At 54.9% G+C, this 57,671-nt stretch carries 53 protein-coding genes and 1 pseudogene (2 of these 54 cut by a window edge); 15 read left to right on the forward strand and 39 right to left on the reverse strand.

All coding sequences use genetic code 11. The annotated features are described in order from the left end of the window. From LEPIL_RS05335 to LEPIL_RS05365, 7 genes are all read right to left on the reverse strand, one after another. A protein-coding gene (locus tag LEPIL_RS05335) for a LolA family protein (RefSeq protein WP_143464680.1) crosses the window boundary here: on the reverse strand, positions 1-375 show its 5' portion. It extends 207 nt beyond the left edge of the window; only the first 375 of its 582 coding nucleotides appear in the window; the start codon lies at positions 373-375; its stop codon lies off the left edge, out of view. A gap of 228 nt (positions 376-603) precedes the next feature. Beyond that, positions 604-858, reverse strand: coding sequence for a hypothetical protein (locus LEPIL_RS05340; RefSeq protein WP_157135028.1), 255 nt, complete (start codon positions 856-858; stop codon positions 604-606). Positions 859-991: 133 nt separating this feature from the next. Beyond that, positions 992-1,936, reverse strand: a complete 945-nt coding sequence (locus LEPIL_RS05345) for an electron transfer flavoprotein subunit alpha/FixB family protein (protein ID WP_040918326.1) — start codon at positions 1,934-1,936, stop codon at positions 992-994. Positions 1,937-1,957: 21 nt separating this feature from the next. Next, entirely contained in the window at positions 1,958-2,719 is a 762-nt protein-coding gene (locus LEPIL_RS05350; RefSeq protein WP_002770699.1) for an electron transfer flavoprotein subunit beta/FixA family protein, read from the reverse strand. Positions 2,720-2,912: 193 nt separating this feature from the next. Then, complete coding sequence (locus LEPIL_RS05355; protein WP_002770700.1) at positions 2,913-3,260, reverse strand: hypothetical protein; 348 nt, start codon at positions 3,258-3,260, stop codon at positions 2,913-2,915. 13 nt (positions 3,261-3,273) lie between these two features. After that, positions 3,274-3,852 carry an aminoacyl-tRNA hydrolase gene (gene pth / locus LEPIL_RS05360; protein ID WP_002770701.1) on the reverse strand — a complete coding sequence of 193 codons (579 nt, stop codon included), beginning with the start codon at positions 3,850-3,852 and terminating at the stop codon, positions 3,274-3,276. Next, complete coding sequence (locus tag LEPIL_RS05365; RefSeq protein ID WP_040918328.1) at positions 3,849-4,181, reverse strand: LB_289 family protein; 333 nt, start codon at positions 4,179-4,181, stop codon at positions 3,849-3,851. Before LEPIL_RS05365 ends, pth begins: the two co-directional genes overlap by 4 nt. Positions 4,182-4,273: 92 nt before the next feature. Here LEPIL_RS05365 and LEPIL_RS05370 point away from each other — a divergent pair, with 92 nt between their 5' ends. The 4 genes from LEPIL_RS05370 (at position 4,274) to eutC (ending at position 8,688) form a co-directional block, all read left to right on the forward strand. Beyond that, on the forward strand, positions 4,274-4,999 hold the full coding sequence (locus tag LEPIL_RS05370) for a hypothetical protein (protein WP_002770703.1): 726 nt from the start codon (positions 4,274-4,276) through the stop codon (positions 4,997-4,999). Positions 5,000-5,153: 154 nt separating this feature from the next. Then, on the forward strand, positions 5,154-6,515 hold the full coding sequence (gene eat, locus LEPIL_RS05375) for an ethanolamine permease (protein WP_002770707.1): 1,362 nt from the start codon (positions 5,154-5,156) through the stop codon (positions 6,513-6,515). Positions 6,516-6,523: 8 nt separating this feature from the next. Further along, positions 6,524-7,888 (forward strand): ethanolamine ammonia-lyase subunit EutB, encoded by a 1,365-nt coding sequence (locus tag LEPIL_RS05380; protein WP_002770708.1) that lies wholly within the window; start codon positions 6,524-6,526, stop codon positions 7,886-7,888. Beyond that, positions 7,885-8,688, forward strand: a complete 804-nt coding sequence (gene eutC / locus LEPIL_RS05385; RefSeq protein ID WP_002770710.1) for an ethanolamine ammonia-lyase subunit EutC — start codon at positions 7,885-7,887, stop codon at positions 8,686-8,688. The genes LEPIL_RS05380 and eutC overlap by 4 nt, the downstream gene beginning before the upstream one ends. Here the strand turns inward: eutC and LEPIL_RS05390 are convergent. The 11 genes and pseudogenes from LEPIL_RS05390 to LEPIL_RS05445 all read right to left on the reverse strand — a co-directional run bounded on the left by LEPIL_RS05390 (position 8,647) and on the right by LEPIL_RS05445 (position 21,630). Continuing rightward, positions 8,647-9,273: a YiiX family permuted papain-like enzyme gene (locus LEPIL_RS05390; protein WP_002770717.1), complete on the reverse strand. Its 627-nt coding sequence runs from the start codon at positions 9,271-9,273 to the stop codon at positions 8,647-8,649. The two genes, eutC and LEPIL_RS05390, sit on opposite strands and share 42 nt — an antisense overlap. 142 nt (positions 9,274-9,415) lie before the next feature. Beyond that, positions 9,416-11,338 carry an AMP-dependent synthetase/ligase gene (locus LEPIL_RS05395; protein WP_002770718.1) on the reverse strand — a complete coding sequence of 641 codons (1,923 nt, stop codon included), beginning with the start codon at positions 11,336-11,338 and terminating at the stop codon, positions 9,416-9,418. A gap of 160 nt (positions 11,339-11,498) precedes the next feature. Beyond that, positions 11,499-12,575, reverse strand: a complete 1,077-nt coding sequence (locus tag LEPIL_RS05400; RefSeq protein ID WP_002770720.1) for a helix-turn-helix domain-containing protein — start codon at positions 12,573-12,575, stop codon at positions 11,499-11,501. Next, positions 12,572-13,489: a M48 family metallopeptidase gene (locus tag LEPIL_RS05405; protein ID WP_002770724.1), complete on the reverse strand. Its 918-nt coding sequence runs from the start codon at positions 13,487-13,489 to the stop codon at positions 12,572-12,574. Before LEPIL_RS05405 ends, LEPIL_RS05400 begins: the two co-directional genes overlap by 4 nt. Beyond that, positions 13,486-17,046 (reverse strand): DUF2339 domain-containing protein, encoded by a 3,561-nt coding sequence (locus tag LEPIL_RS21675; protein ID WP_002770725.1) that lies wholly within the window; start codon positions 17,044-17,046, stop codon positions 13,486-13,488. The genes LEPIL_RS05405 and LEPIL_RS21675 overlap by 4 nt, the downstream gene beginning before the upstream one ends. 68 nt (positions 17,047-17,114) lie before the next feature. Further along, positions 17,115-17,807: a hypothetical protein gene (locus LEPIL_RS05415; protein WP_002770727.1), complete on the reverse strand. Its 693-nt coding sequence runs from the start codon at positions 17,805-17,807 to the stop codon at positions 17,115-17,117. A 24-nt stretch (positions 17,808-17,831) separates the two neighbouring features. After that, complete coding sequence (locus LEPIL_RS05420; RefSeq protein WP_002770728.1) at positions 17,832-18,518, reverse strand: hypothetical protein; 687 nt, start codon at positions 18,516-18,518, stop codon at positions 17,832-17,834. A 1-nt stretch (position 18,519) separates the two neighbouring features. Then, positions 18,520-18,909, reverse strand: coding sequence for a hypothetical protein (locus LEPIL_RS05425; protein WP_143464681.1), 390 nt, complete (start codon positions 18,907-18,909; stop codon positions 18,520-18,522). After that, positions 18,906-19,319 carry an SGNH/GDSL hydrolase family protein gene (locus LEPIL_RS05430; RefSeq protein ID WP_143464682.1) on the reverse strand — a complete coding sequence of 138 codons (414 nt, stop codon included), beginning with the start codon at positions 19,317-19,319 and terminating at the stop codon, positions 18,906-18,908. Before LEPIL_RS05430 ends, LEPIL_RS05425 begins: the two co-directional genes overlap by 4 nt. A 10-nt stretch (positions 19,320-19,329) precedes the next feature. Beyond that, positions 19,330-20,566 (reverse strand): annotated as a pseudogene (locus tag LEPIL_RS22840) (IS256 family transposase). A 68-nt stretch (positions 20,567-20,634) separates the two neighbouring features. After that, positions 20,635-21,630, reverse strand: coding sequence for a toll/interleukin-1 receptor domain-containing protein (locus LEPIL_RS05445; protein WP_040918334.1), 996 nt, complete (start codon positions 21,628-21,630; stop codon positions 20,635-20,637). 295 nt (positions 21,631-21,925) lie between these two features. On the opposite strand from LEPIL_RS05445, the gene hflX reads away from it, so the two are divergent. The 4 genes from hflX to hemN all read left to right on the forward strand — a co-directional run bounded on the left by hflX (position 21,926) and on the right by hemN (position 26,730). After that, entirely contained in the window at positions 21,926-23,560 is a 1,635-nt protein-coding gene (gene hflX, locus LEPIL_RS05450) for a GTPase HflX (RefSeq protein ID WP_143464815.1), read from the forward strand. Then, a complete protein-coding gene (locus LEPIL_RS05455) occupies positions 23,544-24,404 on the forward strand; it encodes a J domain-containing protein (RefSeq protein ID WP_002770731.1) in 861 nt (286 codons plus the stop codon). Before hflX ends, LEPIL_RS05455 begins: the two co-directional genes overlap by 17 nt. Further along, positions 24,401-25,237 carry a thioredoxin family protein gene (locus LEPIL_RS05460; RefSeq protein WP_002770732.1) on the forward strand — a complete coding sequence of 279 codons (837 nt, stop codon included), beginning with the start codon at positions 24,401-24,403 and terminating at the stop codon, positions 25,235-25,237. Before LEPIL_RS05455 ends, LEPIL_RS05460 begins: the two co-directional genes overlap by 4 nt. Positions 25,238-25,359: 122 nt before the next feature. Then, positions 25,360-26,730, forward strand: coding sequence for an oxygen-independent coproporphyrinogen III oxidase (gene hemN, locus LEPIL_RS05465; protein WP_002770733.1), 1,371 nt, complete (start codon positions 25,360-25,362; stop codon positions 26,728-26,730). Here hemN and LEPIL_RS05470 read toward each other — a convergent pair. From LEPIL_RS05470 to LEPIL_RS21690, 11 genes are all read right to left on the reverse strand, one after another. Continuing rightward, positions 26,712-27,755 carry a hypothetical protein gene (locus tag LEPIL_RS05470; protein ID WP_002770734.1) on the reverse strand — a complete coding sequence of 348 codons (1,044 nt, stop codon included), beginning with the start codon at positions 27,753-27,755 and terminating at the stop codon, positions 26,712-26,714. The two genes, hemN and LEPIL_RS05470, sit on opposite strands and share 19 nt — an antisense overlap. Positions 27,756-27,767: 12 nt before the next feature. Further along, complete coding sequence (locus LEPIL_RS05475) at positions 27,768-29,906, reverse strand: 7TM diverse intracellular signaling domain-containing protein (protein WP_002770737.1); 2,139 nt, start codon at positions 29,904-29,906, stop codon at positions 27,768-27,770. Between the two features lie 108 nt (positions 29,907-30,014). Next, the gene (locus LEPIL_RS05480; protein ID WP_002770739.1) at positions 30,015-31,094 is read right to left on the reverse strand and encodes a protein-glutamate methylesterase/protein-glutamine glutaminase; all 1,080 of its coding nucleotides are present in this window, start codon (positions 31,092-31,094) and stop codon (positions 30,015-30,017) included. Next, the gene (locus LEPIL_RS05485) at positions 31,091-31,621 is read right to left on the reverse strand and encodes a chemotaxis protein CheD (RefSeq protein WP_002770740.1); all 531 of its coding nucleotides are present in this window, start codon (positions 31,619-31,621) and stop codon (positions 31,091-31,093) included. Before LEPIL_RS05485 ends, LEPIL_RS05480 begins: the two co-directional genes overlap by 4 nt. After that, positions 31,608-32,123 carry a chemotaxis protein CheW gene (locus tag LEPIL_RS05490; protein ID WP_002770741.1) on the reverse strand — a complete coding sequence of 172 codons (516 nt, stop codon included), beginning with the start codon at positions 32,121-32,123 and terminating at the stop codon, positions 31,608-31,610. Before LEPIL_RS05490 ends, LEPIL_RS05485 begins: the two co-directional genes overlap by 14 nt. Continuing rightward, positions 32,120-34,111 (reverse strand): chemotaxis protein CheA, encoded by a 1,992-nt coding sequence (locus tag LEPIL_RS05495; RefSeq protein ID WP_040918337.1) that lies wholly within the window; start codon positions 34,109-34,111, stop codon positions 32,120-32,122. The genes LEPIL_RS05490 and LEPIL_RS05495 overlap by 4 nt, the downstream gene beginning before the upstream one ends. Then, the gene (locus tag LEPIL_RS21680) at positions 34,101-34,487 is read right to left on the reverse strand and encodes an STAS domain-containing protein (RefSeq protein WP_002770743.1); all 387 of its coding nucleotides are present in this window, start codon (positions 34,485-34,487) and stop codon (positions 34,101-34,103) included. Before LEPIL_RS21680 ends, LEPIL_RS05495 begins: the two co-directional genes overlap by 11 nt. A 4-nt stretch (positions 34,488-34,491) precedes the next feature. Continuing rightward, on the reverse strand, positions 34,492-34,869 hold the full coding sequence (locus LEPIL_RS05505) for a response regulator (RefSeq protein ID WP_002770744.1): 378 nt from the start codon (positions 34,867-34,869) through the stop codon (positions 34,492-34,494). 43 nt (positions 34,870-34,912) lie between these two features. Beyond that, entirely contained in the window at positions 34,913-36,625 is a 1,713-nt protein-coding gene (locus LEPIL_RS21685) for a methyl-accepting chemotaxis protein (RefSeq protein ID WP_002770745.1), read from the reverse strand. 278 nt (positions 36,626-36,903) lie between these two features. Then, entirely contained in the window at positions 36,904-38,034 is a 1,131-nt protein-coding gene (locus tag LEPIL_RS05515) for an acyltransferase (RefSeq protein WP_157135029.1), read from the reverse strand. Between the two features lie 58 nt (positions 38,035-38,092). Further along, complete coding sequence (locus tag LEPIL_RS21690; protein WP_002770748.1) at positions 38,093-39,319, reverse strand: radical SAM/SPASM domain-containing protein; 1,227 nt, start codon at positions 39,317-39,319, stop codon at positions 38,093-38,095. 100 nt (positions 39,320-39,419) lie between these two features. Between LEPIL_RS21690 and LEPIL_RS05525 the strand changes: the two genes are divergently transcribed. After that, positions 39,420-40,832, forward strand: coding sequence for an alanine/glycine:cation symporter family protein (locus tag LEPIL_RS05525; RefSeq protein ID WP_002770750.1), 1,413 nt, complete (start codon positions 39,420-39,422; stop codon positions 40,830-40,832). A gap of 137 nt (positions 40,833-40,969) precedes the next feature. After that, positions 40,970-41,830 carry a bifunctional 5,10-methylenetetrahydrofolate dehydrogenase/5,10-methenyltetrahydrofolate cyclohydrolase gene (locus LEPIL_RS05530; protein WP_002770752.1) on the forward strand — a complete coding sequence of 287 codons (861 nt, stop codon included), beginning with the start codon at positions 40,970-40,972 and terminating at the stop codon, positions 41,828-41,830. On the opposite strand, the gene LEPIL_RS05535 is transcribed toward LEPIL_RS05530, so the two are convergent. The 5 genes from LEPIL_RS05535 to LEPIL_RS05555 all read right to left on the reverse strand — a co-directional run bounded on the left by LEPIL_RS05535 (position 41,784) and on the right by LEPIL_RS05555 (position 47,025). Then, positions 41,784-42,854 (reverse strand): TrmH family RNA methyltransferase, encoded by a 1,071-nt coding sequence (locus tag LEPIL_RS05535; protein WP_002770753.1) that lies wholly within the window; start codon positions 42,852-42,854, stop codon positions 41,784-41,786. The genes LEPIL_RS05530 and LEPIL_RS05535 overlap by 47 nt on opposite strands. Before the next feature lie 25 nt (positions 42,855-42,879). Next, complete coding sequence (gene cysS / locus LEPIL_RS05540; protein WP_002770755.1) at positions 42,880-44,421, reverse strand: cysteine--tRNA ligase; 1,542 nt, start codon at positions 44,419-44,421, stop codon at positions 42,880-42,882. A gap of 128 nt (positions 44,422-44,549) precedes the next feature. Continuing rightward, entirely contained in the window at positions 44,550-44,747 is a 198-nt protein-coding gene (locus LEPIL_RS05545) for a GyrI-like domain-containing protein (protein ID WP_002770757.1), read from the reverse strand. 129 nt (positions 44,748-44,876) lie between these two features. Next, positions 44,877-46,757: a KUP/HAK/KT family potassium transporter gene (locus LEPIL_RS05550; RefSeq protein WP_002770761.1), complete on the reverse strand. Its 1,881-nt coding sequence runs from the start codon at positions 46,755-46,757 to the stop codon at positions 44,877-44,879. After that, complete coding sequence (locus tag LEPIL_RS05555) at positions 46,747-47,025, reverse strand: hypothetical protein (RefSeq protein WP_002770762.1); 279 nt, start codon at positions 47,023-47,025, stop codon at positions 46,747-46,749. Before LEPIL_RS05555 ends, LEPIL_RS05550 begins: the two co-directional genes overlap by 11 nt. A gap of 122 nt (positions 47,026-47,147) precedes the next feature. Between LEPIL_RS05555 and gatC the strand changes: the two genes are divergently transcribed. The 5 genes from gatC to LEPIL_RS05580 all read left to right on the forward strand — a co-directional run bounded on the left by gatC (position 47,148) and on the right by LEPIL_RS05580 (position 52,594). Beyond that, on the forward strand, positions 47,148-47,438 hold the full coding sequence (gene gatC / locus LEPIL_RS05560; protein ID WP_002770763.1) for an Asp-tRNA(Asn)/Glu-tRNA(Gln) amidotransferase subunit GatC: 291 nt from the start codon (positions 47,148-47,150) through the stop codon (positions 47,436-47,438). A gap of 107 nt (positions 47,439-47,545) precedes the next feature. Continuing rightward, positions 47,546-49,003 (forward strand): Asp-tRNA(Asn)/Glu-tRNA(Gln) amidotransferase subunit GatA, encoded by a 1,458-nt coding sequence (gatA, locus tag LEPIL_RS05565; protein ID WP_002770764.1) that lies wholly within the window; start codon positions 47,546-47,548, stop codon positions 49,001-49,003. 317 nt (positions 49,004-49,320) lie between these two features. Next, on the forward strand, positions 49,321-49,977 hold the full coding sequence (locus LEPIL_RS21695; RefSeq protein WP_002770765.1) for a TetR/AcrR family transcriptional regulator: 657 nt from the start codon (positions 49,321-49,323) through the stop codon (positions 49,975-49,977). A gap of 42 nt (positions 49,978-50,019) precedes the next feature. Then, positions 50,020-51,795 (forward strand): carboxypeptidase regulatory-like domain-containing protein, encoded by a 1,776-nt coding sequence (locus LEPIL_RS05575; protein ID WP_002770766.1) that lies wholly within the window; start codon positions 50,020-50,022, stop codon positions 51,793-51,795. 1 nt (position 51,796) lies between these two features. Beyond that, complete coding sequence (locus tag LEPIL_RS05580; protein ID WP_002770767.1) at positions 51,797-52,594, forward strand: SDR family NAD(P)-dependent oxidoreductase; 798 nt, start codon at positions 51,797-51,799, stop codon at positions 52,592-52,594. Between the two features lie 20 nt (positions 52,595-52,614). Here LEPIL_RS05580 and abc-f read toward each other — a convergent pair whose 3' ends face one another. From abc-f to LEPIL_RS05605, 5 genes are all read right to left on the reverse strand, one after another. Then, positions 52,615-54,426: a ribosomal protection-like ABC-F family protein gene (gene abc-f / locus LEPIL_RS05585; RefSeq protein ID WP_002770769.1), complete on the reverse strand. Its 1,812-nt coding sequence runs from the start codon at positions 54,424-54,426 to the stop codon at positions 52,615-52,617. 69 nt (positions 54,427-54,495) lie between these two features. Continuing rightward, positions 54,496-55,143 carry a DedA family protein gene (locus LEPIL_RS05590; RefSeq protein WP_002770770.1) on the reverse strand — a complete coding sequence of 216 codons (648 nt, stop codon included), beginning with the start codon at positions 55,141-55,143 and terminating at the stop codon, positions 54,496-54,498. Between the two features lie 141 nt (positions 55,144-55,284). Further along, positions 55,285-55,674 carry a DUF302 domain-containing protein gene (locus LEPIL_RS05595; RefSeq protein ID WP_002770772.1) on the reverse strand — a complete coding sequence of 130 codons (390 nt, stop codon included), beginning with the start codon at positions 55,672-55,674 and terminating at the stop codon, positions 55,285-55,287. Positions 55,675-55,727: 53 nt separating this feature from the next. Further along, positions 55,728-56,711: a quinone oxidoreductase family protein gene (locus LEPIL_RS05600; RefSeq protein WP_002770774.1), complete on the reverse strand. Its 984-nt coding sequence runs from the start codon at positions 56,709-56,711 to the stop codon at positions 55,728-55,730. 121 nt (positions 56,712-56,832) lie between these two features. Continuing rightward, a protein-coding gene (locus LEPIL_RS05605) for a right-handed parallel beta-helix repeat-containing protein (RefSeq protein ID WP_002770776.1) crosses the window boundary here: on the reverse strand, positions 56,833-57,671 show its 3' end. The gene runs 997 nt beyond the window's last position; 839 of the gene's 1,836 nt are visible here — the last part of the coding sequence; the start codon falls outside the window, past its right edge; it ends in the stop codon at positions 56,833-56,835.

Raw genomic sequence — 57,671 nt, forward strand, 5'->3', positions numbered from 1 at the left:
CGAGTTCGGAGTCAAAACGGCACGATTCCCGTCGATGCGTGCGGTATAAGATAGAATCCATCCAAGGCCTCCACCGCCGCCTGCGTCCTGCCGTCCCATTGTACGAGTAGACGGATCAAACGCAAAAATCTTACGTCCGTTTGATGCGATGACGCGTCCATCGCCCAGACGGAAGTTCATCTTCCCGCCCGAGTACGAAAGCGTTCCGTTGAAGCTGCTTCCGCCCGACTTTATATTCACCGACGCCCGGAAGGTCGAAGAGTTCATCACCCCGACCACCTTCTGAAGCGGATTGGCCTCGAGGGCGACCGAAAAGAGCATAGAAAAGACGAAAATAGTCGAGATTTTGCCAGCGATCTGGCCTTTTGAGAACATGACCGTCATTTCAGCAAAGGCAACGAGGAATTCAAGCGACAAACGCTCCCCCCTTCCCCGTCAGGTGGCGCCTCCATGCGCCAACTGACGGTGGCTCTGCACTCCTGCGCCGCTTAGAAGGGGGGAGCGTTTGTCGCGGCAATATTAGAATCGAGAATCAGGTTACAGGTATTCCATTGGTCCAAATTCCAGCTCCTCTGCTCTCAGGTGGGTGCGGGTGTGATGCGTTCACTGAAAGGTAGATGAGCATCCAGCAGGATGAGTCAGCGAGCAATCTGATTTCGCTTCGCATTTTGCCAGCTTGACGGCATAGAGTGCACAGGCATTGGCAACAATGGCCTCTCGCTGAGGATTCTTCTCACCGGCAGCTGTGGCCATGAAAGTGAGCAGGCAGGAGTATTCCTCGAAGAAAATCTCATTCTCAAGACACCATTCACGCTCGCTCTGGCAGGCAGACAGCAGGACAACGGCAAGGAAGGTCAAGAATATTGTTCGCATCATCATGGATACATCCGAAACCTATAACTGATTATCTCATCCACCTTGCCCTGCTAACAAAAAAAAAGGAGCCCGAAGGCTCCTTTTCGTCGAGGTCATTCAAGGGGCAGTAGGCCTGTTAGCCCAGAACCTTCTTGAATTCGCCTGTCAGTGCCGGAACAACCTTGAAAAGATCATCCACGACGCCGTAGGTGGCTACCTTGAAGATCGGTGCATCGGGGTCTTTGTTGATGGCCACGATGTACTTCGAAGATCCCATACCGGCAAGGTGCTGGATGGCGCCCGAGATGCCACAGGCGATGTAGCAGTTCGGAGAAACGGTTTTGCCCGTCTGACCGACCTGATGGCCGTGATCGATCCAGCCGGCGTCAACCGCTGCACGGGATGCTCCAAGAGCTCCACCGAGCGTGTCAGCCAGTTCCTGAAGCATCGGCCAGGCCTCGGGGCCTTTAATACCGCGACCGCCCGATACGATGATGGAGGCGTCGGTCAGGGCTACCTTTGTTCCGCCGCTCATCTCAACGTTAGCGAGTTTCGAAGAAACGGCGCCTTCGCCGGCCGATGTGGTTTCAAGGGCCTTAGCTCCTGCATAACCCGAAACGACTTCCTGAGAGTTCGGACGCACGGTCAGAACGGCAGGAGCGCTCAGCTTGATATTCGCATAAGCTTTGCCGGAATAGATAGGCTTCTTAACTTCAACGGCAGAATCAGAGCCTTTTACTTCAATGATGTCAGCGACAAGGCTGGCGTTCATGGCGATGGCGACACGTCCGGCATAGTCCTTACCCTGAATGGAATGCGGGGCAAGAACGACCTTCGCTCCTTTTTCAGCGGCGACGGCGGCCACGATATTGGCGACGCCCTGCGGGCTGTATTCGCCCAGGCTTGCCTTAACGACGGTATCGGCACCGGCATCAAACAGCTCGTTCGCATGAGCGTCGGTTCCGTTGATGAGCAGGGCGACGACCGGACCGCCGAGCTTGCGGCCGGCAGAGGTCAGTTCGCGGGAGATCTTCTTAAGCGAATCCCCTTTCAGTTCAGCTACTGCAAGAATAGACATGATGTACTCCTGAGATTATTTCGATCAGATGACCTTCGCCTCTTCGCGAAGAAGACGGACGAGTTCTTTTGCCTTATCCTCGGGGGTTTCGGCTTCGATAACGCGGCCCGGCGGACGCGGTGGAGGCGGTTCAAGCGAAGCGATCTCAATCTTCGGAGCGCTCACACCGAGAGAACCGACATCGACGGTCTCAAGCTGCTTCTTCTTCGAAGCCATGATGCCTTTCAGAGACGGATAACGCGGATCATTCAGACCTTTTGCTGCCGTGACGACGACGGTGCCCGAAGCGGACATCTCAGCCGTTCCGCCTTCGATTTCGCGTTTAACTTTTACGTCGCTTCCGTTGACTTCAATGGAGACGGCGTTGTTGATATTGGCGCAACCGAGGATCTGTGCGATCATGGCCGGAACCATGGACGACTGCGAGTCGATGGCGACGTGGCCGGCAAGGATCAGATCGGGATTGAGTTGCTTCAGATACGCGGCAAGAACCTGGGCCGAGTAGTTAGCATCGAGAACATTATAGGAGTCGTCTTTGATCTGAACGGCTTTATCAACACCAAGGGCATAGGCAGTGCGCAGGGCTTCCTGAACACGGTCCGGACCGAGAGAGATGGCCGTAATCTCGGCGCTTGTTTTGTCGCGCAGACGGAGGCTTTCTTCCAGTGCATGCTCGTCAAAAGGCGAGACAATCCACTTCACTCCGGCTTCGCTGATGGCGGTGCCAGAAACTTTCAGATTCGTTTCCGTATCCGGTACCTGTTTGACCAGAACAGCAATCTTCATAAATTTCTCCTGCTGAGAGATGATTCCCGGAAACCCGGGTGGGTTCCTGAAAGAAAGCCCATTCTCTGGACTCTTTTTCCGGAACCCTGCAACTGGCAGTAGTGAATCTGATTCAGTTACCCTGTCAGTTCGCTATCTGCAGTTTGCCGATCAAGCTTTTTTCACTCCGAAACAGGTCAACTGAAAAGGCGCGTTATAAAACGGGCTCAGCAGGATACACGCGCTGCACAAGATGAAGGCTGGCGAGGATGCCGCCGACGGCGACCAGAAAGTTGCCATCCGTGTGCAAGAGAAAGGCGGCCAGACAGAAAGGCGTGAACAGATGTACGAGAATATAATGAATCAGGCAGACGATGTGCTCGGCCGAGCGACCCTGCCCTCGAAAGACCTCATCAAGCCTTCCTCTATAATAAGAGATCACGCCGCCCTGTTTTTCCTGTACGGAGGTCAGAGCCAGTTTGTAGCGGGCGTTGATCCAGTATGCACCGGCAAGGATAACAATCAGTAAAAAACCGGCAATAAAAAGCGCAGTCAAACTCATGAGGGCCTCAGATTCAGACTTTTCGAAGCAGCCATTCGCTGACAAGCCGGTTTACGATCGTTCCCGCATCCGCGAATCTGGCCTGCTCCTCCTTCGAAAAAGGAGCGAGCACATAATCGGCGACAGAGCCGTCGACGGGTCGATCCACACCGATGCGAACCCTCGTGAAATCGCCCGTGCCGGTTACGGCCATGATATCGCGCAGGCCGTTATGGCCGCGGTGTCCGCCGCCTTCTTTGATGCGGATGTCGAGAAAGGGCAGATCGATCTCGTCATGCAGCACCAGCCATCTGGCAGGCGGCGCTTTATAATGGTCGGCGGCCTGTTTTACGGGGCGACCCGAGAGATTCATAAAGGATAAAGGCTTGAACAGCGCGATCAGCTCGACTTCCGTTCCGTTATAAGAGAAGTCACGCAGCTCGGCGACCAATCCGCCGAACTTTTCTTTAAAAGGGCTGAGTCTGCCCGACATGCCGTCTCGCTTTTCGGCGGCACATTCGGCAAAATAGTCAAGGAACAGAAAACCCGCATTATGTCGGGTCTTACTGTATTTCGGGCCCGGATTCCCCAGGCCGACAAGCAAAGGCGTCAAACGCCGGCTTCCTCACCGATAAAGGTCGAAAGCTCTTCTACGGCACGGTTGGCCTGCTTTACTTTTGTGCGGTTCACGGCCTTTTTCAGAACTGTGTCCCACTGTTTTTCGGGCAGGTCTTCTTTCATTCGCTCGATCAGTTCGAGGATGTCCAGATCATCCGTTGTGTTGAAGATCTCTTCGGCATCATAGCGGAAAAGAGCCGCCAGGTCGTCGATGTACTGGCCGATGGTGCGGCCGGCACGGCCGGATTTCCGCTCCAGCACCTCGACCTTCTTGGCCGTGCGCTTCAGCTCGCGTTCTCTGCGTTCCAGCTCCGTACGTTTCATAATATCCAGTTTTTTTTGAAGAATTTTCCGGGAAAGTCTTTTCATAAATGAAGCAGACCTCGAAAATAGAGAAACAAGTACGCGGGGATCGGATGGAACAGGCAGCGATTTTTGATTTTGACGCTCGGATTTTTGGCAAACAGGCCTCCTGGAGAGTACAGGATCCTCGCATCGGATACTCCGGATCGCTGAAAGACCCGGCCTGGGTGTATCGCTACTGGCAGGACCACCAGACAGAGAAGGGCTTCTCGATCACCGAGTCGCTATCGCTCATCGATCCTGGCTTTGTGGAGGCCAGCTCGGCTGAAGGGTTTACGTTTCTGCCGCTGGAACACCTTGCACCGACGGCGCTACAGCACCGTATTCGCGGTCGCTCGCTCTTTCTGCTCACGGCCGCTTCATCGGCGGGGTTGGAGCCACTTCTGCGTGACCTCGTAAAGCAAACATTCGAGATTGCGCCGGGCCCGCGATCCAACCTGCCCTCGCAGCGCGGAAATCCGCTCGAAACGGCCGATCTGCTTGAATGTCGGCCGGTCGATCTCGCCGGCGTGACGTCCGCTGACGATCTGCCTCTTGCCCGGTTCCGGCGCATCCGCTCGCTTGTGGCGATCCGGGATGAACAGGAAGCAGAACGACCGGGCCCCTTTGAACGTATCTTCGTCTACACATCGGATCCGGTACTCGCTATGCTTCTGGACCGCTTTATTCTCGAGAATCAGGACCGATTCGAGGCCGGACGCAATGCGTTGATGCTTTCGCTTATTGCAAACATCAGCTCCGATGCCGTCATGGCAGCTCAGAAAACGGCTCACGGCTAACCTCCTCGAAAATCGAGCATTTTTTACGCGCCCGGATGCTTAACCCTTACGCGAAACTGGCTAAACCTCAGTTAACTGTCACGGCACGCGTATTGCATCATCACTCTGTGCTCCTACGGGCACAAGCATCCGCTCTTCTCTACAGGAGGACTTTATGTCCGAACCAATCAAACTTAAAAAAACGCTGGGCCCGCTCATGCTCTGGGGTCTGGGCGTCGGCTATGTCATTTCGGGGATGTACTTCGGCTGGAACCTCGGTCTGCCTGCCGGTGGAACCTATGGCCTTGCTATTGCCGGGCTTTTGATAACGATTATGTACGTTACCTTCGTCTTCAGCTATACGGAGCTGGCCACAACCATACCGAGGGCCGGTGGAGCCTTCGACTACGCTACGATCGGCCTGGGCCGAGATGTCGGCTTTCTGGGTGGCATGGCGCAGCTGATCGAGTTTCTCTTCGCTCCGCCCGCTATCGCCTTCGCCATTGGAGCGTATTTTCAGAACTTCTTTCCCGAAGCTCCCGTTCTTCCGATCGCCATCGTCGCCTACTTCGCCTTTACGATCCTGAACATCGCCGGTGTGAAAACCGCGGCGACCTTTGAATTGATCATCACGATACTGGCCGTAGCTGAATTGCTCATCTTCGCCGGTATGACTCTGCCGCATTTTAAAATGGAGAACCTGACGGTGAATCCAGCGCCGGCAGGCAACATCGGAATCATAGCGGCCATCCCCTTCGCTATCTGGTTCTTTCTCGCCATCGAAGGAGTGGCGAACGTCGCCGAAGAGGCGAAAAACCCGTCAAGAGACGTGTTGATCGGATTCGGTTCTGCCATCGGCACGCTGGTAATCCTGGCCTTTCTCACGTTCATCTCGGCGGTCGGCGTCGGTGGCTGGGAGGCGATTGTTTATCCGAATCCTGCCGATACGGCAACGGTTTCAGATTCTCCGCTGCCGCTTGCGCTGAAGCACATTACGGGCGACGACGCCCTGCTCTTTCATATGCTGATTACGATCGGCCTGTTCGGATTAATCGCCTCGTTCCACGGAATCATTCTCGCCGCGGGACGGGCCACCTTCGAATTCGGGCGCGTGAAATATTTTCCCGGAGCTCTGGGAAAGGTGCAGAAGAAGTTTCAGACGCCGGCCAATGCGCTGATCTTCAACATGTTTGTGGGCATAGCCGCCCTCTTTACTGGCAAGACGGGCGACATCATTACAATCTCGGTTTTTGGAGCACTGCTGCTTTACATCATCTCCATGCTCTCGCTTTTCGCACTCCGAAAAAAGCACCCGAAAATCCCGAGGCCTTTTAAGGTTCCGATGTACCCGGTATTTCCTGCGATCGCATTGATCATTGCGACGGTGTCGTTCGTGGCGCTGTGCTTTTACTATCCGATCCACGCCCTGATTTTTGGTGCGCTGATGGGTGCCGGGTACGCCTATTTCTTCTTTTTTGTGCGTGCCAGAGCAGAGCATCATGTACACCTGCATGAATCGTTGCAAACGGCGGATTGAGGGGATTCATGAGCGATACGTTTCGCATTGCAGATCGACACTATAGCTTTCAAAACCTGAAGGAGGTGATGGCGAAAGCCACGCCTCTTCGGTCAGGCGATCTGCTCGCCGGAGTGGCCGCTCTTACCATGGAAGAACGGGTCGCCGCTCGCTTTGTTCTCGCCGATATTCCCCTGCAGCGTTTTCTCGACGAACCGCTCATCCCACCTGAGAAGGATGAAGTGAGCCGGCTGATTCTTGAGCAACATGACGAAGAGGCCTTTTCGTTCTTTCGCACGATGTCGGTAGGCTCGCTGCGTGACTGGCTGCTTTCTGACCATGCCGACTTCATACTGGCATCGAGGGCGCTGACGCCTGAAATGGTGGCCGCGGTTTGCAAGCTGATGCGTAATCAGGATCTGATCCTCGTCGCATCACGCTGCTCGGTCATCACATCGTTTCGCACGACGATCGGCCTTTCAGGGCGCATGTCGACGCGACTGCAGCCCAATCACCCGACCGATGATGAGAAAGGCATTCTTGCCGAGATCATTGACGGCCTGCTTCTTGGAAGCGGCGATGCCGTGATCGGCATCAATCCTGCCACGGACGATATCTCTACAGTAAGAAGGCTCTTACAGCTCATCGACGATCTGCGCAATCGCTTCTCTATTCCAACGCAGTCGTGCGTTTTGACGCATGTGACCACATCGATCGAGTTAATCGATAAAGGGGCCCCTGTCGATCTCGTCTTTCAGTCCATCGGAGGTACGGAAAAGACGAACAGCAGCTTCGGAGTTAGCCTTGCTCTTTTAAAAGAGGCACATGAAGCGGGCCTTTCCATGAAGAGAGGATCGGTCGGCAATAACGTCATGTACTTTGAAACCGGACAGGGAAGCGCTCTTTCGGCCGGCGCCCATCATGGCGTCGATCAGCAGACGATTGAGGCCCGCGCCTATGCGGTCGCCCGTCAATTCTCGCCGCTGCTTGTGAACACCGTCGTCGGCTTCATCGGTCCGGAATATCTCTATGACGGGAAACAGATTATTCGCGCGGGGCTTGAGGACCACTTCTGCGGCAAGCTTCTTGGATTGCCGATGGGCGTCGATATCTGCTACACGAATCATGCCGAGGCGGATCAGGACGATATGGATAACCTTCTGACGCTGCTTGCAGCCGCAGGCGTAAACTTCATCATGGGAATCCCAGGAGCGGACGATACGATGCTTCATTATCAGAGCACTTCGTTTCATGACGCCCTGTATGCCAGGCAGCTTCTGGGGCTGCGGCCTGCTCCTGAATTCGAGTCATGGCTGCAACGCGAAGGTATCTTCGATGAAAAGATGCGGCTCTCCGCTGTAGCGCCCTCGCTCATCGAAGGAGTCAACCTGTGAAAAACAAAGAAGAAGCATCAGCAGAACAACAGATCACACCGATTGCCGGACGCCTGAAGAATCATACAAATGCCCGCGTCGGCCTGCGACGCAGCGGCATCTCCATTTCAACCGACGAGCTTCTTAATTTTCAGCTCGACTTCGCCCGGGCCCGGGACGCCGTTCAACGCGAGATCGATGAAACGGATGTCTTTCAGAAATTGCAGGCCATCGACGGACGGGCATTGCTCGTTTACAGCGCCGCTTCATCATTGCAGATGTATTTGCAGCGTCCCGATCTCGGCCGTATTCTCTCGGTGGAATCAGAAGCGCAGTTAAAAGCTCGCAGTTCTGAGAAATCCGACATCTGCATCGTGCTCACGGGAGGGTTATCCTCAGCGGCAATTCATCAGGCGTTTCCACTGATAGAGCGACTGGCAGCGGCGCTACAGGGCGAAGGCACGACCGTGGCTCCTCTTGTGCTGGCCCACCGCGGACGTGTGGCGATCGGTGATCCGATTGGAGCACTATTAAAGGCTCAGCTTTCGCTCGTTCTTGTAGGAGAACGCCCTGGTATGAGTTCGAGCAATAGCCTCGGCGCTTATCTGACCTATGCGCCGCAGCCTGGAAAAACCGACGAAAGCCGTAACTGCCTTTCGAATATTCGCGAAGGCGGTCTCTCCGTGGACGAGGCGGTCTTTACCCTGCTCTGGTTGATACGCGAATCCATCCGATTAAAACTGAGCGGCGTGCAGCTCAAGGATCGGTCGCGAGAAAGCCTAACGCTCAAAGACGGTGCGAAACCGATCGCTGACGAATAGATCACCGGGCGAAACGGCGAGTTCGTTAAGCGGCGGCATGCCTCCGTAACGCTGCTTCATCTTCTGTTGAACGACGGGATGCTTGAGGTCGTAGTCCGAGAATCTTTTCAAGGGAACGGTTTTTAATCCGACAAGGTCATAGAGCTTCCAGACGACTTCAGAACAGTACAGGCGATCATCGGACCAGCGAAAGTGGCCGTCGTAGTTTCGTCCCGCCCAGGCCTCTGCCTTTTTTTTCATGACGGCGATCTGCGACGCATCGGGCGCACCGTCTGCATAGCGCTTTACGACAAAGTGAGATCGCTCGCCGTTTTTTATCCATTGACTGAGATCGACAAAGCGTACCGGCTGCACCGCCTCAAAGACGACCCATCGCCCTGCTCTCTTAAATATGATGCCTACATGACTGTACTTCGAGCCAGTCGCAAGCTGGATGGCCTGGCTCTGCGAAGATCGCGAAATCTGAAAAACGACGTCTCCTTCACGCAGCTCGTCAAAGGGAGCAGCGAAAAGCTGTAGAGACAGGAATACGTTAAGGGAGTAGAGAAACAGAAAGCCTGACGTAGTTCTGGTTCTTCGAAGCATCACCGCAAATCCTGAATAAAAAACTTATACGGAAGGACAGCAGGTCTGGCTTTGGAGTCAACGGAAATATGTGAAGAGATGCAATATCGCCAGGTGCCTGAATTGACACCCGGCAATATTACGCGAAGATAGAAAGAAGGTTTTACTCGTACATCGATTCAATCAGCTTTGCATAGCGCTCCGTTACGACGTGACGCTTCACAGAAAGCTTGCCCGTCAGCTCGTCACCCTGCTCAAAAGGCTTCGGAAGCAGGCGGAAGTCGACGACCTTCTCGAAGCTTTTAAAGCCCTGTTCGGCCGAGATCAGCCGCTTAACCTCATCGCGAATCACGGACAGCGCCTCAGGGTCGATGGCCAGCGTCGTGAACTCCTTATGCCCCGGAAACTTTTCAATCTCGGGCACGATCAGCGCCGTCAGATACTTCTTATCCTGACCGACGACGATCAGCTGACGGATATAGGGAGACTGAAGCAACGTGTTCTCGATCGGCACCGGCTCTACGTTCTCGCCGTTCAGAAGAACGATCGTCTCTTTAGAGCGACCTGTAATCTTGAGGCAATCGTTATACGTCATCATACCGAGGTCGCCAGTATTGAACCATCCGTCTTTAAGAACCTTATCGGTGGCCGCCTGATCCTTGTAATATCCCTTCATAATCTGCGGGCCTCGAACGTGGATCTCGCCCTTAACGCCGCGACGTTTCGGGCCGCCTGCTTCGGTCGTGAAGAGCAGTTCGCCTGTATTCAGGTCGGTGATACGCAGATCGGTGTCGGGATAAATCGGACCGACAGTACCCGGCACAAGCAGATCAGGCGTTCGCACGGAAAGCACGGGAGACGTTTCGGTTAATCCATATCCTTCGAGAACGGGAATGCCCGCATCGTTAAAGAAAAGATCGACGTGATACGGCAGTGCTCCGCCGCCTGAGCACGTGCCGCGAAGCGCACCGCCCGTCGCCGCTCGAATCTTTTTCAGTACGATGCGATCGAGTAAGAAGAACGGCACGGCGAGAAGAAGCACCTCGACTATAGACCAGAGAGCACGGAACATCGAAAGAAAGGACGATCGCCCGGTAATATCAAGCTCGTTCCCTTTCAAGAAGCGCAATGCTCCGCGAAAACGACGCGAAACGGAAAGCGTGAGAGCGAAAAGACCGCGACGGACCGGGGATGCCTTCTCAAGATTCGTAAGAATACCCGCATATACGCTTTCCCACAGGCGCGGCGCCGATGCCATGAAAGTCGGAGCCACGTTTTTCATGTCATCGCGAAGGGACCGAACGTTCGAATAATACGTGCAGCATCCGCGACCGAGGGCGATCATTTCGAAGACGCGCTCGAAGATATGCCATACAGGCAGAATGGAAAGCACACGATCGTCGGTGCGGATTGGCACAGGGATGCGCTCCAGCTGCGAAATCATGTTCGCATGCGTGAGCATGACGCCTTTAGGGGCGCCTGTCGTCCCCGACGTATAGATCAGCGTAAAGAGATCGTCAGATGAAAGACCGGCCATGTGCTCTTCAACACGTCGATCGCCCTGATGACGCAGCTCGCGTCCCCGGCGGATAAGATCGGCCTGCGCATAAACGTCTGCATCCTGTCCGCTCATCAGAATGAGCGTTACGCCCTTGATCAGGTCGGGGTGACGGCGCATCTTTTCGAGTACGGTCGTATTCTCGACAAAGAGAAAGCGCATGCCTGAATGCGGCACGATGTGTCGGATGTCGGGATCGGTCACGTCGGCGCCGCGCGGCACGTCGGCGGCTCCGGCCAGCAATACGGCCAGATCGGCCTGGATCCATTCAAGGCGGTTCTCGGCGAAGATACCGACATGATCGCGCGGCTTCAATCCGAGATCGATCAGCGCCGTCGCCAGGGACTCGGCCTGCTCGCGCAGTTGCGCATAGGTCGTCATCTGAAAATGTCCGCCTTCGCGTGTGGCAAAGGCCGGATTCTCTGCATAACGTTCGGCGCTGTCGAGGAAGAGATGAGCGACGCTGCGATGCGATGCGCTCTGTTTTTGAGAGGCCGGCGCCTCTCGTGCCATTGTTTGAGTCGTCATGAACCTGCTCCTTTTCTGTCCCCTGTGTTTCGGGGAGGCTTATCAGCCAGAACAGAAGTATGCATAGTCTGTATAAGAAATCGCCTCATTCCATAGAATGAGACATGCAAAACAGGATTTTTTTAACCCCGGAGTGCTGTTTCGATCACAGGCCCGATGATCACAAGGACTTGCGGCGGCGGTACTCTTTAGGCGTGAGACCGGTTTCTTTCAAAAAGGCACGGTGAAACGAAGATCTGGAATTAAAGCCGGCGGCGAAGCCGATAGACAGGATGGTGCGCTCGGGCTCGTCTTCGAGAAGGCGGCAGGCCTCCTGCACACGCCAGCGATTGACGTAATCCGAAAAGCTTTGCTGCATATGCACATTTAGAAGGTAGGATAGCCGGTCTACTGTCGTCGCCAGCTCTCGGGCCAGCGAGGCCAGCGTCAGATCTTCGTCGGCATATATCTTCTCTTCTCGCATGCGCTCATCAAGTTCGAGAGCCATGGCGTTGAGATCGAGGTCTCCCAGCTTGGCACGACGACGGCGACGACGCTCCATCTCTTCCTGCAGCCCCTGAACGGCATTCGGATAACGACCCGATAACACAAAAAAGACGAACAGGTTAACGGGAAGAAGCAGAGCGCTGATACGAATCATCAGAAAGCTCGGAATCAAGAATCCGACCAGGCCGATCAGCAGATCGACGAAGAGCAACACATACACAAAGAAAACGGGAAAGAGACCCGAGGCCAGAAGCGCTCGATGGTTTCCTGTCGACCTGTACACATGCCAGCCGATATAGAGAAGATAGACGAGGAACGATAGCTTTGTCCCGACGTTACCGGCGGCGACGAGCAGATGCACAAAGTCGTCCGCCTGGATTCCGCGCTCAAAGAACTCACGTTGCTCGGCATCACTCAGCATGTGAAAAACAACAGGTACCGCTATGGCCAGGACGGGCAGAATCCAGTGATACCTCGATAGCCTTGCCGGCCCGAAAAGCCTGCGATAATGAAGCAGCATGAGCGGGCCGCCCGTATAGACGATCGGCAGATGCCATAGAAACAGCAGAGGCCAGCGCGCCGCCGCTCCTGAGAATACGTAAGCCCCCGAAAGCAGCCAGATGCCGGCGACGACTAACGCAGCTGCCAGGGCACGATCACGTCCGGCTCGCGAAACGATAATCTGCAAACCCCAGATGCAGCTGAAGATGCCTCCGGAACTCAGCCAGTGTATCTGTAAAGCGTCGTTCAATCCTCAGTGCTCCACTGCGACGGATCATGCGTGACCGTATTGAGAGGAGTTCGCGCCACAAGCAAGGCAGTACCGACACAGCGCTCCTCGTCGGGATGCGCCTTGCGCCAGGCCTTCGCTCGCTCCAGATATTTATCCTCCCTGAACTCCAGATGCGGATGGCTCTGAAAATACTCCGATACAGGATGCGGCGCCCGCTGTGTCTCGTTATCGCTCCGGTTCGGATCGTAATACGTGCGCAGGCGACGAAAGCTACGACCGAGCCCCGTCGGAGCGTACGAAGAGCTCTTGATATAGGCCCACGCATATTCGTCGGCCTCATTCTCCTGCGTCTTGCTATAGCTGTGACGCATCATCAGATTCATGGCAAAGTCGGCGATCTCGCCTAACGGCGCTGCTCCGATCTTCTTTGCGGCGATCTCAAGGCGCACGGCATCGATACAGTGCGAAAGCTCCACATGACCTACCTCATGCGCCAGCACGGCCACAAGCTCGGATTCCGATTTCAGCGTTTCAAGAAGGCCCGACGTTACGACGACGACTCCGCCCGGTAAAGCGAAGGCATTGGGCGACCTGGTTTCAACTATAAAGGCCCTGTAACGAAAGCCTTTCTGTGTTCCGGCCGCAACCGTTTCGATCAGCGACTGCACATAGGCCTGATCGGCCTCTGTTCCTCCGTTGAAGGATTCGTAGCGCAGGGCGATGGCCTCTCCATACCTCGCCTCATCCACCTCATCGATCGGCAGCACGCGAGTCAGCGCCCGGTCCACGCGCTTGATCGGCTTCCCGAGAATTTGAAAGGCCGGCGCAAGCGTGCTCTCGAAGGGCAATCGTATCTCTGCTTTAGTGAGGGCGAAGACGAGCAAAGAGCCGCCTGCGAGCAATATAAGAAGTGCAATCGTTCTCAGATTCATGACTGTGGCTCCTTCGCTTCCGTAAAACGATCCTTGAAACGGTTATACAGAGAATTCATACCGAGCATGAGCAGACCGACTCCGACAAAAACAAGGGCACGCGTAAGCGTGGAGCTTCGTGCAAGATCAAAGAAGATCAGGCGCAGCAGAGCGGCGCCGAGCGCAACCATCGACAGAATGCGAAAATGACTTTCACGCAAGACGATACTTAACGAGAAGACGATGAAGATCAGAACGACCCAGAGCAGCGTCAGGAGCGCCTGATCAAAGGACCAGTAGAGAAACAGAGCAGCGCCGAGAAAGAGCGGGTCAAAGATCCATAGATTGCGGCGACCATCGACAAACGGCATCAGGCGAGCGACAACCGAAAACGGAAAGGGAACTTCGGTACCGGCGAACGGCCTTTCGCGCAGAAGAAGAATTGAGACGGCCACAAGCACAAGCATGGCGATCAATCCGGCAACCCAGTTTTGATCGGCAAAATGCGCCTGTGGCATCTCAGCCGTCGACGATAGAAATGTCAGATAAAATACCGACCACCAGAAGAGGAAAAGCCCGTACACAGAGAGACGACGCACCGATGCGAACATGCGTGCCAGAGCGACAAAAAGCGCCGGAGTGGCTGCATAGACGACCAGCGTCCAGCGTTCCGGAACTTCCAGCTCGACGGCGAGAACGCCCATTGCAATGGCAAGTTCAAGATAATAGGTCTGGATGCGGCGCTCAAACCATCCGCCATCCGCTCTCTGCGCTGTGAACCAGAAGAGAAACACAGCAATCGCGAAAATCTGGATCAACACTCGCGCCGTCACCGGACCGAGATAGTATTCGCTCTGCAACTCAACGGCAACATGCCGGATCAAAAAGGCGAGAACGGCTATCGACCCTGTATAAAGCAGATGCCGCGACGTTATCCGATGTGCCTCTTTACCTGCCAGAAATCCGGAAGATTCCAGTGCGACGAGTGACAGAAGCAGCCAGACGACGCCAGGAATCATCGCCGAGATCGGCTCGAAGATGCGATACGAGACGATGCCCAGAAACACCGCAAGCATCCATACGACGGGCACGGTCGGTGCGAACGATAAGGAAATCGAAGCGGGCCTCCAGAGCTGGAGCACAAACAGAGCGAGGAAAGGCAGCGTCCGCCAGAAGACGTTAACAGAAGACATCGCTCGTGCGTCTCCATCGAAAAGATGCACGAAAAGTACAGGGAGACCGATCAACAGGAAAAGGAAGATGCCATCTGAACCTGGCCTTCTCTCAATACGCTGACGGCTCTGGATGGAATCCGACCGACCCATGCGAAACGGAACAAACACCAGCGTGGCGGCTAACGCCGAAACGGCGATCGTCGCCCAATAAACGGGTAAGAGATAGACGAAGATCATCGATAGATACAATCCGTGTAAAATCTCGCCGAGCGCATGCCAGAGCGGGAAGGTCGCGTCGGGCACGCTCAAGAAACGATGAAGCGCAAGTCCTGTCAGCAGCATTCCCGTGAGAAATGCAGCGCTGTGTAACGAATAGTCAAGGCGCATAACGCCAATACCGAGTACGAGACAGGAGAGGAGAAAATATAGCACCATGCCGCCTGCTGAATCCAGACGTCCGTCATGCAAATCGAGGCGAGCCGGCCTGAGAATGAGTAACACGGCCAGCATGAGAAAAGGGATGGCAAGGGAGGCAGATCTCCAGTAGAGGTCGTCTGCGGCATCGCCGCTGATCAGATGCGCCGCAAGCATCAGACCGGCCACAGGCAAGAACAGCAGCACGGGCATCGCCGTCCGATCTTTCACGAATGGATGCGGTGCGAAGAACACCAGGCCGGCAACGGCAGAAACGGCTAGCGTGCTCCATTCGAAAGGCAGCAGAAGCGCATAGAGAGATATGAGAAAAGCGGCCTGTATAATCGAGCGAGCGACGCTCCATACCGACGAAAACTGAAGAAGCGGCTTCAGCGTTCGCTGATACAGAACAAGCGAGAAAAGAAGCAGGGCCAGCATCATGCCTGCCCGGCGAAGCAGCGCCGCATCATCGGAATATGGGATGTCACCGGTCGCCAATGCAATAAAAATAACGCCCGACAGAAGATGCAGGAACAATCCGACGGATTCGAGGAACTCTTCGCCTTCCCGATTCATAAGAGCGAAAAAGAGCATCGTCTGCACAAACATGACGAGACCGACATGAAAGGCGTCCACCTGCCAGCGACCGAGCGTGAGAATACAGAAAAAGGCCAGGCCCTGAGCGATCAGCGTATCGGTGCGATACAGCCACAGAATGCGCAGGCGACGCGCATAACGCGCAAGCAGAAAGACGACGACGGTGGCCAGGGCAAGAACGATCGTATTCCATTTCGAGCCCGTTGCATACAGAAGGAAGCCGAGGCCGGCCGTCATCCAGTGAACAAGATGAGCGAAGAACGGAAGCCTCTCCAGCCGATCGCTTTGAAAGATCGCTCGATAGTGTTGCAGCAGAGCGGCCGATGCGACCGCAGCCGTTGACAGGATGCCGATCAGTCGATTGATATCGGTCGGCTCCTGTGAAAGAAGCCCGGCATCGCGCATGGCGAAATAACGCACGACCTGATACAGAGCAAAGCTTACCGTACAGAGAACGGCCTGAAACTCCCAGCGAGATCGTGCCGCAAGCAAAACGCCTGCAAGGGCGACGCCCGCCGCCGTTAACAGTACGGGAAGAGCCGGCGGCAACACGGCAAGCACGATCAACGAAAGCAGCAGATGAAGCGAGGCGAAGGCCTCGGCGCTTGCACGATAGGCAAAGAAAAGGTTAACGAGCACTCCGACGATAATCAAAAGCAGGCCGGCCGTCTCATTCTCGATCCACTTCACGCCCGGAATGGCGACGGCGGCAAAACAGGAGACGAGCAACACGGCGCCGCCCGCAGCCGTTAACCATGACGAGAATTTCTTCCAGTCCGGTTTCTTTTCCAGATAGAAGGCGGCACCTGCAAGCGATCCGGCGATGGCGAGCATCATAAAGAAGCGAAACACGGGAGCAAGGGACAGAGCGGCGTAGACGCCGAGGAAGCCAAGCCCGGCCGTCAGAATCACGGCGCCAAGCATGCCAGTCCAGTTCTCGATAAGCTGCCTTTCGATCTTCTGCCACAGCTCGGATTTCTGTCGTGGAGGCGCCAGAATCGGTTTTGCTGCGGGGGCCTTCTCCAGCGGCATGCTCTGCTCGCTGCGCGCCTCCGCTGCTGCGTACTGCGGACGTTTCGCAGCAGGCTCGGCCGCCGCGACGTGTTCCTGCGGCTTTTGCGGCTCGCGAATCGGCCTTTCGACGGGCTCGCTCGTGCGAGAAGGTGGCGGCTCGCTTGCGACGGGTTTTTTCAACAGAACGTCTGCCGGTCTGCTTTCCGGGTGAGAGCTTTCGCGGATTCTTGCCGGAGCGCTTTCACCGCTCCCTTCAAGAATGCGCAGCCTTCGTTCTGCTTCGTCGAGACGGGCGCGAAGCCCCTCTGTGCGCGAAAGCAGAACTACGATGAAGATACCGAGAACGATGACAATGAGGAAGAGAAAAGCAACAGACATCGGCCTGACATTCGGCGATTACCGTCCGATGTCAAGCCTTCAGGATCTTATTTGCTGATATCTGCCTGTTACAGGCCAGTGTATTCCACTACAGCACTCGGACAATCCGGCAACCCGGGATCGTCAACACCTGTATCGCACAGCATCATGTCCCGAACTGCACCGGCGGCCATATTTGTAAGGAAAGTACGTTCACCTGATGTAAGCGGAATGGCATTTCGGCATGAATTATTTGCAGCGTATCGCCAGAGTAATAATCGGGCATCCTTCATTGAGTCAAGCTGAGCTTCGGTCATCAGGGTAGCGGCCCCTCCGCCGAACGTTGACAGGGTCAGACCAACAGATTCACAGGCTTCAATACTTACGGTGCCAATCGATGCCCCTATCAGGGCATCTTTGGTCGCGCCGTAACTGGCAATCAATGGATGGTTTGGAACGTTCAAGGAGTCCAGGAAGGACGCCAGCGCCTCAGCGTCCACAGTACAGGCAAGATGAAGCCCTCCGAGTTCCCGAATATCGGAACGAAGACTTTCGATTTCAGCCGCAGTGTCGCTAAGATATGCCGCAGAGCAATGCCTTCGTTGAATGCGGGCGCAGAAAACCATCCTGGAGCCGACAATAGTTCCGTGTTGGACGGAAATGAGGCAGTTTCCAGAATTCAGGTAGCCCTGGTGTAGCGATTCGACCAAAATCGATGTGCTGGTGTAATCAGGTATAGCCTCATCAAGGCAACTGACAGGAACCAGCAACGCAACAGTCATGACGAAGAAACGACATTTCATGGTTCAAAATCTAAACGAGGATTCCAGAGTTATTGATGCGTCGTCCGCCGAAAGCGGGGCTTGCAATTGAGGTGGATATCTCTGTATGTATTCAGTCGCGGTCAGGGGCTCCGCCTGTGGTCTCAAGTCAGCCCCTTCGGCATTGCGTCCGTACCGGTATGCCGCTATTCCGGGCTGAATAACGAAATACGCGCTTGTGACACCCAGAGTTGTATAGTAGATTGAACGGCGTTCGACAAAGCGCTTTCGTGCTGATGAAGAATTGATCAAGGGAATGGAGGCCCGCACTTTTCTGTTTGCTTCTGCTGCCCGGGAATAGGTCAGTATGGACATGCCCACCAGCAGCAGGCGCATGCCCCTCTGAGTTGCATCGTGAGACCAGAAAAGGTATTTTCCGTTCGGGTTCCAGACGTATTTTTCACCCGCATTGAAGAAAACGAGAGACTCGGTGAAAACGCTCAACCGCCGCGATCCCTCAAGTGTGGTTCGGTAAGATGCCGGATAAATTGCAGTAAATTCCTTCTCATCGTAAGTAGCGCCAACGGCTGAATCTCTGATAAAAATCCCCCCGTCTCTTCTCAAGAATTCCGCATGCACTACTGAACCATTTCGGCCGACCAGAAATACCGGTTCAGCCAGGATAGACGGTGAAAAACAGATGATTAACAAAAACGCTCGAACGAGGCGCATCTTAACGAAACTCCTGTCGGGGGCTCTGCTTAGGCCAATCCACGGCTTCGGAGGGCACGGAAGTGACATTGCCTTCGAGCAAAAAGTCAATAAACTCCGTTGCCCCCGCAGTGCGACGATTGAAAGATTGAAAAGCAATCCAGCGGCCAGTAAGAAAGCCATCGGGGTGCGGACGAACATAGACCTTAGAGATAGGCGATACAAGTACAGCCTTTAGACTTCGGTTCACCGAACCGGAGGCATGACGAACCTGTTCTCCTGACTTTGTTATGCCCACAGCACCTCGTTCTTCCGTATCACCCGACAGCAGTTGCCACATTAAGAAGCCAGAGATCGGCCAACCCGCAGCGGCGACTGCCACGAACATCTTTTTCTTCATCTGTTTGGTCACTTACATATTCCAAAATAGAAACATAGCAATAGCAAGGTAAGATCCTCTCCAACGGGGTCCTCAGGTAACGGAGTCCAGTCTTTCCAATTTCCCGAGGTGAAGTCGTAATCGGAGCCATGGACATCGTATTGGAGGTCCTTCAATTTCCGGGCAATGATGGGGCCGTAGACGCGATAACCGTTGTCGTTGGGATGCACGTCGTCGGCCATAAGCTCGTTTCGCGACGCCCACTCCACGACTGGATCCTTGAAGGCGGCTTCGGCGCTGACATACTCGACAGTGCGTCGATTCGTGCCTGGAATGGGTACGCCCTGAGCCCAGTAACTTTCCATCAACCGACGGCCATAGATCGTTATGACGGCCGATTCGACTATGTCCCAGTGATAGTTAGACTTTGAGGCGGGACCCACTGAATGCATCCTATGCCGAGATCCGCTCGTCAATCTTTTTATCCAGGAAGGTGTTTAAGAACTCATGGATATGAGTGTATGACCGCACCTTACGGAATTGTTCCTCCTGTGATAGCAGGAGACTACCGACCCATCGGAGCACCTGGTCTGTCTGCGGCCTTGACCGTTTAACCCGGTTAAGCTGAGACCTGGGATTCGAAAATGCCGAATCGATCAGATTGGTTGTGTAGAAGGATGTTCTCAACTTCGGCGGCATATTGATGCGATGCAGCGTTAACAGCGTCTCTAAGCCCTCCTGAAGGCTCTGGGAGGCACTGTAGCTGATGGATTCGAGCCATGATAGCACGGACCGCATCTCGCTTGCGACATCTTCGTAACTGTTCGCGCTGAATGCCTGCTTGTATCTCTTGCAGAATTCTGCATGATACTTCCGTGGGAGTTTTGCAAGGACATTTCTCTGTTTATGCAAGTAGCAGAGTTGAATTTCAGCTCTGCTACCGAAGAACTGTCTGGCCGCTTTTTCAAGAGCCTTTGATCCATCCATGACGACAAGCACACGATCTGTGAAGCGGATATCACGGCTCTCGATTGATTGAAGGACACTGAGTGCGCTATCAGCATTCTCTGTAGACCCCTCAGAAATGACCCAGAAAATGCTTGTTTCCGGCCGTATCGACCCCGAGAGCAACGATTACGACAGAGCCGCCGAATACGATGCCATCAAGAACAATACACCAGAATGTCTGATCAGGAAACCTGCGTGAATTCAAATGATTGAGCGACTCACGGCTGGACTTCACAAACTCCCGCGAAACCGCACTCCGCGAAAGGCCGAGAGAGGCTTCTGTCTTTCTCAGCGTCTTTTCATAGTTCCGGGTGCTGATGCCCGCCAGCATCAGGCGCTCAACATGCTCGCGAAGATCAGAGCGATCCTGAAGGATCTCATATCGCTCCAGCTTCACCTCCTTGCCGTTACGTCGAGCTCTGGGCTTCTGGATGGCCACCCTTTCTCCATCGAGCACAATGGAACCTCGCTGGCTGCCGCCTCGATGAGCAAATCCACGGCCTCTCTTATGCTCCCCTGTCTTGCCGCATAACGTTTCGATTTCTTCGAGAATCAAAGCTCCTACGTAGCCGAGTGCAAATTCGCGCACACGGGAATCGAGGCTGGTTCGAATATAATCCCGAAACTCATCGGCCGCCAGGCTTTGTGTTTGACTGTTTTCTGCCCGTTCGTTCTTCTTCACTTGGAACCCTCCGTAAGGGAATGTGGTTGTTCGGCCCATTTTGGGCCAGGGTTCCGCCTTTTCAAACTCTAACTAAATTCGGGACATAATCCTTCTCTTTCGAGTTCTGGAATATGGAAGTACAGGATGGGCAGATGATTGATGCTTGTTTGATGTAATCTGTACGGTGTTGTTATGATGTTAAGTATTTGATTTATTGGGTGAGTCAGTTCGCTTAGTTTTACGAACCAGTCGGCGATTTCATTTTCAGGAGAAATAATACAACCGCTGTCTTCGATAACAATGATTTCCTTTGCTTCCGCGATTAATGACAAAAGGGTTGCTGTTGTTTGAATCTTTTCCGGAATACTGCAGAGTAGGTCTTTGGGGGTGATGATGTTTTCGCAAATTCCGATATCGCTTAGAGCAAGTAATAGGTTGTCAATGTTGCTATGCCTATCAAGCGTGATAATATTCGGGCTGTATGTTTCCCCAATGTAGCCATTTTTTCGAAGAGTATGAATTACCGTGCTCTTTCTGCCAATACGTTTTATTCCGGAAGCTATTATTGTATTTGGGCGTTTGTCTGTCACGTGATAGAGCTTCGATTCGATGTTGTCAATAATGGCGTTTCTTCCAACGAAGAGTCGATCCTTTTGTCTGAGGTGAGGAAATAACTGCCATGATCTTTCAATTCTCTTTTGCTTAATTAGTCGAATTATTTTCTTTAAAGAGCCGTTGTAGCGTAGGATATAAGTTTCTCTAACCCAATCGGGAATTCTGGGGTCTGTGTAGTTTACTTTCTGGTCAATGATTATAGGTAAGAAACGCAGTACATTGTCCCGGAAACGGGTTTGTGCCGCCGCTAACTCTCGATTGACCCATGTTGAGTTGAGAGAAGCATCACTGATGAACAACACGAACATGTCGCTGTTATCGAGGCCGTTTTCTATTTCGTCAACTATCGCTTGTCCATCGTCGAAGGATAGCTCATCGTAGATAACGACATCCGGGCCGAGAGCATTCGCGATTTGACCAATTCTATCTTTATCCTTACTGCTATGAGAAAGAAAAATTTTTCCCATTGACTCACCCCTGTATCGTTAGAAAGCTTTAGCATGTTCTATCATGGAATGTATTGATGTCAAATTGTTTTGTCTTGATTATTCTTCGACTTTGAGTAAGCTCTGGTTTTTATGATTGTGCTTTCCGTCTCTCCCCTTTTCCCGTGATTTTCGAGTCGACCCCGTGCCTGCCCTGCGTATCCTGGAAGAGGAGGGTGCACTCATTAATCTTACAGGTTCCTTGAACGGGCTGAAGCCGGCGCAGCTGGATCGGCTCCGACGTTTATTCCGCAGGCGGTTCCCTGCCGAGCAACTCATGACGGGCGAGTTCGCCCGTGAGCTCTCTGAACTCTCCCATGATATCTCTCGCCAGATCGGTGTGCTGGCGGATCGGCGCGGACGCATCGACCACGTCATGGTCGGCGACGATCGCCGCATCTTCATTCCCGAGCTGGAGCGCGGCGGGGCGGCCCGTCTGCGCGAGCTGCGGTTGATTCACACCCACTTGAAGAAGGAGCCTCTCAGCGAAGAGGACCTCTTTGACCTCACGCTTCTGCGTCTCGATACGGTGACGGCCATCACCGTCGACCAGCGCGGCCTTCCCGAGTTCTTTTATACGGCCCGCCTCTCACCGTCAGCAAAGACCGGCTATGAGCTCTTTGAGCCTGTGCGTCCCGGGCAGGAGCAGGAAGCCTTTGATATCCTGATCGAACAGATCGAGCGGGAGTTCCGGCAGAGTCGGGATAAGACGCGCAAGGCCTCGGGCGGCCCGCGCGCCTACCTTGTCGGATTGTACACGCCCGAGATGCGTCGCAAGCGCATGCCCGACGAAAGCATGGACGAGCTTGAAGAGCTGTGTCGCACGGCAGGCGTGAATCCGGTGCGGCGCTTCGTGCAGAACCGTCAGAAGGCCGATCCGGCGACGGTGGTCGGCTCGGGTAAGATTCGCGACCTTTCGGTGGCCGCCGTGCAGGACGAGATCGATCTGATGATCTTCGACCGCGAGCTGGCCCCCTCTCAGGCCATCCGCATTTCGCGCGAAACGTCGCTGAAGATCATCGATCGCACGCAGCTCATCCTCGATATCTTCGCGCAGAACGCCCGCAGCCGGGACGGTAAGCTTCAGGTGGAGCTGGCGCAGCTGCGTTATCTCAAAGGACGACTGAGCGAAACCGACGATAACATGTCGAGGTTAACCGGCGGCATCGGAGCCCGCGGTCCGGGCGAAACGAAGCTTGAGATCGGCCGCCGTCGCGTAGAAGAGAAGATCGGACGTCTGGAAAAAGAGCTGAAGTCGCTGAAAGGTCGTCGCGAGCTTCTGCGTTCGCGTCGCAACCGATCGGGCGTGCCCGTCTGTTCGATCGTCGGTTATACGAATGCCGGTAAGTCCACTCTGCTCAATGCGCTGACGCGAAGCGAGGTCATCGCCGAGAATCGCCTGTTTGCGACGCTTGATCCGACGACGCGACGGCTTCGTTTCCCCGAGGAGCGCGAGCTCATCCTTTCTGACACCGTGGGATTCATCTACGATCTGCCGCCCGAGCTGGAGCGCGCCTTCGAGGCGACGCTTGAGGAGCTGGGCGATTCCGACCTGCTTCTACACTGTATCGATGCCGCCGACCCGCTGCGGGAGCAGAAGATCCGCGACGTGGAGTCGATTCTTCTGCATCTGGGGCTTGACGAAATCCCCGTTCTGCGCGTATATAATAAAATCGATCGCATGGGCGAAGAGCAGAAGGGCGAGCTGATGGTTGCGGCTCCTGTCGATTCCGTTTTCGTCAGCGCCCAGAAAGGCCTGGGATTTGAAGACCTGCTTCTAATTATGGAAAGGCGGCTTTTTGATCATGGCACTGAGGTCGCTGCCGTCGCAAAGAAAGAAGGCAGGGCAAAGAAGGCTGCCGTGCAGGAAACGGTGAAGAGCGCAACGAAAGAAGATGAAGCGAGAGGCTGAAAGCAAAACGACTCTGCTAAACGATCTTCTCGAAGAGATCGAGCAGAGCATGATCGGAGACGACTGGTCGGTCTCTCTCGATGCGGTGTTGCTCTGTCTTGAAACGGCGCCCGAATCCTTTTTTCGCTATTATTACCGATCTGGTCATAGCATGACCGATCTGCCCGAGACGTTTAACGCAGAGAACGCGGGCATACTTATCGAGTACCTCGCCGACCTGGGCTACGACGGAGCCGTTTCGGCCTTTCGACGACGCGGCTGGTATCTGACCGACGACGACTATCTTATGTGGGAGGAGTTCTTTCTCTCCGTGTCGCTCAGCATGCTCGCCTCGCATAAGATCGACGAAGAAGAGCTTGAGATCGCCCTTTCCGGATGTCGATATACGTCCGATGGTCTTCAGTTCTACTGCGAAACGAGATGCTCGATCGAATCGCTTCTTTCAAGAACGTTATCCATCTATGCGAGAGAAAAAACTCTTTCAGAGGGAGCGATTCGCCTGCTGCGTTCGTATACGCGTCATCTTTTTCACCGACGCCTTTTTCGCGAAGAGACGATCTATCGTGAATTTTGCGAGCGCCTGCGTGAGACGGCGAAGCTGCGCGGATGGATCGGCGCCGACGTCGTGGCCGCTCCGGCATCGCTTCGCGAAGAGCTTCTGCTATTCGGCTTCGAGGATCTTCCGGGCGAAGAGATCTTGAAAGAACGATACCGCATACTCCTGAAAGAGCATCATCCCGATATCAATCGCTCTTCTGAGGCCGTCGTCATGACGCAGAGGCTGATCGACGCTTATGCGAAGATCTGCGCCCACCGACGGCAGGCAAGCGAGGTGGCCTCTTGAAACGCAGCGCATGGATTCTATCATTGCTTGTTTGCTGTATAACGTCTCCCGTTGCGGCCGCTCCCTGGCTGAAGACGCTGGATCAGGCGACGCAGGCCTCTGAGAAAGAGCGGCGACCGATTCTTGTAGAGGTGTATGCGCCCTGGTGCGGCTTCTGTCGTCAGATGCGACGCGAGATCTATGATGCGCCGGGTTTTGAGGCGAAAAGTGCCGGTTATACGCTTCTTTCTCTTGATGGCGAAAAGGATATTGAATTCTCGAAACGATACCGGATCGAAGGATTCCCTACGGTGCTTTTTCTCGATCATAACGGCGTCGAGATCTCGCGACTTGAAGGCTATGCCGATGCGCGCCGTTTTTATGGCGCTTTGCAGTCGGCCTTTAAAGAAAGACTCATGCAGGATCAGCTCACCGAGGCCGTCGAGAAAAGCCCCGATGGTTTCGCTTCGAACTATGAGCTGGGTAACTATTTCGCTCGTGCCCACCTTCATGATCAGGCACGGACTTACTTCTGGAGAGCGTATCGCTCTTCTGATGTTGTGAACAGTCTACAACGGGAACGTGTGCTTTACAATATCGGCGTGCTTTCGATGCGACTCGAAGAGTATGCGATGTCGGCGTCGATCTTCGATGCCTTTGTGCGCAATGCCGAGACCGAAACGACGGACGTCATCTATGCGCGCTACTGGAGAGCCGTTTCGCTTTTAAAGACCGATAGCGGCAAGACTGAGAAGCAGGATCAGATCATCGAAGATCTGAAGTTTGCCGAGCGCCGTCTGCCCTTTCCTGGTGACCGCAAAGAGGCGCGCCGTTTGCTTGAAGGTCTCAGGTGATGCAGATTCGGATTTTCACAACGGAGAATCGATTCTTTCGGATTTAAATCCGATTGGACGGCAGCGGACTGAGGCGGGGAATTGACTTAAAGCCACCGAAAGGCGGCAGCAGGACCGGAACAATGAAACAGATCATCGACACAGATATTCTTTTAAAGTATGACAAGGCCGGTCCACGCTATACGTCGTATCCGCCCGTGCCGCATTTCAAGAGCGATTTCACGGCCGAAACCTACAGCGCCACCATCGCCGCCTCAAAGCGCACCGATCCGATCTCGCTTTATTTTCATCTGCCGTTCTGCCGCACGCTCTGTTATTATTGCGGATGCAACACCGTCATCACATCACGGCCCGATATCAAAGAGAACTATCTGAATGCGCTGCATAAAGAGGTGCAGATGGTGCGGTCGCTGATCGCTCCGGGACGTCAGGTCGCTCAGTTACACTGGGGCGGCGGAACTCCGAATTATTTTACGAAAGAGCAGCTGCAGCGCATTCTCGGCTGGATTCGCGACGGCTTCACGTTCACCGACGATGCCGAGATCAGCATCGAGCTCTCGCCGTCCGAGGTGCATGAAGGCCAGCTTGCGACGCTACGAGAACTCGGGTTTAACCGTATCAGCTTCGGAGTGCAGGACTTCGACGAGAAGGTGCAGCATGCGGTGAACCGGGTGCAGCCGGAATCTGCATTTCGCAATATATTCGCCGAGGCCCGCTCGCTTGGATTTCATTCGATTAATGTCGATCTGATTTATGGCCTGCCGTATCAATCCGTGCAGAGCTACAGACATACGATCGATACGGTGCTTGAACTCTCGCCCGATCGTATGGCCGTATTCAGCTACGCTCATGTGCCATGGGTGAAGCAGCATCAATCGCTTCTGCCGGCCGATGCTCTGCCGGCCGCCATCGAAAAGCTCTTAATTTTCAAGAATGTCGTCGAGTCGTTCACAGAGGCCGGCTACACCTATATCGGCCTCGATCATTTCGCCCGACCCGAAGACGAGCTTGCAAGGGCGCTTGAATCGCGCACGCTGTACCGCAACTTTCAGGGTTATACGACGAAAAAAGGCATCGAGATCTTCGCCTTCGGAATCACGTCCATCTCACAGCTGGAGCGCGTCTATGCACGCAATCTGCGCGGACTGAAAGAATACCGCGACACGCTGGAACGGGGAGAGCTGCCGATTCATGACGGCTACGTTCTTTCTGACGACGACGTGCTGCGACGCGACGTCATCATCACGCTGATGTGCAACGGCCACCTTGATTTCAAGGCGTTCGAGAATCAATACAGCATCGATTTTCGCAAGTATTTCGGCGTCGCTCTGCAACGCCTTCATCCGTTCATCGAAGACGGGCTTCTTCAGCTGGGCGAGGATTCGATTGAAGTGCCCGTTCTTGGCCGCCCGATCATCCGTAACATGGCGATGTGTTTCGACGCCTACCTGGGCACCGAGAACAAGACGCAGCTTTATTCACGGACGATTTGAGGCTGATTTTTGTACACGCAGGTCGCAGACATTCGAACGGTGGCCGTTACCTCCTTTCGAGGCAATGGCCAGAAGATGTCGCCACCCATATGTCGGAGATCGAGATAGGTTTTGAACACCCGCCTTGATTCGTAGTCCGTAAAAATTGCCTCGGGGTCTTTCAGCAATACCTCTTCCGGTCCAAAGAAGCGCTCCTCGCATTCAGAAACGAGGAACAACATGGTTCTCCATGCAAGTAGTCTGTAGGCATCCCTGTCCGTGCTGAAAATACCCAGGGTTTCCTCGCGTTTTCGAGTTATCTCTACCTTTGCCTCTTTTTGCCGGGTATACCGGAATTGAAGTTTCTCTTTCGAATACCAGCTCAGCCTTCCCGGCCTTGCCTCGTTCTTCACTACATACCTATTATCTTCATGATCGTAAAAGTAGATTGTCTCACGGATTCCGAGAACGTTATAAAAGCTATCGCCGAAACGCAGTTCGGGAAATTCCGGAACCTCGCCTTCGAAATCGACAAGGGAATGAGCGCTGCTGAATACCGCTTTTCCATCGGGTGTAACAATATTACCATAAAACTCATACTTCCCCTCTATTCCGCGCGAGTAGGGCAATATAGCGGCTATCTCCATGATACCGTAATCGTAGAGCTTCTGGACGAAAACAGCAACCTTTGAACCTGTGCAGAGCTGTCCCTTTTTTGATTCTATACAGGCGGGCAGGTCTTTCACATTCTTGTAGCTGTGTCTTTCGGAGCGAACGGTGCCATCGTCCATGCGGACGATGATCCATTTCCAGTCGTTAAGAGTTTCAATACTCAAAACAACGCCGAAGCTGTTTTCTTTGCTTTCGCCGCTTCCATAGAAAACCCGGTCGCCGATGCAGAACCTTCCATCCGATGAAACCATACACTCATTCGGTTCTGCTTGTAATGCAGAGAACGCGAAAAGAAGCATGATAAGAGATCCGGTATACCGGAGGTGTTCTACACCTCTATCAATTGTCCTGCTCTTGCTTTCAGGTAAAAACATCGCCTCTGCACCTCAATCCCGCAGACGCACCACGCCCTTCCAGCCGCGGGGGTTGCGGTCGGCCAGCTTCAGGCAGCGCTGTATATAGACAGAGACGACGGAATCGTCGGGGCACAGGGCCTGATACTCGCGAAAGCATTGCAGGGAGGCGTTGAAGTCCCCGGTGCGATAGAGCTCATAGGCGCGACGGAAGAGTTCCTGGTTCGCATCTTTCGTTTCGATCGTCTCGGGCGTATCGGTCTCGTAGATTTCGTAGATCTCTGAAACGGTGCTGCGTCCGCGCACGAGCACGCGGTCGATCTCACGGACGCGATACGTGATCTGATCCCGCACCTCGTTATACAGGTCACCAGAGATGAGGATGCTTGATCGATAGACCTTTGTCAGGCTTTCGAGGCGGGACGAGAGATTGACCGTGTCGCCGATGACCGTCGTTTCGAGGCGGACGTCAGAACCGACCGTACCGAGCATGACGCTGCCGTAGTGGATGCCGATACCCATATCGATCGGAGCATAGCCCTTCGCCGCTCGCATCTCGTTAAACTCTTTCAGTTTTGCGCGCATCTCGATAGCGCAGTGAATGGCGTCGACCGGATCGCCGGGAAAGAGGGCCATGATGGCGTCGCCGATAAATTTGTCGATGAAGCCGCGGTTATTCAGGATGACCGGGCCCATCTTCTTTAAATAAGAATTCAGGAAGCGAAAGTTGTCGGCCGAGTTCATCTTCTCTGAGATTGCAGTGAAGTTTCGGATGTCTGTAAAGAGAACGGCCATACGCCTTTCTGTCGAGTCGCCCGTTTGAATCTCCTCTACGCTGGACTTCCCGAGGATGTCGAGAAACTGGTTCGGCACAAAGCGGGCAAAGGCGTCAAGCAGACGCAGCTTCGTTTCATAAGCCTCGCGTTCCATACGGATGCGCTCCGATTTGAGAACGTTGATACGGTCGGCGAGACCGAGGGCGAGAAAGACCACTTCAAGCGCCGAACCGAACTGCGAGCTCCAGCGTGTGAACAGGTTATCGGGAAGCACGGCGAAGTTGCGCAGGGTCAGAACGAGCAGACCGAGAAGCATCAACGTCCATGCGAGCAGGAAATACCGCGCCGGTTTGTAGCCGCGAATTTGAGCTCGCACGCCCGTCGAGAGGATAACGAGAACGGTGACGATGGCATGCACGCTGACAAGGCGTATGCCGATCCGGTAAGGAATGATGACCGATGCGACGACACCGATGAGCGAAAGACCGAGCATGACGGTGAGGGCGCGATGAAGGTACGGCGTGTTCTTTTTAGCGTTCAAAAACGAAATGGCGAAAAGCTGCATGAAAGCAAGCGTCGTGAAGGCGAAAAGATTGAGACAGTTATTCGCCCACCATACGGCATTCGGCCAGAAATACTGAAATCCCAGGCCATTAAACGTGATCAAAAAGAGCGTCCAGAAGAGGATATAGCCCACATAGTAGAAATAGCTGATGTCGCGAACTGAAGCGAAGATAAACAGGTTATACAGGAGCATGACGGCCATCGTTCCGTAGAAGAGGCCGAGAATGATGTCTTCGCGGATGGCGTTCTCGATGAATTCTTCGGGCGTCCAGAATACAAGCGGCACGATGAAGGTGCTCGACGTCCGCACTTTCAGATAATAGGCGCTCTGGCCGGGCGACTGCTCGAGAATGAATACCGGATTTCTGTAATCAAGGTCTCTTTCGTGAAAGGGAAGAAGGTCGCCCGACGCTCGTTCATACAGCGTGCCGTCGGCCCGGCGTGAATAAAGAACGACATCATCTACGACGGGGTAACTCAATTCGACGTAGTATTTCAGGGCCCTGCCGAGCGGATTCGTCGCATTCCAGCGAAACCAGTAGGTGGAGTTCGTGAAGCCGAAGCCGGGAACGTCCTTCTCGCTCTGTTTCCATTCGAGGGATTTTCCGTTCGCGTCGATTCCCTTCTCAATTTGGTCGATCGTTAGCTGTCCCTGCGGATCTTCAACGTAAGAAAGGAAGATCCCGCCCTGAATGCCCTTTAGCTTTTCGGTAAGCGGAAATGGCTCCGCGGCCAGAGAGAATGATGTCAGGAAGAGCAGGGCGAAAGAGCTACAGAAGAGAATTAAACGCCGGTGTCGGATGTGGTGCTTGTGGCGAATCAAGGAGAGCATTGTATGAAGGGGAATCTTGATTGTGGCAGCAAACAATCTTTTTTTTATTCAATCAGAAAAAAAATCCCTTACCCGATCTGATAGTGCCTGCGGCCTTTTCAGACACTATCAACTCAGGCGCCAGTAGAGGTCGGCAATTGAAGTTAAAGGAAGAACCATGGTAACGGCCTGCCGCTTGAGCGCCTCGAAAGGCATGCCATAAACGACGCTGCTTTCGCGATCCTGCGCAATCGTCAGATGATTGCGCTGATGCAGTTCGGCCATGCCGGCCGCTCCGTCCGACCCCATGCCTGTGAGCAGAATGGCCAGCCCGCGCGCATCGGATCGCGCAAGCGAATGAAAGAGAACGTCGACGGCGGGTTTATGCCGGTTGACGCGCGGGCCATCCGAAATCTTCGCGCGCAATCTGCCCGTTCTGTATTCACCCTGGAGATGCAGGTTGCCGGGGGCGATACGCACCATGCCTCGCCGCATCTCTTCGCCGTCGCGAGCCTCGGCAATATCAAGCGGCGAATGCTGATTCAGTCGTGAGGCGAAGGCGGCCGTATATCGCTCGGGCATATGCTGCACTATGAACGTAGGCGGACAGTCGGCGACTCCTTTCAGTAAAAGCTCGATGGCCTGAGGCCCGCCGGTGGATGCGCCGACGGCCACCCATGCAGGGGCGAAGTCCGGGGGCAGGGCGTATCGACTCTGCAGCTCCTTCTTATCGTTAGCGGTGGGCCGTTCCGTTGTATGCATGGAATTCTGAAACCACTCGCTGGCGCGTTGAACGACACGGGTGCGGCTTTTCGCAGCAGAACGGACGGCGTCAAGCAGCGTTTCGGCGCATGCCTGCTCCAGACCGTCAACAAGGCGGCCCGGCTTGAGCAATACCTCGACGGCTCCAAGTCGAAAGGCTTCCATCGTTTCGGGAGCGTTCTTTTCGGTTAACGTAGAGCAGATGACGACGGCAGTCGGATGTTCCTGCGAAAGCAGCCGTAAAAATTCAAGCCCGTTCATCTGAGGCATTTCGATATCAAGGAGGATTACGTCAGGCCACTGCTTCTGCATCATCTTGCGAGCGATGATGGGATTCGAGGCCGATCCAAGCACACGAATATCGGGCTGGCTTTTTAAGAAGTCCGAGAAGACCTGCCGTACGACGGCAGAATCGTCTACGATGAATACAGTGATGGGGCGATTCATGTTTTCCCTTTCTCAGTTTCGGGTTTGATGTGGCGTAGCCATGCGTTTCCGCTCCACATATCAAAGATCAGGTTGCGATAACCGACGTCGCCCGTATGCTCGCTCTCGATGTGAAATCCTCGATCGAGCAGCAATTTACGGGCGAATTGAGCGTTCGTCTGTCCCGTCGACGTTCCCGCCAGGTACCTTTCGCGCATGAGCGGTTGCTTTTCCATCGTCGTTGACCCGCCGAACAGCTTGACTACGTAATCAGAGCGAAAGGTCTTCGCGCGGTCGATGGCCTGCTCGAACATCTGCACGGCGTCGAGCACATAGCGGGCATCGAGGTCGGTGCCTCTGTGTTTCTTTTCAGATAAAAGGGAATGGCTCATGCCGCCGATCTTCTTCTGCGGATGCCACATGCAGATGGCGACGCACGATCCGAGGATGGTCTTTATGCGCGTCTCTTCATCGGCCCAGAAGAATTCTCCAGGATCAAGGAAGATCTCGATGTAGAATTCAGGAGTCTCCGTTTCAGGCGGACGCATTCTCGGTCTCTTTCACCATCCATTCGGATAACTCATTCAGGTCGAGCACGGAGGCAAGCTTGAGAATGATGAGAAAATGGCCTTCAATCGTCGGAGCGAGTCCTTCGATGAAATCCGTGCGAACGGAGGCGCCGAACGACGGAGCCGCTTCGATTTTCGAAGGATGAATGGTCAGCACCTCGTTCACGCCTTCAACATAGAGGCCGAGCGCGACCGGCCCGCTCTCACTTTGCTCTTCGATTATGATGATGACCGGTCGTCGACGACTGTCGGGTGGTCGGTTCCAGAAGCGCTGCGATAGATCGATGACGGGAATCACCTCTCCGCGCAGGTTCAGGATACCTCGCACAAACTGCGGCGTCAGAGGAACGGCCGACATGTTGCGCGGCTCGAGGATTTCTCGCACGTGAAGCAGGTCGATTCCGAACGTCTCCTGTCCGGCCGAGAAGACGAGGAACTGCCTGTCTTCTGAATTTTCCAGGTTCGTCTGTATCTCGTTCATAGAGTCCTCTGTAACTCGCCTCTGCGGCTCTGTCGTCTTTCAAGCCATTCGACGAGCCCTCTGACGTTCAGAATACAGGCCGGACGTCCGTCGCCGAGTAACGTCGCGCCTGAAAACCAGGGATGCTTCTGGAAGAGTCGACCGAGCGGCTTGATGACCGTCTGTAGCTCGCCGAGAATGGCGTCGACGGCTAACGCTATCCTGTCGCTTCCACTGCGGACGACGACCAGCGAGAGTCGCGTCGATGCATCGTGCTCCGCGTCGCTCTGGCCGATATTCAGATCAAAAAAAGGAACGGCCTCGTTACGAAGGGAGATAAAACGACTGCCTTCGTCTATGGCATGTTCGAGGTCGACGCATTCTTCGACAAGATCAAGCGGCAGCACGAAAAAGGCCGATCCGGCTCGCACAAGAAATCCGTCGATGATGGCCAGCGTTAAAGGCAATAGCAGCCGGAACGTCGTGCCTTCGCCTTTACGGGATTCTATCTCGACCGATCCGCGCAGGGATTGCACCTCGCGAAGAACGACGTCCATTCCCACACCGCGGCCCGAGATATCGGTAACGCTTGAAGCGGTCGAAAAGCCTGGAAGAAAGATGAAGCGATGGATCTCGTCGTCGCTGTAGGCGACGTCGGATCGCGCAAGGCCGCGCTCGATGGCCTTCTGTAAGATGCGCTCGGTATTCAGTCCTTCGCCGTCGTCGCTGATTTCGACGTAGATCTGTCCGTGGCGGTGACCGGCGCTCAGGCGAATCGTGCCGGTCTCGGGTTTACCGGCTGCACTGCGTTCTTCGGCGCTGCGAATGCCATGATCCATGGCGTTGCGAACGAGGTGTACAAGAGGATCAAAGATACGTTCAATGACGTTTTTATCGAGCTCCGTTTCGCCGCCTTCATAGAAGAGTCGTACCCGGCGACCGGTCTTCGTCTGAAGATCACGAACGAGTCGATCAAAACGGCGAAAGGTCTCGCCGATGGGCACCATGCGTAAATCGAGGGCGGTCTCGCGCAGATCGTCGATGATGCGCGTCAGCGATTCCACCGTTTCAGCCATGCCGGCTCCGTCGTTTTCTCCTGAGCGAAGCCGGGCATTGGAGCCCTGAACGACGAGTTCACCGATCAGGTTAACGAGACGATCCAGCTTCTCGGAATCGACGCGAATGGAGCTGCGTCGCTCGGTCTTCTCGTCCGTACCGGTCAGGGCAGGCGTCGACGACTCTGCTTGAGCCGGTGAGGCGGCGATATGCGGAACGGCCGGATTCTCCAGAGCGGTTAACTCAATCTTGGAACTGTCACGTATAAAATCAAAGGCGTCGAGGATTTCTTCTTCGCTCGCTTCGGAGTTCAGTATGATCTCGAATCCGGTGTAACATTTCTGTGCGTTCAACTCTTCGAGATCGGGAAGTCGATCGATGAGAGGCCTGACGAGCTCAAACTCGCCCGACTTGCGCAAGTAATGGATGAAAGAGTAGGGATCAAATCCATAACGAAACAGATCCTCTTCAAAGCGCAGCGTCAGCTTCCAGCGTCGCATCTGGCCTGAGTTTGGCGCCGGTTGATCGGTCGGCGGCAGGCAGTGTGTCGGTTGAAAGCCCGGCATGTAGGCGACCAGCTGGGTTAACAGTTGCGGACCGGACGCCCTGAGTCGCATGAGCGCCGCTTCGTCGGATGCCTCTTCGGATTGCAACAGAGAGGCGATATGATCGCGGCATTGCAGGAGTATTTCGGTCAGAGCGTTGTCAAGCGAGATGGCGCCTCTGCGAAGTTCGTCGAGAAAGGTCTCTAAATCATGGGCAAAGGCGCCGGTAGCGGGAAATCCGAACATAGCCGACGTTCCTTTAAGCGTATGCACGCTGCGGAATACGGAGTTCAGGATTTCGGCGACGTCGCCTCCTTTCTCAAGCTGAAGCAGGTCCGCCTCAAGACGTTCGAGCAGCTCTGACGATTCTTCGCGATAGGTCTGTAGCAGCGAGGGATCAATCTGCATTGTTTTCAACCCGGCTGAGGCCATATTTCAACACGTACTTAGATTTATCTTCGCTGCGGATCTTCACCGGATCTGCAAGAAGAGAGACCGCGCCGAGCAGCGTGATGTTCTTTAAAACGGGCTCCGTATGGTTCACAAGTCGCAGCTTGAGGTTGCGCTTCTTCGCGCTCTGCTTGGCGCTGAGAAAAAGCTGCAGCGCAGGCGTGTCAAATTCCGTAACGCGAGAAAGGTCGACGCATACCGGCTTCTTGCCCTCAGCAGCTCGATCAAAAGAATCGAGAAGGGCAGATCGCACGGATTCGAGCGAGAGCAGATCCAGTGCCCCTTCGGGCTGAAGAAGGACGAGCTCATCCGTTTCTCTACGTCGCAGCTTCATAGGCTTATTCCGGACAGAGTTTACTCACTGCCTTAAGCATCAGTTCCGGAGCGAAAGGTTTTACGATCCAGGCCTTTGCTCCCTGCATCTGGCCCTTCATCTTCATATCTTCGCTTGATTCCGTCGTCAGCATGATGACGGGAATAAACCGCGCCTCTTCATACTGCGGATCGTTTTTGATGGCGGTCAGGAATTCCAGTCCGTTCATCTCGGGCATGTTAACGTCGCAGATAATTAGATTAAATTTGCCGGTCGACAGCTTTGCAAGCGCCTGCTTTCCGTTCTCTGCGGTCTCAGTTTCGTAACCGGCCGCCTTCAGGCTGATACTTACAAGCTGCCGTATGCTTGCCGAATCGTCGACGATAAGAATCCTCTTTGCCATGCGTTATCCTCTTTTAAGTGGGAGGCTCTGCCTCTCCGTCATATCAGAATTTCATGTAATGACCCGACGCATCCGTCGGTCTGTCCGTCTCGGATTTCGTTTGCGGGGCGCCGTTCTTTCGCTGCCGCTCCATCTTCGACGCCTGCAATCTGAAGAAAGCGACGGCCTGCATGAGGCCTTCGGCCTGCGATGAAAGCTCTTCTGCCGTCGCCGCAAGCTCTTCGGAGCTTGATGCGTTCTTCTGCGTCACTTCATCGATCTGCGCCATCGCCTGATTGATCTGCTGGATGCCGTCCATCTGCTGCTGCGAGGCGACGGCGATCTCCTGAATCAGGTCCGCCGTCTTTTGAATGCCCGGCAGGATGGCGTTGATGCGCGAGCCTGCGTTCTCAGACAGCTTGACGCTGCTGCCTGCAAGAGCCGAGATCTCCTGGGCTGCAAGCTGACTGCGTTCGGCTAACTTTCTCACCTCGCCGGCGACTACGGCGAAGCCGCGACCGTGTTCGCCGGCTCGGGCCGCCTCGATGGCGGCGTTCAGGGCAAGCAGGTTCGTCTGATAGGCGATCTCTTCGATGATGGCGATCTTCTCGGCGATGACTTTCATGGCGCCGACCGTTTCGTCGACGGCCTGTCCGCCTTCGGTGGCCTCGCCGGCCGTCGTGACGGCCATCTTGCGCGTTTCAGCCGCATGTTCGGCGTTTTGATCGATGATGCTTGAGATCTGTTCGAGCGATGCCGTCGTCTCTTCAAGGTTAGCCGCCTGTTCGCTCGTTGATTCGCTTAACTCCTGTGCGGCGTTGGAAACCTCGCGGGAGGCCTGGAAAAGGCCGTCAGCGTTGGAGCGGACCTGTTCGAGAGTGAGGCTGAGCTTTTCACTTAGTGCTACGACATTTCTGAGTATGGAGCCGATCTCATCTTTTCGAATGCTGTCGGTATCGATCTCTGATATGACGGTGAAGTCTCCGCCCGATAGCCTTTCGATGACGCCGTTCAGAGCGCTGATAGGTTGCTTCACGACGAGTCGGAACAGAATCGTGATCGCGATCATCGAACCGATAAAGAGGGCGAGGCCGATGCCGACATCCTGAATGATCATCTCCTGTTTCATGGCCTGTAGCTCGCCGAGCGGCATGGTGAGTTCGAAGGCTCCGTGAACCTCGCCTTCTTTCCAGCCCTCCATTTTAGCGCCGGTGATGTCTTTGCCGTCGTCACGCCCCCAGATGCGTTCCGAATCGCGCGGATCTCCGTGACAGTTCAGGCACTCGGCCGAAAGCCGGATGGCTCGATAGTATTTAACCTCGTTACGGTCGGTATCTATGTAATAGTGCTCGATAAGATCTTCGCTCTGCAATTTTTTAAGGATTTCAAGCTGTTTCGCATCAGGCTTGTTGTCGGGATTGCGCGGATATTCTTTCGGAACGCGAAACTCGATGCCGAGATCCTTTGCCTGCATCTCCATGACCTGAATCGCAGAAAGAATAGGCACGACGGTTTTGACATGCTTCTCCCAGTCGTCTTTAAGAAGAGCGATACTGCCTTCGCGGTCCTTCTCGTTCCAGTAGATTCTCGAGGTTCGCTCGCGTACGCCTTCGGCCAGGATGGTCAAGGATCTGGCCTTTTCAACATGATCGGCTACGTAGCTTGTCTCAAGTTTTATGATGGACAGTGCTGTGACGATGCCTGTAACCAGCAGGATAAGCAGGGCCGTGAACGATATGATACGGGCCTGTAATGTCCAGTTTTTGAAAAGATTCATGCTGCAATCCTGTTTTCGCCTCTGGCGATGCTGTTACTATTATCGGTCAGCCGATGGGCCTGCATTTAAGAGCCGGCCCCAAAACTCGCCCTTAGGTTCGGGACGAGAGAGATTATCTCAACGAGATGAGCATGAAACATGCTCTCTGGCAAACATTTTTCTTCTGATCCAGAATCCCGGGTTCTCTCAGAAGTTGGCCCGGAATCAAGCGGCATGAGCCGGAGCAATCTTTGAGAATAGGGCGGATTCTGACTTCCCGTAAAGAATCTGTCGTAGCTTTACGCCGGCAGACCGAGCGCCAGACGCAGGAATCGGACGATGCCGGCATCACGCCGGGACAGCAGGCGATCGAGGGCTGCGGCGGCGCCGAATGCCAGCGCAAACAGCAGCCCCAGCTTTAGAAAAAGCGGCAGATCGGCCAGCACCCGCAGTATCCACGTGTGGATGATATAGACGGTAAAGGAGATGCCGGCCAGATAAGAAATCGTCGATCCGATTGTTCCGCCAGAACCGCCAGATGCAACGGAACCATGCAATAAAGAATCAAGAGGCCCGTTCAGTGATCTGAAAAGCCAGACCACAGACATCGCATAGCACCAGATCGTATAGCGGTGAAAATGATCGAAGTTGCCAGGATCCTGTCCGTCGTTACGATACAGATACTCGGCGAAAACGGCGGCGAAGCTGAGCGTCACGGCAAGGGCGGCCAGCACGATCATAAGCGGACGATCGACCCTCTCGGTAGAGGCGTCTTTGCGGGCCAGGGTGATTCCGGCGTAGAAATAGAAAAGCCAGGAGATGAAGAAAGAGGAGGGGAATCTCGGTCGATCGATTCCCATCTCATGAAAGAAAAGATGCGACGGCGTCTGATAGCTGAGCTGTAAGAGCAGAAGCAGGGCCAGCACCGTATAGTTAAGAGCGGAACCGAGGCGAATCCTGATAAGAAAAGGGAAGAATAGATAACACCACAGGATGATCGTGAAAAAATAGAAATGATAATCCGCTCCCGTCGCCCACATCGTCCACAGAAGCGTCTTCACGCTTTTCCAGAGAGAGCCGGCGAGGCCGAGATCGGCAAACCATCCCATGCGATTGTTCAGCAGAAGCAGGCCGATCGTCCAGACGACAAAGGGGATGCCGATGCGCATCATCCGGTTCTTATAGAAATCCGCAGCCGAAGCGTAAAGACTCTGTCCGTCGCGAAAGCGTATGGCCAGCCCATAGCCCGAAAGAAAAACGAAAACGGGAACGGCGAAACGCGAAAGCTGATTCAAAAGCACGCCGATGAAGTCGGTCATGCCGGCCGTTTCAGGGGTTCGATAGTTCATCTGCGCCGTATAGGTCGCATGGATGGTTAAGACGGCAAGGATGGATAACAGGCGAACGAATTGAGAAACGGGCAGAGTCACGAACACAGAGATCGGGGCGGGCTCGCGCTGTAAAGCGCGAAAGACAGAAGGGCGTCGTTCAGAGCGCTTCGATCGGATACGGCAATGCGGCGTCGGCGGGGATGCGCTCAATCGTCGCCCTGCGAAACTCCGGATCCTGCATGCGACAGACCTTCGATCGGCGGCGATACTGCGGCGTCGCGATCATGCGCTTCCATAGAGTATCGATGCTCTCGTCCGGATAACGTCCGATCGTCAGCGGGGTGAAGTCGCACGGACACATATCGCCCGTGCTCGACAGATAGAACTGCGTATTCGCCGCGAAGCAGAAGCTGCTTCCGATTTCAGATGTGAGAATACTCTGCGGCGTCACCGCCGGATACTCCGGGCGGGCCCGGTAGGCCCTGGTTAACGAATCGATCATTCGGCGTGTCGGCATATCGAGAAAGGTGCAGCAATCCGACGACATGCGTCCGACGGGAATCGCGTCGAAGAACGTCACCTCGTTCGCCTGCCATTCGCGGGCGAGTTCCATCGTGCGCTCGAATACGCCATCCTGCACCCGCTCCGTCGTAAGATACGACGATACGGCGACGGCAAGGCCGGCCTCTTTCGCATTGGCAATTCCCTCGGCAAGTTTATGAAAAAGCCCCGGGCGCTTTCGCAGCGCGTCGTGCTCGCCTGCTTCGGGAGAATCAAGCGAAACAAAGACTCCGCTTAACCCGGCGGCGACAAGGGACCGGCAACGTCCTGCCGTCAGATATTCGCCGTTTGTGAACATGACCGCCTGCGCTCGATCATCGACCGCTTCGATGATGCTTTCCAGGCCGCGGCGTAGAAGCGGCTCGCCTCCAAGTAAGATGATGTTGGTGACGCCCAGTTCGACGGCTTCTTTTACGGCCTGTTGCAGCTGCGCGTCGCTGAGGTTTTTATTGGCAGATGCCATGTGATAATCGGCGCTGCAATGGGCACACCGGCACTGGCATGCCTTTGTGACGCCGATCGTCGCCGCCTGCGGAAGACGCTCTTTCGCAAACTTGCGGCGCAATCGCATGTAGAGTGATCGGCGGCCCGCTTCTGAATTCATCACAGGTTGATAAAGGCTGAAGCGAATCTGATCGTCTGTTCCTATATTGCGGTATTTTCGCGTTTGCTGAAGATACTCTTCAAGATAGCGTCGGGCCGCCTCAGGCAGCGTCGGTCCGGGCATCAGACTGAGATAACTGGCGCTTTCTTCTTTAATGACGGTTAGCTGAAAATCAAAAAGAGGATCGGATGATTCACTGGAGAAAGGCGCAGATACCACAGGACAGATTTCGAAGGACCAGGTATACGAGAAACTAAAAAAAAGCAAGGATCAGGAGGAAAGGCTTTACAGCAGGGACGCCATTCCTACAAAACCGCTCATGAATCTGAATGTCATTCTCTTTTCACAGATGCCGCCGATGGCCGTTCTAGCGACCGTTCTCACTGCCATCGACGAAGGCATCGGCGCGCTGAACGATATCGTCTGGGGGCCCCTGATGCTGGCCCTTCTCTTCGGCACGCACATCTTCCTCACCTTTCGTCTGCGCTTCATTCAGCGTTTTATACCGCTCGGCATCCGCATCTCTATGAAGAAAGACACAGGGACGGGCGATGTGAGCCAGGCCGGCGCTCTGGCCACGGCTCTTGCGGCGACGGTGGGCACGGGCAATATCGTCGGCGTGGCAACGGCCGTCGGTCTTGGCGGCCCGGGCGCCGTGCTCTGGATGTGGCTAACGGGAGTGTTCGGTATCGCTACGAAGTATGCAGAGGCGCTGCTCTCGATTCGCTATCGGGAGATCGACGAGAACGGCAATATCGTCGGTGGTCCGATGTTCGTTCTGGAGAAAGGCCTGAAGATGAGATGGGCCGGCGTTCTCTTCGCCGTACTCACCGTCATCGCCTCGTTTGGCATCGGCAATATGGTGCAGGCCCATTCCATATCAGATCTGCTTCACGACAATGCGGGCGTTTCTCCTTTTATAACGGGAGCCGTTCTTGCGATTCTTACCGCCCTTGTGATTCTTGGCGGCCTGCGTCGCATCGCCGGCGTTTGCGAGGCGCTTGTTCCTTTGATGGCCGTCATCTATATGGCGGCGACCGTTCTGTTACTGATTATGGGATGGCAGACGCTGCCGGCGACCATACAGCTGATCTTTGAATCTGCCTTTTCGGGCCAGGCGGCCGTCGGCGGCTTCCTGGGCGCAGGTCTTCGTGAGGCCATCCGCTTTGGTATTGCTCGCGGCCTTTTCTCGAACGAATCGGGTATGGGAAGCGCCCCGATCGTCGCCGCGGCGGCAAAGACGCGAAACCCCGTTCGTCAGGCCCTCGTTTCTTCGACGGGAACGTTCTGGGATACGGTCGTCATCTGCGCCCTTACAGGCCTTGTGCTTGTAAACACCGGAGTGTGGCAGTCCGGCCAGAAAGGGGCGCCGCTCACGGCGATGGCATTCGAACAGCTGGGACCGGTCGGTCCGATCGTTCTCACGATCTGCCTTCTGCTTTTCGTTTTCAGCACCATCATCGGATGGTCGTATTATGGCGAGCGCGCCCTTGAATATCTGGCCGGCGTGAAATCGCTGATTCCGTTTCGCATTATCTGGGTTGCGGTCGTTTTTCTTGGAGCTGTAACCGAGATGCATGTCGTCTGGAATTTTGCCGACACGGCCAATGCGCTTATGGCCATCCCGAACCTTCTCGCATTACTGCTGCTCTCGGGCGTCGTTGTGAAAGAAACGCGGCGCTGGTTGTGGTCGGGCAACATCGACGAAGAAGATCCGGAATTGAAAGGCTAACGCAGGTAAGGACGGTATCTGCAAAGCGGACGGCTCGCAAGGTCATTGCATTTTTCCCGAAAGGGAATCGTAAAACCTTTGCGGAGCCGTCGCCCGTACACAAACTGGCAACAGCACTCTTAGAATCGAGCCTCACTATGACCTCTCAGACGAATCCCGTACTCCTTGATGGAAAGACCCTGGCCGCAAAGATCCGCGGTGAACTGAAAGATCGTTCCATAAAACTTCAAAAGGAAAAGGGCAAGCGGCCCGTGCTTGCCACCATTCTTGTCGGCGCCGATCCGGCATCGGCCACCTACGTGAAGATGAAAGGCAAGGCCTGCGAATCGTGCGAGATGGACTCAAAGAAGGTCGAGCTGCCCGACACGACGACGACCGAACAGCTGCTTGCCGTCATCGACGAACTGAACGCCGATGATACGATCGACGGCATCCTGCTTCAACATCCTGTTCCGTCGCAGATCGACGAACGCCTCTGCTTTGATCGCATTCTGCCCGAGAAGGACGTCGACGGCGTGACCACAGTCGGCTTCGGTCGCATCAGCTTCGGATTGCCCGCCTATGCATCGTGTACGCCTGCCGGTATCATGAGGCTGCTTGCCGAGTATAACATTCCGCTTCAGGGCAAGCGAGCCGTCGTCGTCGGACGTTCGGCCATCCTCGGTCGTCCGCTGGCCGCTCTTCTGCTTGAGGCGAACGCCACCGTAACGGTCTGCCATTCAAGAACGACGAATCTGCCCGACGTCGTGCGCGAAGGCGACCTCGTTTTCGCCTGCGTCGGTAAGCCGAACTTCATCAAAGGGGATTGGCTGAAAGAAGGCGTCGTGCTTGTGGACGCCGGCTATAACGAAGGCAACGTAGGCGACGCCGATTATGAATCGTGTTATCCGAAGTCTTCGTTTATCACGCCCGTTCCGGGTGGAGTCGGTCCGATGACGATCGCCATGCTGCTCAGTCATACCGTAGCGGAGGCCGAACGGAAAGTATCCGCTCGATAAGGATGGCGCCGGCGACGGCCGCGTTAAGCGAGCTCAGCCGGCCGTGCATCGGAATGCTGATGACGTAGTCCGAGCGTTCGATCAGCGAACGCTTGAGCCCTTCGCCTTCGTGGCCTATCATGAGGATGTAACGGCCGTTCTCGGGTAACTCGTCGACCTCGTCGGTCCAGAGATAAACGGGCCCGGAACCCTTGCCCTTCGCCATGCTGATCTGCTTTGCGCGGCCTCTTCCAAATTCGGCGAGGATCGTTTCGTTCGAGCGTTTTGCGCGACGTCCGGCAAGTTCATCCTGGCCAGCTCTGCCGTCCTCATCGCTTCCGGCGCGATCTTCTTGCTCTTCATCGTCGTCATCGTCTTCATCATCATCGTTGATATCGATTTCAAGCGCATAGTCCGATCCGTATTTCTCTTCGGGCTCGGCGGCAAGCGACTCCGCTCCGGATTGATGTTCGTCGTCAGGACGTCCGGCGGCGGCCAGCACCCAGTATTGACGGTCCATGGCGTCGCGAAGAAGTCCATCGGGATTAGCCATGATAAATACGGGCAGATGCTGCGAACCGCCGGCTGAGATGCGATCCGACACCTCGTTCGGTCGCACGCCTTTTCCGGTAACGATGAGGGCCATCGCTCCGAGCGCCTCAGCGCTACGAATTAGCGAGCCGAGATTCTGCGCATCCTGAACGCGGTCGGTTAATACATAAAGGCCGGGATGATTCTCAAGCGCCTCGCGAATCGTCCGCGCCGGATCAGGCCTTCGCAGACCGCCGGCCGCCTGAACGGAGGCCAGAGCGCCTGCATCGGTGACCTCGACGACGATGCCCTGATGGTTGCCGTCGCAGATCTTATCGAGTTCGGCTCGCGGCCGCTCTTCGATGCGATCCTTCATACCTTTCATGAAAGGCAGAAGGATGGCCATGAACTTCTTCGGCAGAGAGGTAGATACATAGATACGCCGCACAGCCGACGGATCGGGCTTGCTGCGAAAGAATTCTTCGACGGGTCGTCTTCCGTAAATACGTTTCATCGTGATCGTTTCCGCATGCTCGGCGTCAGGCCGGCTCCCATGTCGTGCCCTTCGGCGTATCTTTGATAACGATGCCTTTTGCAAGCAGCTCGTCGCGAATGCGATCGGCCTCGGCGAAGTCCTTTCGCTTGCGTGCATCGTTTCGCTTCTCGATCCAGCCTTCGATCTCGTCGGCCGACAGGCTTGCCGACTTCGCCTCTTCGTGAAAGCGCAGAAGCCCGAATACGGAATCCATACCATAAAGGACGATCAGGAAATCGGTCAGCTCTTCTTTCGCCGCTTCGCGATCCAGAGCGGTGTTCGCTCTCGGCAACATCTCGAATGCTGCCGCAAGGGCCTTCGAGATATTCAGATCGTCGTCCATGGCCTCGATGAATTCGTGAATGCTCTGAGCGGCCTCTTTTGAATGCGGCGCAAGCTTTGCTCCGCCGTGCCCCGGACGATCGCCTCTGCGCTCGTTATACAGCGTCTTGATCTCTTGTTCTGAAAGACCGGTGGCCTGGATCAGGCGATCGACGGCCTTCTGCATGCGTTCGATCGAAGAACGCGCCGACTGAATCTGCGCGAAGGTGAAGTTCAGCTTCATGCGATAGTTCGTCGCAAGGAGCACATAGCGGATGCAGCGTGCAATCTCGCCCGATTTCACAAGCTCGATGAGCCACTCCGGCGCACGGCCCTCCTGGATGAGCTGGTTTGCTCCGTCTTCGGTCGTCAGGTCGCGAAGGGTATAAAAGTTACCCAGGGACTTCGACATCTTCTTGCCTTCGACGAGAAGATGTTCGTTATGAAACCAGGTGCGTACGAAATTCTCGCCCGGATGCGCTCCGCAGCTCTGAGCGATCTCGTTCTCGTGATGCGGAAAGACGAGATCGATACCGCCGGCATGAATATCGATACCGTCATGGCCGTAGATGCTGTGAATCATCGCCGAGCATTCAAGATGCCATCCGGGTCGACCTTGCCCGTACGGAGATTCCCATGCCGGCTCGTTAGCTCGCGTCGGCTTCTTCCAGAGGGCGAAGTCACGCACGTCTTCTTTCGTATATTCGTCGGCATCAAAGCGTCCGCCGGCGGCCGAGACAAGATTCTCGGCCTCGATCTTTGACAGGCGTCCGTAATCGCGAAAGCTTGAGATGCGGTAATAGACGCTGCCGTCGAGAACGTAGGTGTGTCCGTTTGTTTCAAGATCCTTCATCATCTGAAGCATCGAGTCTATATAGCGAGTCGCTCGCGGACGATGTTCGACAGGCTCGATCGACAGCGTTTTCAGATCTTCGAGAAAGGCCTCGATGTAAGGACCGACGAACTGCTCGATCGTTTGCCCTTTCGCAAGGGCGTTGTCGATGATCTTGTCGTCGATGTCGGTGATGTTGCTCGTATGGTCGACGGTGTAGCCGCGAAACTTCAGATAGCGGCGCAGCTGATCGACGGCAACGTAGGATCGAAAGTTGCCGATATGATTGAAATTGTAAACGGTCGGCCCGCAGTTGTAGATCGTCACCCGGTTCGGATCGGCGGGACGGAACTCCTCTTTTTTCTGGCTGAGAGTGTTGAAGAGTTTGAGCATGGGATTTCTTTTCCTGACAGAGAGGCCATATTCGAAACGCCGCTTCGGAGAAAAAGTAATAAAAGTAATGAGGGGCTACCAGAAACATGCGCAAATAGCCAGCGGGGGAGGTTTTCGCGGCGGCGAGTTCAAGGGGAAGCGAGCAGATCGGCCGGATATTCGGCCGCCGAATAAAGATCGGAGCTGAGCACGCCTGTGATTTGCTTTCTTCGAGACAGGAAACTCTGCCAGAGGGCAGGAGTATCATTTTTTGCAAGTGAGGTTGTCATCTTGATTCCCAGAAGCGTTCGTGACGGAAGATCGACGATGCGGGGTTGCTGTTTCATAGTAATCTGGCTCCTCGTGCTTAGAGTAAGTGTCATCGGATGACCGCCGATTCTGACGGATCCATAGAGGCTGTTCTCAGGAAAAACAAAAGCTCTGCTATGCTTTTTCAAAAAGCGACGGCGTTAATCTCACGTAAAAGGATTCATGCTCTGTAGCAGCTCTTTGCGCGTGAAAGAGATACGCTCTTTGTTGTATTCCACCTGTAGATCTGCGTGCTTGGAAAGCGCATAGATGAGCCGCTGGATGGAGTTGCCAAAGAAGAGATTGGTCAGCGATCTCGGGCCTTCGACAAGCAGCGGTATCAGGTGCACGCGATCGGGCCGTCGCGAGCGAATGTAACGGGTAATGGCCGTGATCGTATCCTGTTCTGGCGGGACGGAAATGAATTTGAACCAATCGGGCAGATGCCGCGGAACGGATTCTTCGGCGTCGGTATGGAAATGTACGACAAGCGGAATACGTCCGCTTTTTGTATACTGTTTTAGAAAGTGGATCACGCCGGGATGAAACTTCGATACAAGAACGATGTGTCGATCGTCGATCGGAAGATCAGAAAAGGCCGGATACCAGAGCCCGAGCTCAAGCGGAACAAGGCGCAGCTTCTCCTCCCACTTCTGGTAGAGGGATTCTGAAAACCTGAATACGAGATAATAAACGAGCATCAGAACGAGTATAAACCACGCACCCTCGAAGAACTTATTATACAGGATGTTCCATAGCATCGCATGCATCACGATGAAGGCGATCCACGTTAGCAGCGAGAATCTGCCGGCTCGCACCTGCCGCGTAAGAAAACTGAAGATCGTGATGTTCATGGCGAGCACGACGGCCAGGCCGTACATGCCTTCGATCTGATGCGAATCGGGAAAGAAGGTGAGAATGCCCAGGGAGAGGATGCCGAGTAACACGACCGCTCTCGGGTTATACACGCCGTTATGTCCGTCGATGTTGAAAAGCGTCGACGTTTTCTTCCAGGCCATGTCGCCGAGTCCACGTGGAAAAAAACGGCTTCTTGAGGCTCGCAGAAGCTCCAGCGGAAAATCCGACTGCGCCGTCTGCGCGGCAAGAAGCAGAATCATTGCCGTGAGAAAACCGAAGGCGAGGGCGAGCTGTTCTCCGCCTAAATGAAGGGCGATCTGCAGAGGCACGGGAATATGCGAATCGTACGCTATGCCGAGGCCTATAAAGTTGATGATCTGCAGAATGTACGTAACCGAGACGATTCCAAATAGTAAAGCCATCGAGATGCGAATGGCCTTGCCTTTATGATGCGGTATATTGATCGAGCTGTAACCGACCTCGACGCCGGTGATGATCGTCACGCCGTTCGCGATACCCATGGCAAGAACGGGAATAAGGGCATGCTCGATGTTGATGTCGCGCATCTCCCCCGTGATCGTCGGCGCCTCAAAGCCTTCGCGCAGAATCTCGAACACTCCAACGAGGTTGATGCCGAGGTTCGTCACATAGAAAAGAACGATGGGCCAGATCATGAAGCGCGAAAGGCTGCCCAGCCCCCACTTCTGAATAATAGATAGAAAGAGAACGAACCCGAAGGCGAATTGCAGGCGCTGTTCGACCGGTATAAGCGAGAGCGCCTCCACTCCGGCAATCACAGAGATGGCCTGCGTGGCGGGGAAGTCGGCCAGGAGCGAAGAGGTGCCAAGCTTGCCGATGTTCGCCATTAAACGCTTGAGGCGCGGATGATGCCGGATCTTCAGCGACGTGAGATAGGCCGAGACGTAGGCGCCTCCGCCGAAGATGTCGTGCGTATGATGACGCACCATCAGATCGTAGACGAGCAGGGCGATGAGGTAGACGATCATGATCGTGCCCGCTCCGAGCAGCGTCGCCGTTATCCCCAGCTCATACGAAATGGGGAAGAGAACGATCGTAACGGCGATGAGCGCATCGGCGCCGTAGGCAAGCGATGAGCCGGGGTCGGTCAGAATCGTCGCGAAAATGAGTCGTATGTCGGCAAGCAGCGAGGGCCGTTTTTCAGGATCCATCAGAAATCCAGTTCCGCACCAGTCGGGCGACGCCGGCCGGATGCGTAACGACCATGTTTCTTGTGCTCTCTATAAGCTCCATCCTTTCCGCACGATTCAGAACAACAGGTCGGATTTCCTGACGCGGCGTTCTTTCGGCCGGAGTCGTCTTGCGAGCCGGTTGTTTGCGCGCCGGCTGAGGCACGTCATAGAGCGAGACGGCAATGGCCATGACAAGCAGGGCCAGAAAGAGAAAAAGAAGCGATCCTATGACGGCAGCCGGGCTCACCCTTTAGATATCGGGCAGATACGCCCTATCGGCAATACCGATCGGTGAAAAAGCGCCGCTCCGGCAGGCCATCGGAATTATAAATTGACCGCACCCGCCCGAATCAGAGATCGTTCTCTATTATGAAGGACGAAGAATTCCGAGAGCTGTGCCTGCTTGCCCGCCTTGATCCCGAGGATGAAAGCCTGAAGAATCTGAGAAAGGACTTCGACCGGATCGTCGAATACGTGCATCATATCGGTAGCCTCGATACAAGCGCCGTCAGCGACGAATATGCCGCCGAAGATACGCGAAGCGTCGTGCGCACTGATACGTCGAAGCCGGCTCTGGATGCGGCGAAGATCGCCGGTATCGCCCCTGACTGGGAATCCGGTCACTTTGTCGTTCCCGGCGTCATCGAATCTGAGGGCTGAGCCCTGTGGTAACTGTCGCCATTCCCTGAAGCCATACTATGAAGCCTGTCGGCTGAATCTCAAGTCATGACAGCACGAAAAGACTAACCCGAAGAACGGTATAACTGATGAATCGCTATCAACCCAAAGGAACTCTCGGACGCAGCGCCGTCGAACATCTCGAATCTCTGAAAAAGGGAGAATACACGGCCGAGGAACTTGCAAAGCAGGCTCTCGCACATGCGAAGTCGGTCGAATCGCTGCATATCTTTCTCTCTCTCGACGAAGAGCGCATCCTCAAGCAGGCAAAAGAGAGCGATGCACGACGCAAGGCGGGAAAGGCCGGCCCTCTTGAAGGCATCCCCGTCTCGATTAAAGATAACATCTGCGAAGACGGCGAACAGGTAACGTGCGCCTCGAAATTCCTTGAGAACTACCGTTCGCCGTATTCGGCCACCGTTATACATAAGCTGAAAGAGGCAGGCGCCGTTCTTTTCGGACGCACGAATCTCGATGAATTCGCCATGGGTTCTTCGACCGAGAACTCCGCCTTTGGCGTTACCCGCAATCCGCACGATCCGGAGCGCGTTCCGGGCGGATCGTCGGGCGGCTCGGCGGCCTCTGTCGCTGCCGGCGTCGTTCCGCTGTCGCTTGGTTCTGATACGGGTGGTTCGATCCGCCAGCCTGCCGCCTTCTGCGGCATCTACGGTCTCAAACCGACTTATGGTCGCGTTTCGCGTTATGGCCTTGTGGCGTTCGCCTCGTCGCTGGACCAGATCGGTCCTTTCGCGCGGACGGCCGACGATACGGCGCTGCTTATGTCCGTTCTGAACGGGCATGACGTCGCCGATTCGACCTCGCATCCGCTGAGTAACGAGCAGCCCGTCGCAGCAGCGCCGAAGGCCTTCACTGCAGCCGAGTGGAAGAAGCTGAAGATCGGCGTTCAGATCCCCGATGCGGGCGAAGAGGGCTTTGACGCCGACGTCGTGAAGGCCTGCGCGAAACTTGCCGACGAGCTGAAGTCTCGCGGAGCGACGATCGTTCCGATTAAGAGCAAGCTCTGGGAATATTCGATTCCAATTTACTACATTCTCGCCACCGCCGAGGCATCGAGTAACCTCGCCCGCTTTGACGGCATCCGCTATGGCGTTCGCGCAAAAGAGGCGAAGAACCTCATCGATCTCTATGTGCGCTCGCGCACCGAGGGCTTTGGTCCGGAGGTGAAGCGACGCATCCTTCTTGGCACCTACGTTCTTTCGTCGGGCTATTATGACGCCTATTATCATCAGGCCGAGAAGGCCCGCAAGATGATCCGCGACGAATACCGTCAGTTCTTCTCGGGCGTCGATCTGATACTGCAGCCGACATCGCCGTCCACCGCCTTCAAGATCGGCGAGAAGGCCGATAATCCGATCGCCATGTATAAAAGCGACCTGCTGACCATCGCCGTTAACCTGGGCGGAGTTCCGTCGCTGAACATCCCCTACGGCGAAGATGCGGCCGGTCTGCCCATCGGCATGCAGGTGACGGGCAAGCACTTCGAAGAAGATCAGATCCTGCGCTTTGCAAAAAGCCTGGAGGCGTAAGAGCGAATCCACGAGCCGCAGCGGGCAGCAGCTGCGGCGAGCTGCGGAAATGGGCTGTTTGTAAGGTTACATTTTCCCTAAGCTGCCAGTGAGAGGTTGGGCGACATAATAATCTTATTGGGACAAAAATTATGTGAAGATAGTTTTATTATGTCCTTACTTCTTGCGACCGGTCATTCCGTTGGTATTCGCTGTTCTGCACTATTAACACCGGATCTGTTTCCGCTGATTCTCCGCATCCCCCTTCCATGCCATTCCAGCGAGAGCTCAGAATTCTGCTTGTTAAAATAACGGTGTTATTTTAATGCTCTTCGTGTATGGCCCGCAAGGCAAAAACCGAAGAGCAGGTCGCCGATTTTCGAGGCAGAATCCTCGAAGCGGCCCTCGGTCTGATCGAGGCGGACGGCCTGAAGGGACTGACGATGCGTCGCCTTGCCGCCCGGCTTGATGTGACGGCGACGACGATCTATAACTACTTTCGAAATCGAGACGAGCTCTATTATGCCGTGCGCGCCAGCGGATTTGAGCGCCTGCATGAACGATTGAACGCAGCTATCGCCCGAAAAAAATCCCCTGCAGATCGCCTGAAGGCTTTGATCACTGCCTACGTGCGATTCGGTTTTGAGAATGCCGAATACTTTGACCTGATGTTCGTGAATCGGAGCGTTCCAAAATACAGAGATATGGTCGGAACGGAGTTTGAATCCGTTGCCCTTGTCGATCTCGAGTCGGGCCTGAGGGTGTTCGGCCTGGTCGCATCGGTCATCGGCGAATACCGGGCTCTTCCCACCCCGCGTATTCGTTACCTGACCGAGCGTTTCTGGTGCGAAACGACAGGCCTTGTCGCTCTCATAAACTCTCAGCTTCTGCACGAGGTCGAATCGAACGTTCAGAAGTTTTGCGCGCAGATGATCGACGACATGCACAGCGGCATGCTGCACTCCCTTGATCGTTATCCAATTGATAAAAAATAATGGAAGTCATGTTTAAAATGGCTTCAAAGAAGAGGTTCACAGATGAAAAACAGAATAAAGGCCTTAGCGTTCCTCGTTTTGATCGCTTCGGTCACAGCTCTTGAGGCGCGCACCATAACGGGTAGCGTGAAAAGCGATAAAGGCACTGCCATCGCCGGAGCAACCGTAACCATCACCAATGCTGATGGTTACAGCGAATCCGTCTATACGGACGCTTCGGGTAACTTCCGTCTGCAGTCGGTGATCGAGGGCAGGGCGACGATGCGGGCGCGGGCCTACGGATTCGCCGATGCCGTTGCGAATGCCGCTCCTGCCGTGCATTTTCGCATGCAGCATCATGCAAGCGAGGCGCTGTACTCGCAGGATCTGCCGGCAAGCGCTCACGTTGTGACGCTGCAGTGGGATGACGAAAAGATGCAGAAGGATTTCGTCAGCCAGTGCCAGTTCTGTCATCAGATCGGCAATGCGACGACCCGTCGTGCTCGCGATGAAGATACCTGGGAGTCAGTCATCACACGCATGCAGGGCTACGGCTCCGTGTTAACGTGGGAGAACGAGCGCGTCTTTCGCAAGGTGCTTGCCTCTTCGTTTCGCGAAGAGCCCGTGAAGACCGTGCTGACACCCGACGTATCGCCTCAGCTCTCAAAGGCAAGCGTGCGCGAATGGTCGTTCGGCGACGGATCTTCGTACGTACACGACATCGAGCTCGGCCGTGACGGATTGATCTATGGGGTAGACATGGGCTCGGATCGTCTATGGATTCTGAATCCGAAAACGAATCAGATTGACTTCAAACAGATGCCTCCGAACGATCTTCCGCTTGGCGGACTCTTTTCCGGCGGTGTGGCTCCGCTCGGTACGTTTGCCGCCTATCACGGTCCGCACAGCATCGTCGAAGGTCCCGACGGTAAGATGTATATGACATGCTCGCTTTCGGCTGAGATCTGCATCTACGATCCGTCCACCGAGCAGTTCGAATTTCTGCCGACGGGCGGCGATACGATTTATCCGCATACGCTGCGTTTCGACAAGAAGGGCATTCTCTGGTTCACGTTCGCCCTTTCCAATCAGATCGGACGACTGGACCCGCAGACGAAAGAGATGAAGATCATCGATCTTCCGTCGAACGGCTTCTGGCGGTGGCTCTCTGACGCCATGCTTCCGACCATTCTCAAGGTTTCGAGCTGGTTCGGGAAAAGAGACCTCTATATAACGCTTTCGCATCACAAAACAAGCGGCGAGGGGCATAACGTTCTCAATCTGCCCTATGGCATCGATATCGATCCCGTCGACGGCTCGATCTGGTATTCGAAGCTCTATGCAGGCATCATCGGAAGGGTCGATGCCGATACGCTTGCGGTCGAAGAGTTTGAGTCTGCTCGTCGGGGGCCGCGCAGATTGCGCTTTGATCAAAAAGGGGTGCTCTGGATTCCTTCGTTTGAGGAGGGTTATCTGATGACCTTTAATACGAAAGAACGCAAATTCGAGAAAGAGTATCGCCTGCCGACGCTCGCACCCGACCAGTATGAGACTCCGTATGCTCTGAACGTCCATCCGAAAACCGGCGAGATCTGGATCACGGCGAATCTGTCGGATCGCTGGTTCCGCTTTGATCCACAGAGCGAGAGTTTTGTGAGTTATCCGAGCCCGACGCGGGTGGCCTTCATGCGCGACTTTATCTTTCTGCCTGACGGGCAGGCCTGTACGTCCAACTCCAACCTGCCTGCGGCCTCGATAGAAGGGGGACGTCCGAAAATCGTATGTATCGATGCCGGAGTTGACCAGGGCATACCGGCAGGTATTCAGGCGGGAAAATAATATGAAATTTGAGAATAAAGACATCTTCATCGCAGGCGGAGGCTCGGGCATCGGGCTTGCGCTTGCCGGCCGCTTCCTCGCGAAAGGATCGCGGGTAACCGTTTTCGATCGAACGCTTGATCAGACGAGACTGCAGCCTCTTCTCGATCGAGCCGGCGACCGACTGCGCACCGTGAAGCTTGACGTCACCGATGAGAAGCGCGTCGTTTCGGAGTTCAAGAAGCAGGCGGGACGATCGTCCCCCGATCTCATCGTGAACAGCGTCGGCGTGGTCAGCGCCGTCGACTTCATGAATCTGGGGCTTGAGGAGTTTGATCGCGTCGTTCGCGTGAATCTCTATGGATCGCGCAACGTAGCTCGTGCAGCGGGCACGATCTTACAGCCGGGAAGCCGTCTCGCCCTTGTCGCCTCGCTTGCCGGTATTGTCGGCAGCTACGGTTATGCGGCCTACGCCTCGTCGAAGTTCGCCGTCGTCGGGCTTGCTCAGGTGTTGCGAATGGAATGGAAGCCCCGGGGGATCGGCGTTTCGGTCATCTGTCCGCCTGAGGTCGAGACGCCGATGGTCGACTACGAGCGCAGCATTCGGCCGGCCGTCGTCGGCGCCTTGAAGGCATTTGCGGGAACGTTAACCGTTGACGAGGCCGTCACGGGAATCATGAGCGGACTGGAGCGCGAGAAGTTCTTGATTATTCCGGGGTTTCGCGCGAAGTTCACGCATCTGCTATCGTCGTATCTTGCCGATTCGCTTCAGCATAGAATCGCCGACGGCATCGTAAAGAAGGCGCTTCAGGGCCGATAAAGGATAGAAGTTCGAGGCCGCTATTTCAGGGCCTCGAGTTCCTTCCAGCGCTCGTAGAGAGCTTCGACGACGCGCTGCTGTTCTTCCATGGCGGCGCAGGCTTCGGCAAGTTTATCCGCATTTGAAGCGACCGTCGGGTCCTGTATCTTTAACTGCGCCGCCTCAAGCGCCTCTTCGGCCTTGAGGATCTTCGCTTCCATCTGATCGAGCTCCTTCTGCTCGGACTTGCTGAGTTTGCGCGGCCTGGCGGCCTTCTTTTCGAGGCTCAGACGCTCCGATTCAGATCGGGCCGCTTGCGCCTTCGACGCCTTTCGCAGCTCTTCGCGCTCGGTGATCACATCCTGCCACTGAAAGTAATCGGCAAAATACTCGGCATGTCCCTGGCCGTCGAGGTTCAGGATCTCATCGCTCAGCCGGTTTAGAAAGAAGCGATCATGCGAGATGAGCACGACGGCGCCCGGGAACTCTTCGATGCTCTCTTCAAGCACCTCAAGCGACTGGATATCAAGGTCGTTCGTCGGCTCGTCAAGAAGCAAGACGTCGGCGGCCTGTACCATAAGACGGGCGATGAGGATGCGTGCCTGCTCGCCGCCGGATAACGATCGTACCGGCATCTCAAGCTGTTCGGTGTCGAAGAGAAAGCGTTTCGCGAAGCCGGCAACATGAATGGAGCGGCCCTGATAGATAACCGTATCGCCGACGGGCGATAGCGCCTTGCGCAGAGAGTCGTCGGGATTGAGCGTCTGTCTTCTCTGGTCAAAGTGCACGATCTTCAGATTGTCGGCTCGTTTGATCGTGCCGGCATCGGGTTCGAGTTCTCCTGTAAGCAGACGCATGAGCGTGCTTTTGCCGGCTCCGTTTCGGCCCATAAGACCGATGCAGCTGCCCGGCGAGAGAACGAGATCAAGATCGGCGAAAAGCGTCCGCCCGGCGATCCCTTTCGCTATGCCGCTGCATTCGATCAGGCGTCGCGTCTGTCGGCCCGTCGCGTCGAATTCGATCTGTAGCTTGCGATTGCGTTCGTTGCGCTGTTTAACCGCCGAAAAATCCTGCTTCAGCTTCTCGGCCGCGTCGATGCGGTACTGCGCCTTTGTTGTACGGGCCTTCGGCATGCGCCGGAGCCACTCCGTTTCTTTACGAAGGCGGTTGGCGAGGGCGGCCTGTTGTTCGGCCTGGCCCGCAAGGAATTCCTGCTTGCGTTCGAGAAAGGTCGAATAGTTACCCGCGGTCGTGAAGATACCGCCGGGAAACATGCGGTTGACTTCGATGATATGGTCGGTAACGTTTTCGAGAAAGAAACGGTCATGACTGATAACGATATAGGCAAAGGGCGCTTCTTTGAGCGTCGCCTCAAGCCAGAGGATGCCCTCAAGATCGAGATGGTTCGTCGGCTCATCCATTAAAAGCAGATCGGGGCTCTGGATCATAGCGGCCGCTATGGCGACGCGCTTGCGCTGTCCGCCCGATAGCTCGCCGAATCTCTGCCCTGCATCGAGGCTGAGGTTTTCCGTTGCCTTTTCTACAAGTTCGTACCTTTCATGCTCTTCGGGATGGTTTGCGATGGCGGCGAGAAGAATCTCTTCGATGGTGGCCGACTCGTCATACGCCTCAGCCTGAGAGAGATAGACGCGACGCAGTCCTTTACGCACGGTCACGTTTCCGCTGTCCGCTTCTTCCAGTCCGGCCAGAAGCTTCAATAGAGTGGACTTTCCCGAACCATTCGGACCGATCAGACCGATGCGTTCGCCGTCGTTGATTCCGAACGATAGATCACGGAAAAGTTCTCGCGAGAACGACTTGCTGACCGATTGAAAATGAATCTGCGCTGCCATGAGCTGTGCAGCATTTTGAGCTATGCGCAGCGGGAAAGTGAAATTCAAGATACCCGAGGGCGGGCCCTGTTATGAAGCAGACGAATCTGCCGTAGCGGCTCGTCTTGCTCGCCAGCGCCGAAACAGGGCTCGCATGATTACAAAGGCGACTACACCGAGCACGACAAAAATGATCGAATGCTCAACCTGCTTGATGCGAGAGATGATCAGGTCGACCTCTGATCCGAAATAGTATACGGAATAGACGATAGCCGGCACGCTGATCAGAGCTGCAGAACCGTCATAGCCCAGAAAGACGCGAAAGGGCAGGTGTAGCATACCGGCCGAAAAGAAAACAAGCGAACGAGCGCCCGGCATAAAACGGGCGGCAAAGATCACCTTATTGCCATGCTTGTGAAAGTAGCGCTGGACCTGCTCCATGCGTTCGGCATGTAACAGTTTTGCAAAAATTGATCGGGCAATGAGGGCGCGACCGTATTTACGGCCTGCCACATACATGATCGTATCGCCGATAAGCACACCGGCCAGAGAGACGACGATCATCAGATAAACGTTCGCTTTCCCGTAATAGGAAAGCAGTCCGCCGATAAAGAGCGTGATGTCTTCGGGGATGGGAACTCCGATTCCGCAGGCAAAAAGCACCGAGAAAACAAGGGCGTAGGCATGAAAACCCGAGATACCCTGAAGCGCCGAGGCAAGCTCATGAATATCGAACATGAATTGCTTTCTGGATGAAAGGACTGCTTCCCCTGTCTATCGGATTTTCAAAGATGTCGAAGAAAAGATAAGCCGGGCAGGAGCGCCCCCTGTTGAAGCTGCTGCGGCTCGAAACGCTAACGTCATTCATGCGTGAGCTTTTTAACCGCGCAGTTCTACCGCAACACGTTGCAGCGCCTCAAGGGCCTCTTTCATCGCTGCCTTGATGTCTGCCTTATCGGTTTGAGCGGCGACGACATCGGGATGCTGGATGGCGATGCGACTCTTTCCCGTTGAAGTCTCGAAAACGGCGCAGCTGCAGGGAAGCAGAGCTCCCATATCGGGATCGGCGTCGATGACCCGCTTCGCATAACCCGGACCGCAGATGCCAAGCAGAAAGTAGGGAGGAATGGAATGGTTCAATTTTTCTTTCATTGTGGCCTGAAAGTCAATCTCTGAAACGATGCCCATCTTTTCTTTCTGTAAAGACTGTCGCAGCTGTGCGATGGCCTGTTCTACGGACATATTCATATCTACGGTAATGGCGAACATAGAAGGATTGCGCCATCCTCCGCAGACCTGTCAACCAAAACCCGCTTCGCGGGTCAGGGGATCAGCACGATCGAGCCCATGCTTTTACGGCTTTCGAGAATTCTATGGGCCTCGGCGGCCTCGTGTAGCGGCAGCTTTGCATGGATATGAGCGGGAATGCGATTCTCTTTAAACGCCTGAAATACGGCCTGGCTTGCTTCTTTACGTTCCCGGGCGTCGGCCATCATTGTAAAAAGAGACGGACGCTGGATGCCGAGCGATCCCATGCGGCCGAGCTCGCCTATATCGACGGGTGGAACGACACCGCCGGCATTGCCGAACGAAATCAAAAGACCGAACGGCGCAAGCGACGCAAGAGATGCGCGGAACGTCGAGGCTCCCGTGCCGTCATAGACGATCGGTACGCCTCGCGGAGCGATCGCGCGCACCTTAGCGGGAAGTCCTGCCATATCGCCTTCGTTAGCCGCCACGATGACGCCGTGCGCTCCCATCTCTTTCACAAGTCGGGCCTTCTCTTCGTTTGAAACGACGCCGATTACGGAAATGCCAAGCGATGTCAGCCATTTCGTGAGCACAAGGCCGACTCCACCGGCGGCTGCCTGCACAAGAACGGGCTCGTCAGAGGTCGGCCTTTTCATTTTCGTCATGAGCATGTGGGCCGTGAGGCCTTTAAACAGAAAGGAAACGATATCTGCCGCTTCCATACCGTCGGGAACCGGAACCAGAAGATCGGCCTTCACGTTACGAGCCGTCGCATAAGAGCCGGGGCCGGCGCTGCCATAGGCGACGCGATCGCCCACCGCATAACCCTGAACCGCCGATCCGACGGCCTCGATGCGGCCCGTAGCCTCCATGCCCAGGCCCGAAGGCAGCGGAACCGGATACACGCCGGAGCGATGATAGATATCGACATAGTTCACGCCGATGGCCTCGTGTCGCAGGCGCACCTCGTCCGGAGCCGGTTCCGGTAGATCAAGCGGTACAAGCTGCATGACGTCAGGGCTACCGGTCTGGCTTATCTCGATGCGTTGGTTCATATCAAACTAAAGTAGCGATGAGAGCGCCGGCCGTCGAGCTTCCTTTTCAGCGCTGCTCACTCGCCTGGGAATGGAATATTTTTCAGGAGCCGGCCTTTAGCCCTGACCTTGAATGTGAGCCCTATTGCCATATTCCCGGCTGTTTTTCTACGAGTGGTTGCCCTCTGTTTTTTTCGAATTCAACATAGCCTTTCTTCAGGGTAACAGGCGCGTAGAAAATCACCGGGTTATTTTCAATGAGATTCTCGCGAATAACGATTCCCCGTATAATCGGTGACTCTGTAGCGATGCGGATGGCAGCCTGGGAGTTATTATGAAGATGCGATTTTTCAACGATGATGTATTCGCTAAACCATATTTCAACTGCAAACTGGCCGCTGCCGTTCAGCTCCGAATCTTCGATGCGAATATTTCTCGAGTGCTTAATGTTCACTACGCCGTTCATACAGCCCGGTATATCGACGTGACGCGCTGAGATGCCTTGAAGAAGGATGTTTTGAGAACCCTGTATGTCGATGACCGGAGCGGTCTTTCTATTGAGTATGATCTGTGGTCTATTATTGCCTCGCAGTATTAGATTTCTCTTGCGCTCGATTTTCAGAGGATGATCTATAAAATAGATCCCCGATTCCAGCACGATCATAGCGCCCGGCCCGGCGTTTTCGATGGCTTCGACTAAGGCTCTGGAGTCTCCAGAAGGTATCGTGATCGGTTGTCTTTTCTCAGGAACTTCCCGTTTCTGTTTTTCTTCATCATACCAGTTCATCAAGGCCGTCAGACCAGGATCGATCTTTGTCGTGGACAGAGTGCGATGCAGGTTGGCTTCCAATCTGAGGCGACCCAGTTCTTCAGCCGTAAAGGTAATAGTCTGTGTTCGATCTGCAAGGTGAATCGTCGATACGGGTGTTCCTGAACGGTGCTTTGTCGTAACATAGGCGTTTATTTCGGGAAGGATATAGT

It is taken from the genome of Leptonema illini DSM 21528, from assembly GCF_000243335.1.
Classification (GTDB): Bacteria; Spirochaetota; Leptospiria; order Leptospirales; family Leptonemataceae; genus Leptonema; species Leptonema illini.

Bases quoted from the DNA above. Each gene is read 5' to 3' on its own strand.
- eat (WP_002770707.1), top strand. From the start codon at position 5,154: ATGTCCGAACCAATCAAACTTAAAAAAACGCTGGGCCCGCTCATGCTC.
- LEPIL_RS05380 (WP_002770708.1), top strand. From the start codon at position 6,524: ATGAGCGATACGTTTCGCATTGCAGATCGACACTATAGCTTTCAAAAC.
- LEPIL_RS05490 (WP_002770741.1), bottom strand. From the start codon at position 32,123: ATGAACGAGATACAGACGAACCTGGAAAATTCAGAAGACAGGCAGTTC.
- LEPIL_RS21685 (WP_002770745.1), bottom strand. From the start codon at position 36,625: ATGAATCTTTTCAAAAACTGGACATTACAGGCCCGTATCATATCGTTC.
- LEPIL_RS05580 (WP_002770767.1), top strand. From the start codon at position 51,797: ATGAAATTTGAGAATAAAGACATCTTCATCGCAGGCGGAGGCTCGGGC.
- LEPIL_RS05505 (WP_002770744.1), bottom strand. From the start codon at position 34,869: ATGGCAAAGAGGATTCTTATCGTCGACGATTCGGCAAGCATACGGCAG.
- LEPIL_RS05595 (WP_002770772.1), bottom strand. From the start codon at position 55,674: ATGTTCGCCATTACCGTAGATATGAATATGTCCGTAGAACAGGCCATC.
- LEPIL_RS05350 (WP_002770699.1), bottom strand. From the start codon at position 2,719: ATGAAGATTGCTGTTCTGGTCAAACAGGTACCGGATACGGAAACGAAT.
- LEPIL_RS05535 (WP_002770753.1), bottom strand. From the start codon at position 42,854: ATGAAACGTATTTACGGAAGACGACCCGTCGAAGAATTCTTTCGCAGC.
- LEPIL_RS05525 (WP_002770750.1), top strand. From the start codon at position 39,420: ATGAATCTGAATGTCATTCTCTTTTCACAGATGCCGCCGATGGCCGTT.
- cysS (WP_002770755.1), bottom strand. From the start codon at position 44,421: ATGCTCAAACTCTTCAACACTCTCAGCCAGAAAAAAGAGGAGTTCCGT.
- LEPIL_RS05355 (WP_002770700.1), bottom strand. From the start codon at position 3,260: ATGAGTTTGACTGCGCTTTTTATTGCCGGTTTTTTACTGATTGTTATC.
- hemN (WP_002770733.1), top strand. From the start codon at position 25,360: ATGAAACAGATCATCGACACAGATATTCTTTTAAAGTATGACAAGGCC.
- LEPIL_RS05495 (WP_040918337.1), bottom strand. From the start codon at position 34,111: ATGCAGATTGATCCCTCGCTGCTACAGACCTATCGCGAAGAATCGTCA.
- LEPIL_RS21680 (WP_002770743.1), bottom strand. From the start codon at position 34,487: ATGAAGCTGCGACGTAGAGAAACGGATGAGCTCGTCCTTCTTCAGCCC.
- LEPIL_RS05470 (WP_002770734.1), bottom strand. From the start codon at position 27,755: ATGTTTTTACCTGAAAGCAAGAGCAGGACAATTGATAGAGGTGTAGAA.
- abc-f (WP_002770769.1), bottom strand. From the start codon at position 54,426: ATGGCAGCGCAGATTCATTTTCAATCGGTCAGCAAGTCGTTCTCGCGA.
- LEPIL_RS05545 (WP_002770757.1), bottom strand. From the start codon at position 44,747: ATGAAACAGCAACCCCGCATCGTCGATCTTCCGTCACGAACGCTTCTG.
- LEPIL_RS05390 (WP_002770717.1), bottom strand. From the start codon at position 9,273: ATGCTTCGAAGAACCAGAACTACGTCAGGCTTTCTGTTTCTCTACTCC.
- LEPIL_RS05530 (WP_002770752.1), top strand. From the start codon at position 40,970: ATGACCTCTCAGACGAATCCCGTACTCCTTGATGGAAAGACCCTGGCC.
- LEPIL_RS05600 (WP_002770774.1), bottom strand. From the start codon at position 56,711: ATGAACCAACGCATCGAGATAAGCCAGACCGGTAGCCCTGACGTCATG.
- LEPIL_RS05365 (WP_040918328.1), bottom strand. From the start codon at position 4,181: ATGAAACGTACGGAGCTGGAACGCAGAGAACGCGAGCTGAAGCGCACG.
- LEPIL_RS05480 (WP_002770739.1), bottom strand. From the start codon at position 31,094: ATGAATCGCCCCATCACTGTATTCATCGTAGACGATTCTGCCGTCGTA.
- LEPIL_RS05485 (WP_002770740.1), bottom strand. From the start codon at position 31,621: ATGCGTCCGCCTGAAACGGAGACTCCTGAATTCTACATCGAGATCTTC.
- gatC (WP_002770763.1), top strand. From the start codon at position 47,148: ATGAAGGACGAAGAATTCCGAGAGCTGTGCCTGCTTGCCCGCCTTGAT.
- LEPIL_RS05575 (WP_002770766.1), top strand. From the start codon at position 50,020: ATGAAAAACAGAATAAAGGCCTTAGCGTTCCTCGTTTTGATCGCTTCG.
- LEPIL_RS05445 (WP_040918334.1), bottom strand. From the start codon at position 21,630: ATGGGAAAAATTTTTCTTTCTCATAGCAGTAAGGATAAAGATAGAATT.
- LEPIL_RS05455 (WP_002770731.1), top strand. From the start codon at position 23,544: ATGAAGCGAGAGGCTGAAAGCAAAACGACTCTGCTAAACGATCTTCTC.
- LEPIL_RS05590 (WP_002770770.1), bottom strand. From the start codon at position 55,143: ATGTTCGATATTCATGAGCTTGCCTCGGCGCTTCAGGGTATCTCGGGT.
- LEPIL_RS05550 (WP_002770761.1), bottom strand. From the start codon at position 46,757: ATGGATCCTGAAAAACGGCCCTCGCTGCTTGCCGACATACGACTCATT.
- LEPIL_RS05405 (WP_002770724.1), bottom strand. From the start codon at position 13,489: ATGAATCTGAGAACGATTGCACTTCTTATATTGCTCGCAGGCGGCTCT.
- LEPIL_RS21675 (WP_002770725.1), bottom strand. From the start codon at position 17,046: ATGTCTGTTGCTTTTCTCTTCCTCATTGTCATCGTTCTCGGTATCTTC.
- LEPIL_RS05395 (WP_002770718.1), bottom strand. From the start codon at position 11,338: ATGACGACTCAAACAATGGCACGAGAGGCGCCGGCCTCTCAAAAACAG.
- LEPIL_RS05420 (WP_002770728.1), bottom strand. From the start codon at position 18,518: ATGCGCCTCGTTCGAGCGTTTTTGTTAATCATCTGTTTTTCACCGTCT.
- gatA (WP_002770764.1), top strand. From the start codon at position 47,546: ATGAATCGCTATCAACCCAAAGGAACTCTCGGACGCAGCGCCGTCGAA.
- LEPIL_RS05475 (WP_002770737.1), bottom strand. From the start codon at position 29,906: ATGCTCTCCTTGATTCGCCACAAGCACCACATCCGACACCGGCGTTTA.
- LEPIL_RS21695 (WP_002770765.1), top strand. From the start codon at position 49,321: ATGGCCCGCAAGGCAAAAACCGAAGAGCAGGTCGCCGATTTTCGAGGC.
- hflX (WP_143464815.1), top strand. From the start codon at position 21,926: ATGACGGGCGAGTTCGCCCGTGAGCTCTCTGAACTCTCCCATGATATC.
- LEPIL_RS05415 (WP_002770727.1), bottom strand. From the start codon at position 17,807: ATGACTGTTGCGTTGCTGGTTCCTGTCAGTTGCCTTGATGAGGCTATA.
- LEPIL_RS05370 (WP_002770703.1), top strand. From the start codon at position 4,274: ATGGAACAGGCAGCGATTTTTGATTTTGACGCTCGGATTTTTGGCAAA.